The 57200-nt window shown below is 71.0% G+C and carries 54 protein-coding genes and 1 riboswitch (2 of these 55 only partly in view); of the genes, 39 read left to right on the forward strand and 15 right to left on the reverse strand.

Features of this window, described 5'->3' with window-relative positions; all coding sequences use genetic code 11:
* Nucleotides 1-861 carry the 5' end (the start) of a glycogen debranching protein GlgX gene (gene glgX / locus ACZ6J5_RS26355; protein WP_469395507.1) on the reverse strand. 1347 nt of this gene lie to the left of the window's left edge, so only the first 861 of its 2208 coding nucleotides appear in the window; its start codon is at nt 859-861; its stop codon lies beyond the left edge, outside the window.
* Between the two features lie 160 nt (nt 862-1021).
* Here glgX and ACZ6J5_RS26360 point away from each other — a divergent pair, with 160 nt between their 5' ends.
* From ACZ6J5_RS26360 to ACZ6J5_RS26385, 6 genes are all read left to right on the forward strand, one after another.
* The gene (locus ACZ6J5_RS26360; RefSeq protein WP_469395509.1) at nt 1022-2233 is read left to right on the forward strand and encodes a L,D-transpeptidase; all 1212 of its coding nucleotides are present in this window, start codon (nt 1022-1024) and stop codon (nt 2231-2233) included.
* Nucleotides 2234-2419: 186 nt separating this feature from the next.
* Nucleotides 2420-3667: a L,D-transpeptidase gene (locus tag ACZ6J5_RS26365; protein WP_469395511.1), complete on the forward strand. Its 1248-nt coding sequence runs from the start codon at nt 2420-2422 to the stop codon at nt 3665-3667.
* A gap of 86 nt (nt 3668-3753) precedes the next feature.
* Nucleotides 3754-4521: an enoyl-CoA hydratase/isomerase family protein gene (locus ACZ6J5_RS26370; protein WP_469395513.1), complete on the forward strand. Its 768-nt coding sequence runs from the start codon at nt 3754-3756 to the stop codon at nt 4519-4521.
* Nucleotides 4522-4697: 176 nt separating this feature from the next.
* Nucleotides 4698-5201, forward strand: a complete 504-nt coding sequence (locus ACZ6J5_RS26375; protein ID WP_469395515.1) for an ATP-binding protein — start codon at nt 4698-4700, stop codon at nt 5199-5201.
* A 453-nt stretch (nt 5202-5654) separates the two neighbouring features.
* Nucleotides 5655-6410, forward strand: coding sequence for a polysaccharide deacetylase family protein (locus tag ACZ6J5_RS26380; protein WP_469395516.1), 756 nt, complete (start codon nt 5655-5657; stop codon nt 6408-6410).
* Complete coding sequence (locus tag ACZ6J5_RS26385; RefSeq protein ID WP_469395518.1) at nt 6410-7600, forward strand: YncE family protein; 1191 nt, start codon at nt 6410-6412, stop codon at nt 7598-7600. The genes ACZ6J5_RS26380 and ACZ6J5_RS26385 overlap by 1 nt, the downstream gene beginning before the upstream one ends.
* A gap of 17 nt (nt 7601-7617) precedes the next feature.
* On the opposite strand, the gene ACZ6J5_RS26390 is transcribed toward ACZ6J5_RS26385, so the two are convergent.
* Nucleotides 7618-8256 (reverse strand): GNAT family N-acetyltransferase, encoded by a 639-nt coding sequence (locus tag ACZ6J5_RS26390; protein WP_469395520.1) that lies wholly within the window; start codon nt 8254-8256, stop codon nt 7618-7620.
* A gap of 71 nt (nt 8257-8327) precedes the next feature.
* Between ACZ6J5_RS26390 and ACZ6J5_RS26395 the strand changes: the two genes are divergently transcribed.
* Nucleotides 8328-8543, forward strand: coding sequence for an EF-hand domain-containing protein (locus ACZ6J5_RS26395; RefSeq protein WP_362478337.1), 216 nt, complete (start codon nt 8328-8330; stop codon nt 8541-8543).
* An 89-nt stretch (nt 8544-8632) separates the two neighbouring features.
* Nucleotides 8633-9541, forward strand: coding sequence for a CopD family protein (locus ACZ6J5_RS26400; RefSeq protein ID WP_469395522.1), 909 nt, complete (start codon nt 8633-8635; stop codon nt 9539-9541).
* A gap of 79 nt (nt 9542-9620) precedes the next feature.
* On the opposite strand, the gene ACZ6J5_RS26405 is transcribed toward ACZ6J5_RS26400, so the two are convergent.
* The 3 genes from ACZ6J5_RS26405 to ACZ6J5_RS26415 all read right to left on the reverse strand — a co-directional run bounded on the left by ACZ6J5_RS26405 (nt 9621) and on the right by ACZ6J5_RS26415 (nt 11873).
* Nucleotides 9621-10109: an RICIN domain-containing protein gene (locus tag ACZ6J5_RS26405; RefSeq protein ID WP_469395524.1), complete on the reverse strand. Its 489-nt coding sequence runs from the start codon at nt 10107-10109 to the stop codon at nt 9621-9623.
* 96 nt (nt 10110-10205) lie between these two features.
* Entirely contained in the window at nt 10206-10703 is a 498-nt protein-coding gene (locus ACZ6J5_RS26410) for an RICIN domain-containing protein (protein WP_469395526.1), read from the reverse strand.
* Nucleotides 10704-10913: 210 nt separating this feature from the next.
* Nucleotides 10914-11873 carry a helix-turn-helix transcriptional regulator gene (locus tag ACZ6J5_RS26415; RefSeq protein ID WP_469395528.1) on the reverse strand — a complete coding sequence of 320 codons (960 nt, stop codon included), beginning with the start codon at nt 11871-11873 and terminating at the stop codon, nt 10914-10916.
* A gap of 248 nt (nt 11874-12121) precedes the next feature.
* Here ACZ6J5_RS26415 and ACZ6J5_RS26420 point away from each other — a divergent pair, with 248 nt between their 5' ends.
* The 3 genes from ACZ6J5_RS26420 to ACZ6J5_RS26430 all read left to right on the forward strand — a co-directional run bounded on the left by ACZ6J5_RS26420 (nt 12122) and on the right by ACZ6J5_RS26430 (nt 13336).
* Nucleotides 12122-12295, forward strand: a complete 174-nt coding sequence (locus tag ACZ6J5_RS26420; RefSeq protein ID WP_469395530.1) for a hypothetical protein — start codon at nt 12122-12124, stop codon at nt 12293-12295.
* Between the two features lie 174 nt (nt 12296-12469).
* Nucleotides 12470-12970 carry a hypothetical protein gene (locus ACZ6J5_RS26425; protein WP_469395531.1) on the forward strand — a complete coding sequence of 167 codons (501 nt, stop codon included), beginning with the start codon at nt 12470-12472 and terminating at the stop codon, nt 12968-12970.
* A gap of 141 nt (nt 12971-13111) precedes the next feature.
* The gene (locus ACZ6J5_RS26430; protein ID WP_469395533.1) at nt 13112-13336 is read left to right on the forward strand and encodes a hypothetical protein; all 225 of its coding nucleotides are present in this window, start codon (nt 13112-13114) and stop codon (nt 13334-13336) included.
* Between the two features lie 13 nt (nt 13337-13349).
* Here ACZ6J5_RS26430 and ACZ6J5_RS26435 read toward each other — a convergent pair whose 3' ends face one another.
* The 6 genes from ACZ6J5_RS26435 to gcvT form a co-directional block, all read right to left on the reverse strand.
* Nucleotides 13350-13730, reverse strand: a complete 381-nt coding sequence (locus ACZ6J5_RS26435) for a hypothetical protein (protein ID WP_469395535.1) — start codon at nt 13728-13730, stop codon at nt 13350-13352.
* Between the two features lie 360 nt (nt 13731-14090).
* Nucleotides 14091-15752, reverse strand: a complete 1662-nt coding sequence (locus tag ACZ6J5_RS26440; RefSeq protein WP_469395537.1) for an eCIS core domain-containing protein — start codon at nt 15750-15752, stop codon at nt 14091-14093.
* 226 nt (nt 15753-15978) lie between these two features.
* Nucleotides 15979-17364 carry an L-serine ammonia-lyase gene (locus tag ACZ6J5_RS26445; protein ID WP_469395539.1) on the reverse strand — a complete coding sequence of 462 codons (1386 nt, stop codon included), beginning with the start codon at nt 17362-17364 and terminating at the stop codon, nt 15979-15981.
* 166 nt (nt 17365-17530) lie between these two features.
* A complete protein-coding gene (locus ACZ6J5_RS26450) occupies nt 17531-18790 on the reverse strand; it encodes a serine hydroxymethyltransferase (RefSeq protein ID WP_362485099.1) in 1260 nt (419 codons plus the stop codon).
* 24 nt (nt 18791-18814) lie between these two features.
* Nucleotides 18815-19192 carry a glycine cleavage system protein GcvH gene (gene gcvH / locus ACZ6J5_RS26455; protein ID WP_046905368.1) on the reverse strand — a complete coding sequence of 126 codons (378 nt, stop codon included), beginning with the start codon at nt 19190-19192 and terminating at the stop codon, nt 18815-18817.
* A 136-nt stretch (nt 19193-19328) separates the two neighbouring features.
* On the reverse strand, nt 19329-20453 hold the full coding sequence (gene gcvT, locus ACZ6J5_RS26460; RefSeq protein WP_469395542.1) for a glycine cleavage system aminomethyltransferase GcvT: 1125 nt from the start codon (nt 20451-20453) through the stop codon (nt 19329-19331).
* 159 nt (nt 20454-20612) lie between these two features.
* A riboswitch (glycine riboswitch) is annotated at nt 20613-20727 on the reverse strand.
* Between the two features lie 154 nt (nt 20728-20881).
* Here gcvT and ACZ6J5_RS26465 point away from each other — a divergent pair.
* From ACZ6J5_RS26465 to ACZ6J5_RS26515, 11 genes are all read left to right on the forward strand, one after another.
* Entirely contained in the window at nt 20882-21583 is a 702-nt protein-coding gene (locus ACZ6J5_RS26465) for an AAA family ATPase (RefSeq protein WP_469395543.1), read from the forward strand.
* A 105-nt stretch (nt 21584-21688) separates the two neighbouring features.
* Entirely contained in the window at nt 21689-22438 is a 750-nt protein-coding gene (locus tag ACZ6J5_RS26470; RefSeq protein WP_469395545.1) for an enhanced serine sensitivity protein SseB, read from the forward strand.
* A 76-nt stretch (nt 22439-22514) separates the two neighbouring features.
* Entirely contained in the window at nt 22515-23306 is a 792-nt protein-coding gene (locus tag ACZ6J5_RS26475; protein WP_469395546.1) for an enhanced serine sensitivity protein SseB C-terminal domain-containing protein, read from the forward strand.
* Between the two features lie 337 nt (nt 23307-23643).
* Nucleotides 23644-24645, forward strand: coding sequence for an ABC transporter permease (locus ACZ6J5_RS26480; RefSeq protein WP_469395548.1), 1002 nt, complete (start codon nt 23644-23646; stop codon nt 24643-24645).
* 109 nt (nt 24646-24754) lie between these two features.
* On the forward strand, nt 24755-26530 hold the full coding sequence (locus ACZ6J5_RS26485; RefSeq protein ID WP_469395550.1) for an ABC transporter substrate-binding protein: 1776 nt from the start codon (nt 24755-24757) through the stop codon (nt 26528-26530).
* A gap of 137 nt (nt 26531-26667) precedes the next feature.
* Nucleotides 26668-27666 carry an ABC transporter permease gene (locus tag ACZ6J5_RS26490; RefSeq protein WP_469395552.1) on the forward strand — a complete coding sequence of 333 codons (999 nt, stop codon included), beginning with the start codon at nt 26668-26670 and terminating at the stop codon, nt 27664-27666.
* Complete coding sequence (locus ACZ6J5_RS26495) at nt 27663-28766, forward strand: ABC transporter ATP-binding protein (RefSeq protein ID WP_469395554.1); 1104 nt, start codon at nt 27663-27665, stop codon at nt 28764-28766. Before ACZ6J5_RS26490 ends, ACZ6J5_RS26495 begins: the two co-directional genes overlap by 4 nt.
* The gene (locus ACZ6J5_RS26500) at nt 28763-29869 is read left to right on the forward strand and encodes an ABC transporter ATP-binding protein (protein WP_469395556.1); all 1107 of its coding nucleotides are present in this window, start codon (nt 28763-28765) and stop codon (nt 29867-29869) included. Before ACZ6J5_RS26495 ends, ACZ6J5_RS26500 begins: the two co-directional genes overlap by 4 nt.
* A 92-nt stretch (nt 29870-29961) precedes the next feature.
* Entirely contained in the window at nt 29962-30633 is a 672-nt protein-coding gene (locus tag ACZ6J5_RS26505) for a trimeric intracellular cation channel family protein (RefSeq protein ID WP_469395558.1), read from the forward strand.
* Between the two features lie 23 nt (nt 30634-30656).
* Complete coding sequence (locus tag ACZ6J5_RS26510; RefSeq protein ID WP_469395560.1) at nt 30657-31496, forward strand: thioesterase family protein; 840 nt, start codon at nt 30657-30659, stop codon at nt 31494-31496.
* Between the two features lie 260 nt (nt 31497-31756).
* A complete protein-coding gene (locus ACZ6J5_RS26515; protein ID WP_469395562.1) occupies nt 31757-32920 on the forward strand; it encodes a cysteine desulfurase family protein in 1164 nt (387 codons plus the stop codon).
* Here ACZ6J5_RS26515 and ACZ6J5_RS26520 read toward each other — a convergent pair.
* The gene (locus tag ACZ6J5_RS26520) at nt 32913-33641 is read right to left on the reverse strand and encodes an N-acetylmuramoyl-L-alanine amidase (RefSeq protein WP_469395564.1); all 729 of its coding nucleotides are present in this window, start codon (nt 33639-33641) and stop codon (nt 32913-32915) included. The two genes, ACZ6J5_RS26515 and ACZ6J5_RS26520, sit on opposite strands and share 8 nt — an antisense overlap.
* 99 nt (nt 33642-33740) lie before the next feature.
* Here ACZ6J5_RS26520 and mnmA point away from each other — a divergent pair, with 99 nt between their 5' ends.
* The 5 genes from mnmA to ACZ6J5_RS26545 all read left to right on the forward strand — a co-directional run bounded on the left by mnmA (nt 33741) and on the right by ACZ6J5_RS26545 (nt 41233).
* Nucleotides 33741-34880, forward strand: a complete 1140-nt coding sequence (gene mnmA / locus ACZ6J5_RS26525; RefSeq protein WP_469395566.1) for a tRNA 2-thiouridine(34) synthase MnmA — start codon at nt 33741-33743, stop codon at nt 34878-34880.
* Nucleotides 34881-35026: 146 nt separating this feature from the next.
* Nucleotides 35027-36364: an AAA family ATPase gene (locus tag ACZ6J5_RS26530; protein ID WP_469395568.1), complete on the forward strand. Its 1338-nt coding sequence runs from the start codon at nt 35027-35029 to the stop codon at nt 36362-36364.
* Nucleotides 36361-37230 carry an RloB family protein gene (locus ACZ6J5_RS26535; protein WP_469395570.1) on the forward strand — a complete coding sequence of 290 codons (870 nt, stop codon included), beginning with the start codon at nt 36361-36363 and terminating at the stop codon, nt 37228-37230. The genes ACZ6J5_RS26530 and ACZ6J5_RS26535 overlap by 4 nt, the downstream gene beginning before the upstream one ends.
* A gap of 81 nt (nt 37231-37311) precedes the next feature.
* Nucleotides 37312-39909, forward strand: coding sequence for a type I restriction-modification system subunit M (locus tag ACZ6J5_RS26540; RefSeq protein ID WP_469395571.1), 2598 nt, complete (start codon nt 37312-37314; stop codon nt 39907-39909).
* A gap of 307 nt (nt 39910-40216) precedes the next feature.
* Entirely contained in the window at nt 40217-41233 is a 1017-nt protein-coding gene (locus ACZ6J5_RS26545; protein WP_469395573.1) for a restriction endonuclease subunit S, read from the forward strand.
* Here ACZ6J5_RS26545 and ACZ6J5_RS26550 read toward each other — a convergent pair.
* Nucleotides 41137-41337, reverse strand: a complete 201-nt coding sequence (locus tag ACZ6J5_RS26550; RefSeq protein WP_469395575.1) for a DUF397 domain-containing protein — start codon at nt 41335-41337, stop codon at nt 41137-41139. The genes ACZ6J5_RS26545 and ACZ6J5_RS26550 overlap by 97 nt on opposite strands.
* 12 nt (nt 41338-41349) lie before the next feature.
* A complete protein-coding gene (locus tag ACZ6J5_RS26555; RefSeq protein WP_469395577.1) occupies nt 41350-42204 on the reverse strand; it encodes a helix-turn-helix domain-containing protein in 855 nt (284 codons plus the stop codon).
* 288 nt (nt 42205-42492) lie between these two features.
* Here ACZ6J5_RS26555 and ACZ6J5_RS26560 point away from each other — a divergent pair, with 288 nt between their 5' ends.
* The 4 genes from ACZ6J5_RS26560 (at nt 42493) to ACZ6J5_RS26575 (ending at nt 48127) form a co-directional block, all read left to right on the forward strand.
* Complete coding sequence (locus ACZ6J5_RS26560) at nt 42493-43017, forward strand: ATP-binding protein (RefSeq protein ID WP_469395578.1); 525 nt, start codon at nt 42493-42495, stop codon at nt 43015-43017.
* Between the two features lie 241 nt (nt 43018-43258).
* Entirely contained in the window at nt 43259-43603 is a 345-nt protein-coding gene (locus ACZ6J5_RS26565; protein WP_469395580.1) for a hypothetical protein, read from the forward strand.
* A 172-nt stretch (nt 43604-43775) separates the two neighbouring features.
* Complete coding sequence (locus ACZ6J5_RS26570) at nt 43776-47348, forward strand: type I restriction endonuclease subunit R (RefSeq protein ID WP_469395582.1); 3573 nt, start codon at nt 43776-43778, stop codon at nt 47346-47348.
* A gap of 44 nt (nt 47349-47392) precedes the next feature.
* Nucleotides 47393-48127 carry a M48 family metallopeptidase gene (locus tag ACZ6J5_RS26575; protein ID WP_469395584.1) on the forward strand — a complete coding sequence of 245 codons (735 nt, stop codon included), beginning with the start codon at nt 47393-47395 and terminating at the stop codon, nt 48125-48127.
* A gap of 23 nt (nt 48128-48150) precedes the next feature.
* Here the strand turns inward: ACZ6J5_RS26575 and ACZ6J5_RS26580 are convergent, their stop codons facing one another.
* A complete protein-coding gene (locus tag ACZ6J5_RS26580) occupies nt 48151-48705 on the reverse strand; it encodes a hypothetical protein (protein ID WP_469395586.1) in 555 nt (184 codons plus the stop codon).
* 134 nt (nt 48706-48839) lie between these two features.
* On the opposite strand from ACZ6J5_RS26580, the gene ACZ6J5_RS26585 reads away from it, so the two are divergent.
* From ACZ6J5_RS26585 to ACZ6J5_RS26620, 8 genes are all read left to right on the forward strand, one after another.
* Nucleotides 48840-49373 (forward strand): LOG family protein, encoded by a 534-nt coding sequence (locus tag ACZ6J5_RS26585; RefSeq protein WP_469395587.1) that lies wholly within the window; start codon nt 48840-48842, stop codon nt 49371-49373.
* A gap of 181 nt (nt 49374-49554) precedes the next feature.
* Nucleotides 49555-49977, forward strand: coding sequence for a hypothetical protein (locus ACZ6J5_RS26590; protein WP_469395589.1), 423 nt, complete (start codon nt 49555-49557; stop codon nt 49975-49977).
* Nucleotides 49974-51782: an alpha/beta hydrolase gene (locus ACZ6J5_RS26595; protein WP_469395591.1), complete on the forward strand. Its 1809-nt coding sequence runs from the start codon at nt 49974-49976 to the stop codon at nt 51780-51782. Before ACZ6J5_RS26590 ends, ACZ6J5_RS26595 begins: the two co-directional genes overlap by 4 nt.
* A 101-nt stretch (nt 51783-51883) precedes the next feature.
* Nucleotides 51884-52342: a hypothetical protein gene (locus tag ACZ6J5_RS26600; protein ID WP_469395593.1), complete on the forward strand. Its 459-nt coding sequence runs from the start codon at nt 51884-51886 to the stop codon at nt 52340-52342.
* An 18-nt stretch (nt 52343-52360) separates the two neighbouring features.
* Nucleotides 52361-53059, forward strand: coding sequence for an SDR family oxidoreductase (locus ACZ6J5_RS26605; RefSeq protein WP_469395595.1), 699 nt, complete (start codon nt 52361-52363; stop codon nt 53057-53059).
* 78 nt (nt 53060-53137) lie between these two features.
* A complete protein-coding gene (locus ACZ6J5_RS26610; RefSeq protein WP_469395596.1) occupies nt 53138-54160 on the forward strand; it encodes a methionine synthase in 1023 nt (340 codons plus the stop codon).
* Nucleotides 54161-54210: 50 nt separating this feature from the next.
* Nucleotides 54211-56406, forward strand: coding sequence for an NAD-dependent DNA ligase LigA (gene ligA, locus ACZ6J5_RS26615; RefSeq protein ID WP_469395598.1), 2196 nt, complete (start codon nt 54211-54213; stop codon nt 56404-56406).
* Between the two features lie 267 nt (nt 56407-56673).
* Nucleotides 56674-57200 carry the 5' portion of a putative bifunctional diguanylate cyclase/phosphodiesterase gene (locus ACZ6J5_RS26620; protein ID WP_469395600.1) on the forward strand. It continues 1609 nt past the right edge of the window, so the window shows 527 of its 2136 coding nt (coding positions 1-527); its start codon is at nt 56674-56676; the stop codon falls past the right edge of the window.

A 57200-nucleotide genomic window follows, 5' to 3' on the forward strand; every position in this document is an offset into this window, starting at 1 on the left:
CCGCACCATCCGCTTGAACTCGCCGACCTGCTGCCCGGCGGTCCCGCCCGCCGCGTAGCCGGCGTGCGGGGCGAAGTAGCCGATGGAGTTGTAGCCCCAGTAGTTGGTGAGCCCGCGCCGCAGCAGGTGGTCCTCGTGGGCGAACTGGTGCACCGGCAGCAGTTCGACGGCGGTCACCCCGAGCCGGACCAGGTGCTCGACCGCGGCCGGGTGGGCGAGGCCCGCGTAGGTGCCGCGCAGCTCGGGCGGGATGCCGGGGTGGCGCGCGGTGAAGCCCTTGACGTGCAGTTCGTAGATGACCGAGTCGGGCCAGGGCGTCTTGGGCCTGCGGTCGTCGGACCAGTCGTCGTCGTCCTGCACGACCACGCCCTTGGGGACGTACGGGGCGGAGTCCCGTTCGTCGCGGACGGTGTCGGCGACGTGCTGCTGGGGCCAGTCCCGGACGTGCCCGTACACCTCGGACGGCAGCCGGAAGTCGCCGTCGACGGCTCGGGCGTACGGGTCGAGGAGCAGCTTCGCCGGGTTCCAGCGGGCCCCGGTCCAGGGGTCCCAGCGTCCGTGCACCCGGTAGCCGTAGCGCTGGCCGGGGCCGACGCCGGGCACGAAGCCGTGCCAGATCTCATGGGTCAGCTCGGTCAGCCGCAGCCGGGTCTCGGTGCCGTCCGTGTCGAACAGGCACAGTTCGACGGCCTCCGCGCCGCCCGACCACAGCGCGAAGTTGGTGCCCGCGACCCCGTCGGGCCCGACCCGGCAGCGCGCCCCCAGGGGTGTCGGCGCCCCCGGCCACACCTCCCGGCCCGGCGGCCCCGCCCGGCCGTGGGCACGCTCGGATACCGCCTCCTGCTCGGCTGCGCTCGACACCGTCCCGGCCTCCCGCGGCTCTCCCCGTGCGCGGGGGGCGCGGCGTCCCGGCCGCGGTTCCCCGCACGTGGTCCTCCCACCTGTTCTGCCCGCACGGCCGTCCTCCCAACATGACCCGCACGCACGTTTCCCCTGGAGGGTGGCCGTCGTTGGGCCGGTCGTGAGACATGTGACGAAGCGGGCGGGGTTCGCCCTCGCGGTGGCGGGACTCCTGGCGGGCCTCGCGGGCTGCACCGGGACCGGCGGCGGCCTGGACGTGACCCTGCCGGGCAAGGCGCGGGCGCCGGGCGACGTGATCCGGGTGAGCCCCGAGGACGGCAGCCGAGGGGTGCCTGCCGAGGGGCCCCTGGAGGTGCGGGTGGACAGCGGACGCCTGGAGCGGGTGTCCGTGGTCCAGGTGGAGGACGCGCAGCGCACCCGGGTGGCGGGGGAGATCTCGGCGGACGGGCTGCGCTGGCGGCCGGCGGACCGGACCCGGCTGGCGCTGGCCGCGAAGTACAGCGTGGACGCGGTGGCGCTGGACGCCCACGGGCGCCGCTCGGCCCGGCACACCACGTTCACCACCGTGGTCCCGGAGCACCGCTTCATCGGCTACTTCAAGCCGGAGAACCGTTCCACGGTCGGCACCGGCATGATCGTCTCCTTCTCCTTCAACCGCGAGGTCGAGAACCGCGCGGAGGTCGAGCGGGCGATCCGGGTCGTCTCGGACCCGCCGGTCGAGATCGTGGGGCACTGGTTCGGCAAGGAGCGGCTGGACTTCCGTCCCGCCGCGTACTGGCGGCCGGGCACCGAGGTGACCGTCGACCTGGACCTGCGCGACGTCGAGGGCGCGCCGGGGGTGTACGGCATCCAGCGCAAGCGGGTCGGCTTCACGGTGGGCCGTTCGCAGGTGTCGCTGGTGGACGCCGAGCGGCACACGATGGAGATCCGCCGGGACGGGGACGTGCTGACCACGCTGCCGATCACGGCGGGGGCGCCGAAGACCACCACGTACAACGGGAAGATGGTGGTCACGGAGCTGTACGAGGTGACCCGGATGGACGGGCGGACGGTCGGCTTCGGCGGCGAGTACGACATCAAGGACGTGCCGCACGCGATCCGGCTGACCGATTCGGGGACCTTCCTGCACGGCAACTACTGGGCCTCGGCGTCCACCTTCGGCTCGGCGAACGTGAGCCACGGCTGCGTCGGGCTGCGGGACGTGAAGGGCGGCGGGGCGGACACCCCGGCGGGCTGGTTCTTCGACCGGACGCTGATCGGCGACGTGGTCGAGGTGGTCAACTCGCAGGACAAGCAGGTCGCCGCGGACAACGGTCTCGGCGGCTGGAACATGGCGTGGAACCTGTGGAAGGGGGGCTCCGCGCTGCGCTGACCCGGCCGCCCGCGCCCCCTCGTCCGCACCCGCCCCCGCACCCCGCGTGAACTGGGACTGAACGGTGACATTCGCGTGGAAGTTTCGTGTCCGGCGGTGTGATTATCTAACGCCGTTGTGCGCGGGAGGATGCGTACGGGGGTGGGGCCCGAGCTGAGCCGGGTCGTGCGAGGGGAGAAGAGCATAGTGAACGGGCAGCCGATAGCCGGAGGGACCGCCGGACGGCGGCGCCGAGGCGCCCGCCTGGGGGCGCTGGCGACGGGGGCGCTGCTCCTCGTGCTGACCGCGTGCGGCGGCGGCGGTGGCGCCACCGGGGGCGGCAAGGGGGCCGACGACCCGGCGGGCACCGGCGGCAAGCAGGAGATCGCGGCGTCCACCGCGGTCGTGACGATCGCCCCGAAGGACGGCGCCGACGCGGTCGCCACCAGCGGCGCGCTGAAGGTGACGGCCGATCAGGGCAAGCTGACCACGGTCACCGTCGCCGACACCAAGGGCACCCCGATCGAGGGGAAGATCTCCGCGGACGGCGCGAGCTGGGAGCCGGTGGGGCACCTCTCGGGCGGCACCCAGTACAAGGTGCACGCGGTCGCGACGGACGCGGCGGGCCGCGAGTCGGCGAAGGACACCACCTTCAGCACCCTCGTCCCGAAGAACACCTTCATCGGCCACTACACGCCGGAGGACGGCGCCACGGTCGGCGTCGGGATGCCGGTCTCGATCAACTTCACCCGGGGCATCACCGACCCGGAGGCCGTCGAGCGCGCCATCAAGGTGACGGCGGAGCCGGCGGTGGAGATCGAGGGGCACTGGTTCGGCAACGACCGCCTCGACTTCCGCCCCGAGGACTACTGGGCCGCGGGCACCAAGGTGACCGTCAAGCTCAACCTGGACGGCGTCGAGGGCCGCCCGGGCGTGTACGGCAAGCAGAAGAAGACCATCACCTTCACCATCGGGCGCCGCCAGGTCTCCACGGTGGACGCGAGCGCCAAGACGATGAAGGTCGAGCGCGACGGCAAGGTCGTCAAGACCCTGCCGATCACCGCGGGCGCGCCGTCCACGACCACGTACAACGGACAGATGGTCATCAGCGAGAAGTACAAGGTGACGCGCATGAACGGCGCCACCGTGGGCTTCGGCGGCGAGTACGACATCAAGGACGTGCCGCACGCGATGCGGCTGTCCACCTCGGGCACCTTCGTGCACGGCAACTACTGGGCCTCGGCCTCGACCTTCGGCTCGGAGAACGTGAGCCACGGCTGCGTCGGCCTGCGCGACACCCGGGGCGCGGGGGACAGCACGACCCCCGCCGCCTGGTTCTTCGACCGTTCGATCGTCGGTGACGTGGTCGTCGTGAAGAACTCCCGCGACAAGCAGATCAAGCCGGACAACGGCCTCAACGGCTGGAACATGTCCTGGTCGGAGTGGAAGTCCTGAGCTTCCCCGCCGCGTGACGAAGGGCCCCGGTGCTGTGACCAACGGCACCGGGGCCCCTGTCGTTAACGGCGGCTAACCTTCGGTCCATGACTGTGAACCTCGAAGTCGCCGACGGTGTCGGCACGATCCGGCTCGCCCGTCCCCCGATGAACGCCCTGGACATCGCCCTCCAGGACCGGCTGCGCGAGCTGGCCGAGGAGGCGAGCGACCGCGACGACGTGCGGGCCGTGATCCTCTACGGCGGCGAGAAGGTGTTCGCGGCGGGCGCGGACATCAAGGAGATGCAGGTCATGGACCACGCGGCCATGGTCAAGCGGTCCCGGGCGCTGCAGGACTCCTTCACCGCGATCGCCCGCATCCCCAAGCCGGTCGTCGCGGCCGTCACGGGGTACGCGCTGGGCGGCGGCTGCGAGCTCGCGCTGTGCGCCGACTACCGGATCGCCGCGGACAACGCGAAGCTCGGCCAGCCGGAGATCCTGCTCGGCCTGATCCCGGGCGCCGGCGGCACCCAGCGGCTGTCCCGGCTCATCGGCCCCTCCCGGGCCAAGGACCTCATCTTCACCGGCCGCATGGTGAAGGCGGACGAGGCGCTGCGGCTGGGCCTGGTGGACCGGGTGGTGCCGGCCGCCGAGGTGTACGCCGAGGCGCACGCCTGGGCCGCGAAGCTGGCGCAGGGCCCGGCGATCGCGCTGCGGGCCGCCAAGGAGGCGGTGGACCAGGGCCTGGAGACGGACCTCGACTCCGGTCTCGCCATCGAACGCACCTGGTTCGCTGGGCTGTTCGCGACGGAGGACCGGGAGCGCGGGATGCGCAGCTTCGTCGAGGAGGGGCCGGGCAAGGCCAAGTTCGCCTGAACCGGGGCCGGTTCGGGCGGCGGCGCCGGACGCGGACGGCGGGCGCGGCCTCCGGGGCGGGTGCCCGCCCCGGAGGCGGGGCCCCGGTCGGACGGTTTTCCCGGAATTGTCGATTCCGCGGGGTCGATTCGAGCGGAACGGCCCCGCGTCCGTTCCGCTGCGGCCATGATGGGGGCATGGCGGGCCTGGATGGTATGGATCAACCGCGGCAGCGCGGCGGTGCGACCGCCGCCCGGTGGGTGCCGGCCGCGGAGGACGAACAGGCCGCGGAAGCGCTCAAGGAGTACGGGAATCCCGCCGAGGAGGACGTCCGGCTGCCGTCCCGCCCGGAGTCGGCCGCGGTCGCGCGCCGGCTCACCCAGTGGGTCGTGCTGCGCCAGTGGGCGCTCGGGCCCCAGATCGCCGAACACGCGGTCCTGCTCGTCTCCGAGCTGGTCGGCAACGCGGTGCGGCACACCGGCGCCCGGGTCTTCGCGCTGCGGATGCTGCGCCGCCGGGGCTGGATCCGGATCGAGGTGCGCGACCCCTCGCGCGGGCTGCCCTGCCTGATGCCGGTGCACGAGCTCGACACCAGCGGGCGGGGGCTCTTCCTGGTCGACAAGCTCTCCGACCGCTGGGGCGTGGACCTGGCGCCGCGCGGCAAGACCACCTGGTTCGAGATGCGGGTCAGCGACCGCTAGCCATCGCCGCCCCCCCGCCGGTCACCGCCCCCGGACCGCCCTCCCGGCCGGCCCCGGACGCACGAAAGCCCCCGTTCGCCGTGGTGGGGCGCGTGGGGGCTTTCGTGTGAAGCGCCGTGGATCGGGGGGGTGTGTCCACGGCCGCCATGTCGACCTGGCCCGGGTCAATGGGGGTCGTGTCATCGACTATGACAGACGGAGGGCCACTCCGCCAAAAGTCGATATCAGGTCAAACTGGGACAGACCGTCACAGTTTACCAATGAATCGTTGGTGACGTGGGGCACCATCCTTGTAAACGATGAATAAGTATGGCGTTCATCGGGTGTTTCCTCGCCGTGTCCGCATAGTGGACGCACGTCCCGGCCCGCGATCATCCCGCGATCACCCCGCAATCGTCCTGAATTGGCTCAATCATAGTTTTTCCGGCATACCGCCCCTTAAATGGTGCCGTGATGCCGATCGACCGCCGTGGCGCCCTCCGGGCCGGCGCGGCCACCGCCCTCGCGGGAGCCCTCGCCACCGCCTGCGGCACCCCGCCGCCCCCCGCGCCGCCCCAGGGCCCCGCGCCCGCCCCCGCCGCCGCCCCCGCGCCGCGCCGCTACCCCGGCAGTCCCGAGGAGATCGCCCACGGCCCCCGCGACCGCCCCAGGGTCGCCCTCACCTTCCACGGCCAGGGCGACCCCGCCCTCGCCCGCGCCGCCCTCGGCCACCTCGAACGCGCCGGCGCCCACGCCACCGTCCTCGCCGTCGGCGCATGGCTGGACCGGTACCCCGAGCTGGCCCGCCGGATCCTCGACGGCGGCCACGACCTCGGCAACCACACCCAGCACCACATCGACGTCAACGCCATGACCGAGGCCCGCGCCTACGAGGAGATCCAGGGCTGCGCCACCCGCCTGCGCCGGCTCACCGGCTCCATCGGCACCTGGTTCCGCCCCTCCCGCACCCAGCACGCCGCCGAGCCCGTCCGCCGGGCCGCCCGCCGCGCCGGCTACCCGCACGTCCTCTCGTACGACGTCGACGCCCTCGACTTCACCTCGCCGGGCCCCGCCGCCGTCCTCGCCAACGTCACCGGCCCCCTCCGCGCCGGATCCGTGGTGAGCCTCCACTTCGGCTACGCCGACACGGTCGCCGCGCTGCCGGCCCTCCTCGCCGACCTCCACCGCCGCGGCCTGCGCGCGGTGACCACCACGGAGCTGCTGAGCTGATGCCGACCCCCGCCCCCCGCGCCCGCACCACGGGCCTCCTCGCCGCCGCCCTGCTCCTCACCCTGGCCGGCTGCGGAAGCCCGGGCCCCGCCGAGAGCGGCGCCGCCGCCAAGAAGGAGGCGGCCGTGCTCCCCGCCGTCCCGAGACCGGCCGCCGACACGGGCCTGCCCGGGATGCCTCCGCTCCTCAAGCCCGACGACGTCTACGCCGCCGACCGGCCGAACCGGCTCTCGCCCGTCGTCAAGGACTTCCCCTCCCGGGTGTACGTCCCCAACACCAACTCCAACACCGTCTCCGTCATCGACCCCGCCACCTTCAAGGTCGTCGAGACCATCCCGGTCGGTCGGCAGCCCCAGCACGTCGTGCCCTCCTGGGACCTCAAGACCCTCTGGGTCAACAACAACCGGGGCCACACGCTCACCCCCATCGACCCCGCCACCGGCGCCGCCGGCAAGCCCGTCGAGGTCCACGACCCGTACAACCTCTACTTCACCCCGAACGGCGAGTACGCCGTCGTCATGGCCTCCATGGACCGCGAGCTCGTCTTCCGCGACCCGCACACCATGGAGCGCCGCAAGACCGTCCCGGTCTCCTGCTACGGCGTCAACCACGCCGACTTCTCCGCCGACGGGCGCTACTTCGTCGTCTCCTGCGAGTTCTCCGGCGAACTCCTCAAGGTCGACACCGAGAAGATGGCCGTCGTCGGCCAGCAGAAGCTGCCCTTCCAGGGCGCCATGCCGCAGGACGTCAAGATCTCCCCGGACGGCAGGACCTTCTACATCGCCGACATGATGGCCCACGGCATGTGGGTCCTCGACGGCGAGAAGTTCACCACCCCGGCCCTGCTCCCCACCGGCAAGGGCTGCCACGGCCTCTACGTCTCCCGCGACTCCAAGGAGATGTACGTGTCCAACCGGGGCGAGGGCACCGTCTCCGTCTTCGACTTCACCCGGAACCGCCTCACCAAGAAGTGGCGGCTCCCGCAGGGCGGCTCACCCGACATGGGCGGCGTCTCCGCCGACGGCAAGGTCCTGTGGCTCTCCGGACGCTACGACTCCGAGGTCTACGCCATCGACACCACCAGCGGGAAGCAGCTCGCCCGCATCCCCGTCGGCAGCGGCCCCCACGGCCTCGCCGTCTACCCCCAGCCCGGCCGCTACTCCCTCGGCCACACCGGCATCTTCCGCTGACCCGCCCCCGGGGCCGATCAGCGCGCCACCAGCAGCACCTCCGCGCCCGCCGGGCGGTACCCCGCCGCCTGGAAGGCGCGGACGCTGCGCGCGTTCCCCGGGCTGTTCTGCGCCCACACCACGCCGCCCGGGACCAGCTGCCGGGCCGCCCGCGCCAGCGCCCGGCCAAGACCCCGGTGCCGCGCGTCCTCGTCGACCTCCACGGCCGCCTCCATCCGGCCCGCGACCCCCCGGCCCAGGATCAGCACCCCGCCGTCCGCCGCCCACACCCGGACCTCGTCGCGGTACTTCAGGGCCCGCGCCACCCGCGGATGCCCCTGGTCCCGGATCTCCCGCAGCTCGATCTCCGGCTCGCCCGGCAGCGCCCCCGCCACCGTCATCAGGTCGATCGTGTTCACGTACCGGCCCGTGCGCGCCATCAGCGCCGACAGGAAGCGCGGGGTCATGCTCGCCACCAGCGGATCCGTCGACGCCGCCGCCAGCTCCGCCCGTATCCACTCCGGGTCCTCGTCCAGGAAGACCACCGAGTGCGCCGTGAACGACAGCACCCCCGCGTCCCGCCCGTTCGGCTGCGGGAGGATCGTCGTCGAGCCGTCCGGCGGCGGGAACTCCCCGCGTGCCGCCGCGTCCAGGATGCCTGCCACGTCGCTGTTCATACCCCCATCATCCGGCACGGGTGCGCCCGCTAATCTGACCCCCGACACCGAAGCACCACGAAGGGGAAGCAGTGGCGGACATCAACGAGGCGCGGACCGCGTTCGAGCGGTTCGACGTGGACGGGGACGGCTTCATCACGGCCGCCGAGTACAAGAGCGTCATGGCGCAGCTGGGCGACTTCAACGTCACCGAGACCGTCGCCGAGGCCCTCATCAAGCAGCGCGACGACAACGGGGACAAGAAGCTGTCCTTCGACGAGTTCTGGGCCCACCTCAGCAAGGCCTGAGCCCCCGCGGGGGCGGGGCGGGCGGCGCCGTACGTCCAAGCGTACGTACGTGAGTTGCCGCCCGCCCGGCCCCCGGTGACGATCGTCCGGTGACGCTCCCCGGCCCCCTCGGCACCCCGATCCGGCTGACCGCGGCCCTGCTGGCCGCCGCCGCCATCCTCGCCGCCGCGCTCCTCGGCGCGGGAGTCGCCCAGACGGGCACCGGCGAACTGGAGATCCCCGCGGCGGGCACCATCACCCTGCTGCGCCTGCTCATCCTGCTCGCCCTGGCGGTCCAGCTCGGCGAGCTCGTCGGCGTCCGGCTGGCCGGCGAGGGCCCGCTGCCCCGCCGCTGGTCCCTGCCCGCCGCCGTCCTCGGCTGCGCCTCCTCCGCCGCCCTGCTCGGCCTCCTCGCCGTCATCAGCGGACTGCGCCTCAGTACCGTCTACGGGCTCCGCGAGGGCCGGCTGCTGCTGGTCACCGCCAACGCCTTCGCCCTCGCGGCCCTGTGCGCCGCCTCCAGGCGCCCCGCCCTGGCGCTCGCCCCGCTGGCCGTCGCCGTCGGCGCCGAGGCCCTGCGCGCCCACCCCGAGGCGTACACCCCCGCCGTCGGCTTCGGCCTCACCGTCGTCCACCTCACCGGCGCCTCCCTGTGGTGCGGCACCCTGCTGTACGTGCTGCGCACCATGCGGCTGCGGGAGGGCGGCGCGGAGGTGCTGCGGCGGTACGCCAGGATGGCCGCCTGGGTCTTCGCCGCGCTCGCCGTCACCGGCACCTGCTCCACCCTGCGGCGCCTCCCGCTCGACGCCGTGCTGACCACCGCGTACGGCAGGGTGCTGCTCTTCAAGCTGGCCCTCTTCGGGGTGGCCGCCCTGCTCGCCCTGACCGCCCGCCGCCGGATGCTGCGCGGCGCGGACGCCCAGCCGCCGGCCCGCGCCGAGCTGGCGGTGCTGGGGGCCGTGGTCCTGGTCTCGGCGCTGCTCACGGTGGTGCCCGACCCCCACTGGCTGGTCCACTGAGAAGCCCCCGCCCGGGAGACTGGGCGGGGGCCTCTTCGAGCAGGGCCGTCAGGTGGTCACCGTGGTGCCGTGCGGGGCGTCAGCCGGGGATGCTCGTGGTCAGGTACCACTGCTGGTACGGGTTGGTCTCGCTGTACTGGTTGAGGTAGGCCTCGCCCTTGGCGTTGGAGTCGAGTGCGTTGCCGCTGATGACGAGGCGGAGCTTCGAGCTGATGAAGTACTCGTCCCAGAGGTCGTTGCTGTCGATTCCGCACGGCCGGGTCTCCAGGAACAGGGAGAAGATGTTCTGCGGCTTCAGGCAGCGGCCGGTTCCCTGGTTCTGCAGCTGGATCTTTCCGCCGACGGGCTTGTAGTTCCACTTCTGGTACGCGCTGGTGGTGGAGCAGGACGAGGTGGCGATGGAGCTGACCTTGTCGGTGAGGCAGAGTCCGGTCTGGACGTTCTGGAGCCGCCAGATGCCGCCGCCGGGGCCGCCCGCGGCGTGGGCGGTCGTGGTCATGCCGGTGAGCAGGAGCGCGGTGGCGCCCGCCGTGGCCGCGAGGCCGCCGAGGGTGTTGCGGATGGTCATGGCGTTTCTCCCTGGAGAGCTGGCCGGCGCTGGGGGCCGGGGGTGGCGCGGGTCATGTCGGGCTGTACGGGCTGTCGGGCGAGCGCTGTGCTCGGCTCAGGGGGAGGTCACGGTCCACTGCTGGTAGGGGTTGTCCGATCCGTAGGTCTTCGCGTAGGCGTTGCCCTTGGCGTCGGAGTCCACGGCCTGGGTGGAGGTCTCGCCCGTGTTCAGGTTGAGGTACTCGTCCACGAGCCGGTACGTCCCGCCGGAGTAGAGCTCCGTCCAGAGCATCCCGTTGCCACAGGCGGCCTGCGTCTCAAGGTGGCCCGGCTTGAAGGGGTCGATCCACAGGCAGCGGCGGGTCTGGACGTTGCGGAGCAGGATCTGGCCGTTCTGCACCCCGCGTTCCCACTGCTGGTAGGGGTTGGTCGCGCCGCAGGTCTTCGTGTACACGTCCCCCTTGGCGTTGGAGTCGAGGCAGAGCCCGGTCCTGGCGTTGTGGTACTGCAGGACGTTGCCGGCGGCGTGGGCGGCCGGGGCCGTTCCCAGGCTGAGCAGGACTCCCGCTCCCGCGGCGGTCAGCGCGCTGGTGATCTTCGTGCGCATGCGCATGTGATGCATCCTCATCGAATCGACATGGGTGGAACCGTGTATGGGGTACTGCGCGTGATTCCCGTCCGGCGTACGTCCGCCTCGCGGCGGCCCGGCCGGGCGCGTGCGGTGTGCGGTGCCGGGGGCGGGCCCCGGTGCCGGGGGTCCGGGCGGTGGCCGGTCCCGGGAGCGCGGGCGGGGTCCAGGGGCGGGCGGGCTGGTGTCATGACGTCAGATCCAGCCGCGTTCGCGGGCGCGCAGCGCGGCCTGGAAGCGGTTGTCGGCGCCGAGCAGGCTCATGAGCCGGGCCACGTGCTTGCGGTAGGTCCGCAGGGCCATGCTCAGCTCCCGCGCTCCCGTCTCGTCCTTGTCGACGAGGTACAGGCTCTGCAGCACCTGGCGCTCGGTCTCGGTCAGCGTGGGAAGCTCCGCCTCGGGCAGCTCGTTCGAGGCCGCCCACATCCGGTCGAAGAGCGAGACCAGGGTGCTGACCAGGCCGGTCTCCCGGGTGAGCAGGGCTCCGCGGGCCGTGTTGCAGGGGTCGATCGGGGTGAGCGCCACGGAGCGGTCGCAGATGATCATGCGGTCGAGGGGGTGCGGGGAGACCCGGATCTCCGCACCTCGGCCCGCGAGCTCCCGCAGATAGGCCATGGTCGGCTCGTCCTGGAGGCAGGCCGCCGCCATGAGGGTCCGCATCCGCACCCCGCGGCGCAGGATCCGCAGGTCGATCGGGCGTGAGATCTCGATCGACTCCGCCGAGAGCACCCCGACCGGATTGGTCGTCAGGTTCTCCGTACGGGCGAAGAACGTCACCTCGTCGATGACGGCCCGTACGGCTTCCAGGCCCTCGATCTGCTGGATCCCCGGACGGTCGTGCACCGCCTTGGCGGCGGCCTCGCCCTCCGCGTTCAGGGTCCTGACCACGCCGCTGCTGCGGGCGGTCTCCTGGAGGTCGTCCTGGACCCGGCCCACCTGGTGCTCGATCAGCCGCTCGACCGCCCGCTTGGGGGAGAGCGGGCGCAGCCCGCCGGCCTCCGTGCGGACCACGATGCCCAGCTCCAGGGCCCGGGAGACGGTGGCCGGGCTGTGGTCGCCGATGTCGTCGCGGTCCCTCAGGACCGCCCGGTAGAGCCGCTCCTCGGCGTCGGTGACACCCAGGAACGCCAGGGCGTTGCCCGATCCGCGCGCCATCACGCCCGCCACCGCCGACCATCGGACCGGCTGCCGGGGCGGGAGCGGGGCGCGGCGTTCCCGGGGGAGCGGCGGGTGCAGGAAAGTGCGCGGGAAGAGGGCTCTTTGCTGCACGGCCACGCCCGCCCGGAGCGGCCCTCGCGGGGGCAACATTCTTCTTGTGAGGGCGGCCCGCCGAAACGAGAACGGCGGGAAGGCCCGAACACGGCACCCACGTCCAGCGTCACCGTCAACCCAGGAGGTACCCCGTGAACCGCATCGCGGCCCGCATCGTGTCCGGCGCCATCGCCGCCCTCCTGGTCACCGGCGCCGCCGGCGTGGCCCAGGCCGACAGCGACGGCACGCAGGCTCCCAGCCCGGTGACCGTCACCGGCGAGCCCACCCCCGGCACCGCCGGTCCGCTCACCAACGACTGGGGATGACCGGACCGGGGTGACCACGGCCGCACCGGCCGGTGACACCCCCGCGTCCGGAATCCCGGCGAGCCCGGCCCACGAGAGGGCCCGGGCCCCGCCGCCGCTTCCTCTTCTTTTCGCACCTTTCGCCCACAGATCCCGGGCATCCCTATGCCCGGAACACCTCCGAAGGAGCCTTCCATGTCGAAGAACCTCAAGCGCGCCGCCCTCACCGTCGTCGGCGCCGTCACCGCCGCCGGGCTGCTGCTGCCCGCCACCGCCCAGGCCGCCCCGGTCCCGGCCGGCGTCTCCGCCCCGCCCGCCGGCCAGGTCGGCACGATGGCCGGCTGGAAGCTCGACATCTTCATCGACGCCTGGGGCAACATCGGCCCGATCATCGGGAACGTGCTGAACGACATCCGGATGGAGAACGACCGGCCCGGCTTCGTGCACCGCCAGCTCGACGACACGATGAACGCCTACCCCGGCTACAACGTCATGATCATCAACGACAAGCTGAACTACTCCCTGGACCTCGACGGCGTGGTCGCCAACGCCCGCGTCACGCAGGGCAGCGCGACCTACCGCGTCCTGGCGTTCAAGTCGGGCACGATCGTCAACCGCGGTGACGGCGGCTGGTCGAACTGGGGCTTCGGCGGCTGGTGGACCCGCGACGGCGGCACCGTGGTCTTCACCGGCTGAATCCGACTGCACTGTCTGTCCCTCCCCTCGTGTCGTGTCCGGATGTGCCGATGACGCAGATGGGCCGGTCTCCCACCGGAGCCGGCCCATGCCGCGGACGCCCGGGAACCACGGGGGCACCCGATCCGAAGGAGAGAGAGCGTGGAACACCTGATCCGTCTCTCCGGAGCACGCGAAGCGAGCCCCGAGCTCGCCTGTGTGCGCGTCATGTCCCAGCTCCCGCCGAACTGGTCCGCCGAGATCCGGGAATGCGGACCCGGATACGCGGTGCTCGGCCTGCGCGCGAACGCCTCCGCCGACTACGTCGCCGCCAAGGTCGACGAAGTGATCACCGAGCTGCCGCTGCGCGGGTGGGAGCGGAGCTGAAGAGGCGGGAGGCTCAGGAGAACTGGACCGTCACGGTCTGGTCGTTCCAGGTGCCGAGCTGGGGCTCCCAGTAGACGAGCAGCCGCTTCCCGTCCCGGTCCCTCAGCCCCATCTGGCAGCTGGCTTCCATGCTCTGCACGGAAGAGATGGTCCAGCGCCAGTCCCCCAGCGGGAACTGATAGTCCGGGATGTCGTCCTTGTCGCTGTTGCAGGACTCACCGCGGAACTCGATGCGCGACCCGGAATAGCCGTTGTCCACGTAGGCGATTCCGAGGGTCTTGCTTCCCACGCCCATGGTGATCAGCTTGTACCCGGGCCCCGCCGCACTGGCCGGCGTGGCGACGCCGAACGACAGCACGGCTGCGCCGAGAACACCCAGGATCTTCTTGTTCATCTGGACACCCACCCTCGTGTGATCAAGCTCCACTGGTGGCGGAAGCTATCCGATCCGACTGGTCGACGGGCTGCCGGAATCCAGGAAATGGCTTGTTCTCCGTGCGCCCCGAAGGGGTCTGGCCTGAATTCAAGAAAAGTGTGCGAACGGGCACATCGAAGTGCCCTTTCGATCTTCGGAAACGTGCCTTCCCGTGCATTCTCGGTTGCCCTGAAGGGCCTTGCCGTCCACCGGCCGAGCCTGGAGCAGGTGCGGGCCGGCCACGCGAGAACCGACAGGGCGGACCGCCGCAAGGCCGTCACTCAGGCCCGCGGCGCCCCGCCCGATCGGACTGTGCCGGGAACGGGTGGTCAGCCCGCCCTAGAAAGCGTTCAAGTCATGGAAATGCTCCGAGAGGTTCGCGCTGTGGCTCTGTGCGCTCTCGTTGAGTATTCCCTTCGCGTTATTCAGGTTCTCTCCCAGTTTGCTGTCGACCTCCTGTAGGACGCGGTTGTACACCGTGGGGTGTGCCGTTTTCACCTCTTCCATCTTCTTGGCGCCCTTGACGCCTTCGTTGAGGACCGACACGCCTCCCACGACCATGGAGCCGGCCCCGACCGCCGCCCCCAATGCGGGGCTGAAGAAGGTTGCCAGCGCCCTGAACGCCCCCGACATCACGAAGGAGCCAGTGACTTCCCCCCCTACTTGCTGCGTGGTCTTGTTTATCGCTTCCGCGGCTTGGTTCTTGAACTTGTCACCCCCTTCTTGACTTCCGAAGGATGCGGCTTTGGACACCAACTTATCGAGCTCCTCCTGCCCGTTGAGCACCGTAAACAGGGCGACTTTCGTGCCGTCCTTGAGGTTTGCGAGCAGTGTCTGCAGCCCTTCCTTGTCCGGAATCTGCATATTGCCTTGAACCGCGTCTACGCGATCGTCAAAGGCCTTCCTCGCTCCCGACGCGACGCCCGCGGCGAACGAGAAGTCCTCCGTCTTCTTCTCCGCAGTGTCTCCGACCGCGCCCAGCAATCTGTCCATGAACCCCATCTGGCTGGATCCCTGCGACGGGCCGCCGACATTCAAGAGATGCACGCCGGGATGCTCGGCGAATCTACTGCAGATCTCTCTGGCGAGGGATTCTGCGCCAGCCTTGTCGTCACTGTAGGAGAGCGCTTCCGCGTCTCCTGCCAACTCCTCCATGATGCCTTTTACGGCGTATCCGATTTTTGCCCAACTAGCGGGGGTGAGGGGCGCCTTCACGGACATCGCGGCGCGTTCGACTATCGATATGTCATGGGATCTGAGGAACGCCTCGATGGCTGCGACATTTTCCAGATCCCGAGAGGCGCGTTGCTTTTCCGGGCTGTTGAGCGTGATTTTCCGCTGGATCTGATTCTGGTCCGCGGTCGCCGGAGAGTGGGACGTCGGCCGGATCGATGACGCATCCCGCTGAACCGACGGGGGACCGTTCATGACCCGGTGCGCGTTGGATTCCGCTTCTCGTTCGTAGCGGTCCGACGGGTCGCTGACGCGTAGCCCGTTCCCCTGGTCCACTCCGGCGACGGGGCCTTGGCGCTGCTGGATCACGTGGGTGAGTTCATGGGCGAGGGTGTGCTTGTCCCCTCCGCCGTCGCCGAGGACGATATCGCTGCCGCTTGTGTAGGCGCGGGCGCCGATCTCGGTGGCGGAGGCGCGGGCGACCTGGTCGTCGTGGATGCGGACATCGCCGAAATCGGCACCGAGGCGGGCTTCCATCTCCGCGCGGAGGGGGGCGGCCAGAGGGCGGCCGGTGCCCGCGAGGACGTCGTGGACGGCGGAGCGCTGCACCGCGGGCTGTTCGGCCTGTGTGCCCGGCCGGTGGCCGCAGCCGGCCGTGTGCTGGTGCTGCTCCTGAGCCCAGGGGTGACCCGCCTGGCGCAGCAGTTGAACCAGCGCGCTGTTCCCAGCGGTGCGCTGGATGTGCGGCGCCTCGGCCGCGGGGAGAGGGGATCGCGCCGGCGTCCGCTGGTGATCGGAGTCCTGAGACCGGTCGGCTCTGCGTGTCATGGAGAGGGCGTCTTTCCGGGGGGCAGATGGTTTCCACTCCACGACAGCGCTTTGACCAGGACATTTGAAGGCCCCGCTGGGCAGGGGCAGGGGCAGGGGGCGCTGCACGAGAGCCCCAGGGGCGCCTGCGACCGGTCCTGGGCGGGCAGGCGGCTGGACGACCGCACCCGGTCCACCACCGTGATGGACCGGATACGGTGCCCGTCAGTACGGGATCAGCGTGGGATCAGCACTCGATGATGTTCACGGCGAGGCCGCCGCGCGCCGTCTCCTTGTACTTCACGCTCATGTCCGCGCCGGTCTCCTTCATGGTCTTGATGACCTTGTCGAGGGAGACCAGGTGGCTGCCGTCGCCGCGCATCGACATCTTCGCCGCCGTGACGGCCTTGACCGCCGCCATGCCGTTGCGCTCGATGCAGGGGATCTGGACCAGGCCGCCGACCGGGTCGCAGGTGAGGCCCAGGTTGTGCTCCATGCCGATCTCGGCCGCGTTCTCCACCTGCTCGGGGGAGCCGCCGAGCACCTCGGCGAGCGCGCCCGCCGCCATCGAGCAGGCCGAGCCGACCTCGCCCTGGCAGCCGACCTCGGCGCCGGAGATCGAGGCGTTCTCCTTGAAGAGCATGCCGATCGCGCCGGCGGCGAGGAGGAAGCGGACCACGCCGTCCTCCTTCTCCTCCGGGGTGCAGGAGCCGGCGTTGAAGTTCATGTAGTAGTGCAGGACGGCGGGGATGATGCCGGCCGCGCCGTTGGTCGGGGCGGTGACCACCCGGCCGCCCGCCGCGTTCTCCTCGTTCACGGCCATCGCGTAGAGGGTGATCCACTCCATCGCGTGCGCGGCCGGGTCGCCCTCGGAGCGCAGCTTGCGGGCCGAGGTGGCGGCGCGGCGGCGGACCTTCAGGCCGCCGGGCAGGATGCCCTCGCGGGACATGCCGCGCGAGACGCAGGCCTGCATGACCCGCCAGATCTCCAGCAGACCGGCGCGGATCTCGTCCTCGGTGCGCCAGGCCTTCTCGTTCTCCAGCATCAGCGAGGAGATCGACAGACCGGTCTCCTTGGTGAGCCGGAGCAGCTCGTCGCCGGTGCGGAAGGGGTACTTCAGGACGGTGTCCTCGGGGACGATCGGGTTCTCGCCGGCCACCGCGTCCTCGTCGACGACGAAGCCGCCGCCCACCGAGTAGTACGTCTTCTCCAGGACCAGCGCGCCCTCGGCGTCGTACGCGAAGACCGTCATGCCGTTGGCGTGGTACGGCAGCGCCTTGCGGCGGTGCAGGATCAGGTCGTCGTCGAAGGAGAACGGGATCTCGTGCATCCCGAGCAGGTTGATCCGGCCGCTCGCCTTGATCCGCTCGAACTCGTCGTCGGCCTTCTCGACGTCGACGGTGCGCGGGGAGCTGCCCTCCAGGCCCAGCAGGACGGCCTTCGGGGTGCCGTGACCGTGGCCGGTGGCGCCCAGCGAGCCGTACAGCTCCGCCCGTATCGCCGCCGTGTGGGCGAGCAGGCCCTCGTTCTTCAGCCGGCGGGCGAACATCCGGGCCGCGCGCATGGGGCCCACCGTGTGGGAGCTCGACGGACCGATGCCGATCGAGAACAGGTCGAAGACCGAGATGGCCACGGGGGACTCCTTGTGAGGGCTAGACGCCGTTGTCTGCCGGGGTGGCGCAGAAACGAAGAGCGTGGTGCACGGGCCGGGGCACCGCGCTCACTGTCCAGTGTGCGCGGTGCCCCGGATGTTTCGTACGAACGGACCCGGACGAGTCCGGTAACAAAAGGGTACGAAATTACTTCAGGCCGGGGTACAGCGGGTGCTTGTCGGCGAGGGCCGTCACCCGGGCCTTGAGCGCCTCGGCGTCGAAGCCCGGCTTCAGGGTCTCGGCGATGATGTCGGCGACCTCGGCGAAGTCCTCGGCCTGGAAGCCGCGGGTCGCGAGGGCCGGCGTGCCGATGCGCAGACCGGAGGTGACCATCGGCGGGCGCGGGTCGTTCGGAACGGCGTTCCGGTTGACCGTGATGCCGACCTCGTGGAGCCGGTCCTCGGCCTGCTGGCCGTCGAGCTCCGAGTCGCGCAGGTCCACCAGGAGCAGGTGCACGTCGGTGCCGCCGGACAGGACGGAGACGCCGTGGGCGGTGACGTCGTCCTGGACCAGGCGCTCGGCGATGATGCGGGCGCCGTCCAGGGTGCGCTGCTGGCGCTCCTTGAACTCCTCCGAGGCCGCGACCTTGAAGGAGACGGCCTTGGCCGCGATCACGTGCTCCAGCGGGCCGCCCTGGAAGCCGGGGAAGACCGAGGAGTTCAGCTTCTTGGCGAACTCCTTCTTCGCCAGGATGATGCCGCCGCGCGGGCCGCCGAGCGTCTTGTGCGTGGTCGAGGTGACCACGTCCGCGTGCTCGACCGGGTTCGGGTGCAGACCCGCCGCGACCAGGCCCGCGAAGTGGGCCATGTCGACCCACAGGTAGGCCTCGACCTCGTCGGCGATCCGGCGGAACTCCGCGAAGTCCAGCTGGCGCGGGTAGGCGGACCAGCCCGCGATGATCACCTTGGGACGGTGCTCCTTGGCGAGGCGCTCGACCTCGGCCATGTCGACCAGACCGGCCTCGTCCACGTGGTACGCGACCACGTTGAACTGCTTGCCGGAGAAGTTCAGGCGCATGCCGTGGGTCAGGTGACCGCCGTGCGCCAGGTCCAGGCCGAGGATCGTGTCGCCCGGCTGGGCGATCGCGAAGAGGGCGGCCTGGTTGGCGGAGGCGCCGGAGTGGGGCTGCACGTTGGCGTACTCGGCGCCGAACAGGTCCTTGATCCGGTCGATGGCGATCTGCTCGGCCACGTCGACGTGCTCGCAGCCGCCGTAGTAGCGGCGGCCCGGGTAGCCCTCGGCGTACTTGTTGGTGAGGACCGAGCCCTGGGCCTCCATGACCGCGACCGGAGCGAAGTTCTCCGAGGCGATCATCTCGAGGGTGGACTGCTGGCGGCGGAGCTCGGCGTCGACGGCGGCGGCGACGTCGGGGTCCAGCTCGTGGAGAGGGGTGTTCAGAAGCGACATGAAACGATCCCTGGGGGTCTCGGTTTAGCCGGCGGTGAAGGCGGTGTACTCGTCGGCGGTGAGCAGGTCGTCCGGCTCGCCCGCGAGGCGCACCTTGAACAGCCAGCCACCCTCGAACGGAGCGGAGTTCACGAGCGACGGGTCGTCGACGACGTCCTGGTTGGCCGCGACGACCTCACCGGTCACCGGGGCGTACAGGTCGCTGACGGACTTGGTGGACTCCAGCTCGCCGCAGGTCTCGCCCGCGGTCACGGTGTCGCCGACCTCGGGGAGCTGCACGTAGACGATGTCACCGAGCGCGTTGGCGGCGTGCTCGGTGATGCCGATGGTGGCGACGCCGTCCTCGACGGCCGACAGCCACTCGTGCTCCTTGCTGTAGCGCAGCTGCTGGGGGTTGCTCATGACCTGATTCTCCTGGATCGGGGGAGTACTGATGAACGTGGGTCTTGCGGGGTGAGACACGAAGTGAGACGCGGGGTGAGGGAAACGTCACTCCGCACGCCCGGGGCGCCCTCAGGCGCCCCTCGTGCCCCTCACGTCACTTCTGGCGCTTGTAGAACGGGAGCGCCACGGTCTCGTACGGCTCGTGCGCGCCGCGGATGTCGACGCCGACGCCCTCGGTTCCGGGCGCGGCGAACTCCGCGTCGACGTAGGCGATGGCGATCGGCTTGCCGAGGGTCGGGGACGGGGCACCGGAGGTGACCTCGCCGACGACCTGCCCGTTCGCGACGACGGAGAAGCCGGCGCGCGGCACCCGGCGGCCCTCGGCGATCAGGCCGACCAGCTTGCGCGGCGGCGCGGACTCGGCGCGCTCGGCGGCCTTCTCCAGCGCCTCGCGGCCGACGAAGCGGCCCTCGTTGGTGGTCTTCTCGAACTTGACGACCCGGCCCAGGCCCGCGTCGAACGGGGTCAGCGCGGTGGTCAGCTCGTGGCCGTACAGCGGCATCCCCGCCTCCAGGCGGAGCGTGTCGCGGCAGGACAGGCCGCAGGGGATCAGGCCGACGTCCTTGCCCGCCTCGGTCAGCGCCCGCCACACGCCCTCGGCGTGCTCGGGCTTCAGGAACAGCTCGAAGCCGTCCTCGCCGGTGTAGCCGGTGCGGGCGATCAGCGCGGGCACGCCCGCGACGGTGCCCGGCAGCCCGGCGTAGTACTTCAGGCCGTCCAGGTCGGCGTCGGTGATCGCCTTCAGGATGCCGGGGGACTCCGGGCCCTGGACGGCGAGCAGCGCGTAGGCGTCGCGGTCGTCGCGGACCTCGGCGTCGAAGCCCTCGGAGCGCTCCACCAGCGCGTCCAGCACGATCTGGGCGTTGGAGGCGTTGGCGACCACCATGTACTCGGTCTCGCCCAGGCGGTAGACGATCAGGTCGTCCAGGATGCCGCCGTCCTCCTGGCAGATCATCGTGTAGCGGGCGCGCCCGTTGCCCACGGTCGAGATGTTGCCGACCAGGGCGTAGTCCAGGAGCTCCACGGCCTGCGGGCCCGTGACGGTGATCTCGCCCATGTGCGAGAGGTCGAAGAGGCCGGCCTGGTTGCGGACGGCGTTGTGCTCGTCGCGCTCGCTGCCGTACCGCAGCGGCATGTCCCAGCCGGCGAAGTCGGTCATGGTCGCGCCCAGCGAACGATGCAGTGCGTCGAGGGCGGTGAGGCGGGGGGCAGTGCTCATCGGGTGGCTCCCGGGTCCCAGGGCGTGCGGGGCACGACATGCATGACGGAGGACGGTCCTCCCCATCTGTCATGGAACCTGAGAGGTTCACCGAGGGCATCCCCGGCTTGCACCTTGGGTGGGACCGCGCGACGTGCGCGGTCCGCTTTTCAGATCTGCCTCATCCACGCGGTACGGGGCCTGAGAGATTCAAGGGAGGAACTTGCTCCTTCGGCGCCCGGGCGCACCCCCCTGTGACTGCGGTGCGTGACCGGAACTCTCCCGCGCGGATTCGAGCGGCCGGTATGAGGTTGTGGACGCTCGTGCGAGCGCTTGCGCGCACATCATTGCACGGCGGTTCGGCCCGGCAAATCGCTTGCGTCTCATTACCTTTTCTTTACACTTCGTGGGCAAGGGTCTCCGCAGGGCCTACCAGGGGGAGAGACGCCATGCAGTTGCCGCCGAGGACACCGGTGCGGACCGTCGGGCACGCAGGCGCCTACGCGACCGGCGCGGGCATACCCGTGCCGCGTGCCGGAGGACGGGCCCGCGCCCGCACCCGCCGCCGCGGGCGCCTGCTGCGCGACCTGCGCGAGCGCGCCGGCCGGGGACCCCGCGCGCTGACCTACGCCCCCGGCGACGTCGTCGTCGTCTCCGGACTGCCCGGCAGCGGCAAGTCGACCCTCATGGCCCGCGCCGCCGAGGGCCGCGCCATCGACTCGCAGCACACCCGCGAGCGCTGGGAGGCCCGGCTGCCCCGCTTCCTGCCGTACGCGGTCTACCGCCCGCTCGCCCGCCTCGCCCACTACGCCGGACTCCGCCGCGTCCTGCGCTCCGGGGCCGGTGTCGTCGTCCACGACTGCGGCACCCAGTCCTGGGTGCGCGGCTGGCTCGCCCGCGAGGCCCGCCGCCGCGGCACCGCCCTGCACCTGATCCTGCTCGACGTCGGCCCCGAGACCGCCCGCGAGGGCCAGCTCGCCCGGGGCCGGGGCGTCTCCGGCTACGCCTTCGCCCGGCACCGGCGGGCCGTCTCCCGGCTGGTGCGCACCGCCGAGGCGGGCCTGCTGCCGCCGGGCTGCTCCTCGGTCACCCTGCTCGACCGGGACGCCGCCGACACCCTGCGGAAGATCGGCTTCCGGGACGTGTCCTGAGCCACTCCGCGCCCCTTCCGCGCCCTTTTCGGTCACGTCGGTCCCGACGCGCCGTTAAGGTGCTGAACCGCACCAGGTGCCGGACGCGCCGGGCGCGAGAGGGGAATGACGAGAACCGTGGACGTGACGTGGCCGGGCAATGAGCTCGAGGAGGCGCTGGCCGCCTCGCTCGGCAACCCCGCAGCCGGCGGCCGACTGGTCGAGGTGCTCGGACGCAGCCCCGTCTGGGTGCCGCTGCCCAACGGCGGGGGCCCCGACAGCAGCGACCTCGACCTGCCCACCCTGGAGATAGAGGGCTACGCCTACGTGCCCGTCTTCAGCTCCGAGCAGCAGTTCCTCGCCTGCGTCGGCTCCCACATGTCCTTCACCGTGGCCCCCGCCCGCGACTTCGCCCGAGGGCTGCCCCCGCAGCTCGGCATCGCCGTGAACCCGGGCGGCACCGTCGGCGTCCCGCTGCCCCCGCCCGCCGTCGCCGAGCTCTGCCGGACCGGCCGCACCCCGCTCGACGGGCCCGCCAGCGGCGGACGCGTCCGGCTCTTCGAGCCCGACTGGCAGGACGACCCCGTCGACTTCCTCGCCGCCGCCTCCGCCGAGTTCGAGGCGCTCGGAACCGTGGCGACCGCCCGCCGCGTCCTCGCCAGCGTCGAGGGCACCGAACCCGCCCTCTTCATCGGGGTCCAGCTCACCGCCCCGGACGCCGACCGCCACGGACCGCTCGACGCCCTCGGCCGCGCCCTCGGCCGGATCGAGACGGCCTGGCCGGTCAACCTCATCCTGCTCGACGTGGCCCAGGACCCGGTCGGCGACTGGATGCTGGCGAAGGTGCGCCCCTTCTACCAGCGCGCCGCCGTGTGAGCGTCCCCTTGTTTAAGCTGAACTGATTCAAGCCGATCCACACCGCGATGCGGACGACGAGGGGCGGGACCCAAAGGTGAGCGCGTCAGGCACCGCCGCGACCGACACGGTCGGGCACATGCTGCGCCAGGTGGCACCCGGGCGCCATGACACCTACGAGCAGCTGCTGCACGCCCTCGCCGCCGCCGACGTCCGGATGCTGCTCTGGCAGGGCTCGCCCGGCTCGCCCGACGCCCAGTACGGGAACATGGAGGTCGACGGCTTCGGCTACGCGCCCTGCGTCACCTCCGCCCAGGAGCTCGCCGCCTCCGGCTGGAACCGCGCCCACGAGCTGGTCGCCGGGATCGAGATCGCCCGCGCCCTCTACCCCGACCGCTGGGGGATCTGGCTGAATCCGCACGCTCCCGGCGGCGGCGTCGGCATCCCCTGGGCCGACCTCCGCCGCATCGCCACCGGCCTGGACCGGATGCCCGCCGGACCCCTGCGGCTGACCGAACCCGCCCTGGAGATCCCGCAGTTCTACGCCCTGCTCACGCAGAACGCCCACCGCACCCCCGCGGTGCGCTCGCTGCGCCGCGCCTGGGTGCAGCCCGCGCTGGGCTCCCCGTACCTCGCCATCGGTCTCGACCTCTACGACTCCTCGCCGGGCTCCGTCGAGGCGGTGCGGACGATGATGCTCCAGACCGTCACCGCCGTCCCCGAGGGGCTGCCGGTCTCCACGGTCGCGATGTCCGACGCGTACGACCCGGTCGCGATGTGGCTGCACGCGAACGCCCGGCCGTTCTACGACCGCGACGCGCACGCCGCTCCGGCGGCCCCGCACGCCCCCGGCTACGGCTACCCGCCGGCCGCGCCCCGCCCGTACTGACGGCTCCGTACCGGTACGTCCGTTCCGTCGCTTCGGTTCCCCCAATTCGCTCCCGCACCGCATGAGTTGAGCGGGATGTCCGGTCTGGTCGAATAGCGTCCGACTTGGTCCGCTCACGCGATCACGCCGTCCGGATAACGGAAGACAACGCACCGCATCACGTTTAGGAAAACATTCCCCTTGGGGGCTGGCGGGTGATCGCGGCCACATTGAAGACTCCCCGGAACACCAGGCGTTCGGCTCCCCCCGAGCCGGTGCCCAGCAGTTGTTCCACCGAGCCGCTACCCGCGGCGGGCAAGGGCCGGCGACCCGGCGGCCGAGAGGGGTCCTCACCACGATGACGGCACCACTGCACGAGACGCACGCGGCCGAGCAGGCCGCGGCCGTCGACGCCGTGCCCGACGCGCCGGCCAAGGCGATCGAGGGCCGTTCCCCCTGGAAGATCGCCTGGACCAGGCTGAAGCGCGACAAACTCGCCCTCGCGGGCGCCTTCGTGGTGGTCTTCCTCATCCTGGTCGCGATCTTCGCGCCCGTCATCGTCGGCCTCCTCGGGCATCCGCCCGACGAGTTCCACGAGGACCAGATCGACCCGCTCTTCGGCACCCCGATCGGCTCCTGGGGCGGCGTGAGCTCGGACTTCCTCTTCGGCGTCGAGCCGGTCAACGGCCGCGACGTCTTCAGCCGGATCGTCTACGGCGCCCGGATCTCGCTGCTCGTCGCCTTCGCCGCCGCGCTCTTCGCGGTCCTCCTCGGCACCGTGCTCGGCGTCGTCGCGGGCTACTTCGGCGGCTGGATCGACGCCGCGCTCAGCCGGGTCATGGACGTCATGCTGGCCTTCCCGCAGCTGCTCTTCACGATCGCCCTGGTCTCCGTGCTGCCCAACCAGTTCCTCGGTCTCGACGGTTCGGGCGTCCGCATCGCCGCGCTGGTCGTCGTGATCGGCTTCTTCGGCTGGCCCTACGTCGGACGCATCGTCCGAGGCCAGACCCTCAGCCTCCGCAACCGCGAGTACGTGGAGGCCGCGCAGAGCCTCGGCGCCGGCCGGCTGTACATCCTGCGCCGCGAACTGCTGCCCAACCTGATCGCCCCGATCATGGTCTACGCGACCCTGATGATCCCCACCAACATCCTCACCGAAGCCGCGCTCAGCTTCCTCGGCGCGGGTGTCAAGCCCCCCACCGCTTCCTGGGGGCAGATGCTGTCGACGGCCATCACCACCTACGAGGCCGACCCGCTCTTCATGGTGATCCCCGGCCTCGCGATCTTCATCACCGTGCTGGCGTTCAACCTCTTCGGCGACGGCGTGCGCGACGCGCTCGACCCGAAGAGCTCCCGCTGACGTACGCCGTTCACCGCAAGACCCGCCCCTGCCGCTGTCGACAGAGGCACATCCCCCAACGGCGGACCACCGTGACAACGGCCGCCTTTACTTCGGAGGTTGCTCGACCATGACTCTGAACAGCTCCCAGAGGCGCAGAATCGCCGCGGGCGCGCTGCTCGCCGCGGCCACGATGGTCGCGACCACCGCGTGCGGCGGCGGCAAGGGCGGCGACAGCGGCGCCAAGGGCGGCAAGGCGGGCGGGACCGGCTTCAACGCCGCCGTCAACCAGATCGCCAACCCCTCCGACAAGAAGGGTGGCGAGCTCAAGTTCATCGGCTCGCAGGAGGCCGACTCCTGGGACCCGCAGCGCGGTTACTACGGCTTCGTCTGGGACTTCCAGCGCTACTACACGCGCCAGCTCGTCTCCTTCAAGTCCGAGCCGGGCGCCGCCTCCACCGAGCTGGTCCCCGACCTCGCCACCGACGCGGGCAAGGTCTCGGAGGACGGCCTCACCTACACGTTCACGCTGAAGGACGGCGTGAAGTGGGAGGACGGCAAGCCGATCACCTCCAAGGACGTCAAGTACGGCATCGAGCGCATCTGGGCCCAGGACGTCATCTCCGGCGGCCCGATCTACCTCCAGCAGGTCCTCGACCCGAAGAAGGCCTACGCCGGCCCGTACAAGGACACCTCCGCGGACAAGCTCGGCCTCAAGGCGATCGAGACCCCGGACGACAAGACCATCGTCTTCAAGCTGCCCGTCGCCAACGGCGACTTCCTGCAGATGCTGGCGATGCCCGCCGCCTCCCCGGTCCGCCAGGACAAGGACACCAAGGCCAAGTACGGCCTGAACGTCTTCTCCTCCGGCCCGTACAAGTGGCAGTCGTACACGCCGAACAAGTCCATGAAGCTCGTCCGCAACGAGAACTGGGACGCCAAGACCGACGGCATCCGCAAGGCGCTGCCGGACACCATCAGCGTCACGTTCACCACGAACGCCGACGACATGGACAACCGCCTGATCGAGGGCGAGTACGACCTCGACATCAACGCGACCGGCGTCGGCGCCGCCGCCCGCTCCAAGGTGCTCCAGCAGAACAAGGGCAACGCGGACAACCCGCAGACCGGCTTCATCCGCTACGCGGTCTTCCCGCAGACGGTGATCCCCAACATCGAGTGCCGCAAGGCGATCATCTACGCGGCCGACTCCAAGTCCCTCCAGACCGCGCGTGGCGGCCCGCAGGCCGGTGGCGACATCGCCTCCAACATGCTGCCCCCGGCGATCAAGGGCGCGGACCCGAAGTACGACCCGTACGGCAAGCTCGGCGGTGCCCCGGACCTCGCGAAGGCCAAGGAGGCCCTCGCGAAGTGCGGCCAGCCGAACGGCTTCAAGACCACGATCGCGGTCCGCAACAACAAGAAGATCGAGATCGCGACCGCCGAGTCCCTCCAGCAGTCGCTGAAGGCCGTCGGCATCGACGCCCAGATCGACCAGTTCGACGGCGCCCAGACCTCCGGCATCATCGGTTCGCCGAAGGTGGTCAAGGAGAAGGGCTACGGCATCATCATCATGGGCTGGGGCGCCGACTTCCCGACCGGCCAGGGCTTCCTGCAGCCGCTCGTGGACGGCCGGTTCATCCTGCAGTCCGGCAACAACAACTTCTCCGAGCTGAACGACCCGGCCGTCAACGGCCTGTTCGACCAGGCGCTGAAGGAGACCGACCCGACCAAGGCCGGCGAGCTCTACAAGCAGATCAACACCAAGGTCTCCGAGGCCGCGGTCTACCTGCCCTTCACCCACGAGAAGAACATCATCTGGCGTGGCTCCCGCCTGACCAACGTCTACACGGCCGACGCCTACAACGGCCGCTACGACTACGCGTCGCTCGGCGTCGCCAAGTAAGTCGCCACACCAGCCGAGTCTGAAACCAACTCGCTCCAACGGCGCACCCGCCGCTAGGTCCGAAGGGCAGGTGAGGGCCGTGCGCGGCGGCGGGTGGACCCGATCGGGTCCACCCGCCGCCGACCGGCCGACCGCACATGCTTGCATACATAATCCGGCGGCTCTTCGCCGTCGTCATGATGCTGCTCGTCGTCACCCTGGTGACGCTCAGCATCTTCTTCCTCATCCCCAAGCTGACCGGCAGTGACCCTGCCGCGATGTTCGTCGGCAAGCAGGCGGATCCGGCTGCCATCGAGGGCGTCCGGCAGAAGCTCGGCCTCGGCGATCCGATCCTGGTGCAGTTCTGGCACTTCGTCTCCGGGATCTTCGTCGGCCGCGACTACGTGGGCGGCGGCGACTCCATCCACTGCGCCGCGCCGTGCTTCGGCTACTCCTTCAAGACCGAGCAGGACGTCTGGTCCATGCTGACCGACGCCTTCCCGATCACCCTGTCCATGGTCATCGGCGCGGCCGTGCTGTGGCTGGTCCTCGGCGTCTCCACCGGCGTGATCTCCGCGCTCAAGCGGGGCACGATCGTCGACCGCGCGGCGATGATCACCGCGCTCGCCGGCGTCTCGCTCCCCATCTTCTTCACGGCCATGCTGGCGATGCTCGTCTTCCGCACCCAGCTCGGCTGGCTGGACGCCACCTACGTGCCGTTCGGCGAATCGATCGGCGGCTGGTTCGGCGGCCTGATCCTTCCCTGGGTCACCCTCGCCTTCCTGTACGCGGCGATGTACGCGCGCCTCACCCGCGCCACCATGCTGGAGGTCCTCGGCGAGGACTACATCCGCACCGCGCGGGCCAAGGGCCTGCCGGAGCCGGTGGTGCTCGGCAAGCACGCCATGCGCTCCACCATGACCCCCATCCTGACCATCTTCGGCATGGACCTCGGCGCCCTCGTCGGCGGCGCGATCCTGACCGAGACCGCGTTCAACCTCCAGGGCCTGGGCTGGATGGCCATCAAGGGCGTGAGCGACCGCGACCTGCCGCTGATCATGGCCGTCACGCTCATCACCGCCGCCTGTGTGGTCCTCGCCAACCTCGTGGTGGACCTTCTGTACGCAGTGATCGACCCCCGAGTGAGGCTGGCATGACCGACAAGCTCGTGAAGACCGGCGCCGCCGTCGGCGAGCCGGTCGCCACCGGGAACGCGCCCTCCGACGCGTTCCTCGACGTCCGCGACCTGAAGATCCACTTCCCGACCGACGACGGTCTGGTGAAGTCGGTCGACGGCCTCACCTTCCAGCTGGAGAAGGGCAAGACCCTCGGCATCGTGGGCGAGTCCGGCTCCGGCAAGTCGGTCACCTCGCTCGGCATCATGGGCCTGCACACCGTCGGCCAGTACGGCCGCCAGAAGGCCCGGATCTCCGGGGAGATCTGGCTGAACGGCCGGGAGCTGCTCAGCGCCGACCCCGACGCCGTGCGCCGGATGCGCGGCCGGGAGATGGCGATGATCTTCCAGGACCCGCTGTCCGCGATGCACCCGTACTACACGGTCGGCAACCAGATCGTGGAGGCGTACCGGGTCCACCACGAGGTCGACAAGAAGACCGCCCGCAAGCGGGCCGTCGAGCTCCTGGACCGGGTCGGCATCCCCGAGCCGGCCAAGCGCTTCGACAACTACCCGCACGAGTTCTCCGGCGGTATGCGCCAGCGCGCGATGATCGCGATGGCGCTGGTCAACAACCCCGAGCTGCTCATCGCGGACGAGCCGACCACCGCCCTCGACGTGACCGTCCAGGCGCAGATCCTCGACCTGATGCGCGACCTCCAGAAGGAGTTCGGCTCCGCGGTCATCATCATCACCCACGACCTCGGGGTGGTCGCCGAGATCGCCGACGACATCCTCGTGATGTACGGCGGGCGGTGCGTGGAGCGCGGCTCGGCCGAGGACGTCTTCTACGAGCCGAAGCACCCCTACACCTGGGGCCTGCTCGGCTCCATGCCGCGCATCGACCGGGACCAGACCGAGCGCCTCATCCCGGTCAAGGGCAACCCGCCGAGCCTCATCAACGTCCCGAGCGGCTGCGCCTTCAACCCGCGCTGCCCGTACGCGGACATCCCCAAGGACGGCATCACCCGGACCGTACGCCCCGAGCTGACGGAGACCGGTTCCCGCCACTTCTCGGCCTGCCACATGGCGCCGGAGGAGCGGAACCGGATCTGGACCGAAGAGATTGCGCCGAAGCTGTGAGCGAGACGACGGAACCCCTGCTGAAGGTCACCGGCCTGCAGAAGCACTTCCCCATCAAGAAGGGGCTGCTGCAGCGCCAGACCGGCGCCGTGAAGGCGGTCGACGGCCTCGACTTCGAGGTCTACCCGGGCGAGACCCTGGGCGTCGTCGGCGAGTCCGGCTGCGGCAAGTCGACCATGGGCCGCCTGATCACCCGCCTCCTGGAGCCGACCGGCGGGACGGTCGAGTTCCAGGGCACGGACATCTCGCACCTCGGGGTCGCGAAGATGCGCCCGCTGCGCCGCGACGTCCAGATGATCTTCCAGGACCCGTACGGCTCGCTGAACCCGCGCCACACGGTCGGCGCGATCGTCTCGGCGCCCTTCAAGCTCCAGGGCGTGGAGCCCGAGGGCGGCGTGAAGAAGGAGGTCCAGCGCCTGCTGGGCCTGGTGGGCCTGAACCCGGAGCACTACAACCGCTACCCGCACGAGTTCTCCGGCGGCCAGCGCCAGCGCATCGGCATCGCCCGTGCCCTCGCGCTCAAGCCGAAGCTGGTCGTCGCGGACGAGCCCGTCTCGGCCCTGGACGTGTCGATCCAGGCGCAGGTGGTCAACCTCCTGGACGACCTCCAGGAGGAGCTCGGCCTCACGTACGTGATCATCGCGCACGACCTGTCGGTGATCCGGCACGTGTCGGACCGCATCGCCGTCATGTACCTGGGCAAGATCGTCGAGCTGGCGGACCGCAAGTCGCTGTACGAGTCGCCCATGCACCCGTACACCCGCGCCCTGATGTCCGCGGTTCCGATCCCGGACCCGCGCCGCCGGGGCCAGAAGACCGACCGGATCCTGCTGACCGGTGACGTCCCGTCGCCGATCGCCCCGCCGCCGGGCTGCCGCTTCCACACCCGCTGCTGGAAGGCGACGGACCTGTGCAAGACCCAGGAGCCCCCGCTCCTGGAGCTGCGCCCCGGCCAGCGGGTGGCGTGCCACCACCCCGAGAACGCCGAGGGCGTCACGGTGCCGGCGGCCCGCGAGTCGGTCGAGGTGAAGATCACCAAGAAGCCGGAGCCGGAGCCGGAGGCCACGACGGCGGCGACGCCCGAGGCGACGCCCGAGTCCTGACGCTCCGACGCCGGGGCCCCCGTCCGCCGCGAGGCGACGGGGGCCCCGCGTCATGTGCGCGCCCTACCGGGAACAACCGGCACAATTGCTCGGTGCTCCACGATCTGTTCAATCCCTCCGTCCAGCACGCCCTGGATCTCGTCGGCATCTTCGTCTTCGCGATCTCCGGCGCGCTGCTGGCCGTCCGCAAGAACTTCGACGTCTTCGGCATCGCGGTGCTGGCCGAGGCGACGGCGCTGGGCGGCGGTATCGTCCGCGACCTGATCATCGGCGCGGTCCCGCCGGCGGCCTTCACGGACCTCGGCTACTTCCTGATGCCGCTGGTGGCGAGCGTGCTGGTGTTCTTCCTCCACCCCGAGGTGGAGCGCACCCAGACCGCGGTCAACGTCTTCGACGCGGCGGGCCTCGGCCTGTTCTGCGTGACGGGCACGACGAAGGCGTACGACTACGGCCTCGGCCTGACCTCCTCGGCGGCGCTCGGCCTGGCCACCGCGGTCGGCGGCGGTGTGCTGCGCGACGTGCTGGCCAACGAGATCCCGTCCCTGCTCCGCTGGGACCGCGACCTGTACGCCGTGCCGGCGATCGTGGGCGCCACGATGGTGGTGCTGTTCATCCGCTTCGACGTCCTCAACGGGTACACGAGCGGCGCGGCGGTCCTGACGGCCTTCGTGCTCCGCCTCCTCGCGATGCACTACCACTGGCGGGCGCCGCGGGCCTGGAACCGGCGCTCCGCCGCCCGCGAGGAAAAAGCTACCGCTCAGTAGCCAATTCCTGTACGGTCGCGGCCATGAGCACGAGCATCGAGGCGACGAGCGAGTTCGACCGCGACACCGCCGTCACCCTCCGCGCCCCGGGCGTCTACGACGCCGAACTCTCCGCGGGCTGGACCATCATCCACGCGGTCAACGGCGGCTACCTCCTCGCCCTCCTCGGCCGCGCCCTCGGCGACCACCTGCCGCACCCGGACCCGTTCACGATCTCGGCGCACTACCTGACGCCGTCCGCGCCGGGCCCGGCCGTGATCCGCACGGAGACGGTCCGCACCGGCCGCACCCTCTCCACCGGCCAGGCGTCCCTCTTCCAGTACGAGGAGGACGGCACCGAGGTGGAGCGCATCCGCGTGCTGGCCTCGTACGGCGACCTGAGCACGCTCCCCGACGACGTCCGCACCACGGCGACCCCGCCCGCGCTGGCCCCCCTCGACCGGTGCTTCGGCGCCTCGGACGGCCCGACCCCGCAGATCCCCGGCTCCTCGGCGATCACTGAGCGCCTGGACATCCGCCTCGACCCGTCCTGCGTCGGCTGGGCGGTCGGCGCACCCTCCGGCAAGGGCGAGATGAAGGCCTGGTTCGGCCTCGCGGACGGCCGCGACGCGGACCCGCTCTCCCTGCTCCTCACGGTCGACGCGCTCCCGCCGACCTCCTTCGAGCTGGGCCTCAAGGGCTGGACCCCGACGGTCGAGCTCACCACCCACGTCCGCTGCCGCCCGGCCCCCGGCCCGCTGCGCGTCTCCATCACCACCCGCAACCTCGCGGGCGGCTTCCTGGAGGAGGACGCGGAGGTCTGGGACTCGGCCGACCGCCTGGTCGCCCAGTCCCGCCAACTGGCCCGGGCCCCCAGGGGCTGAGCAGCCGCGACGCCGGTGCCGACGGCGGGGCGCGCGGCGGGGCGCGCGGCCCGGCGAAGGCCCGGCGGAGGCCCGGCGGAGGCCCGGCGGAGGCCCGGCGGAGGCCCGGCGGAGGCCCGGCGGAGGCCCGGCGGAGGCCCGTCAGAGGCCCGGAGGAGGGACGGCTGTGCCCGGAGCGCCGCACGGGACGGCGTGATCCGACCACCTGGATCAGGCCACACGCGGGCCGCCCCGACCCGGCCTCGTAGAATCGACCCACCATGGCTTACCTCGACCACGCCGCGACCACGCCCATGCTCCCCGAGGCGATCGAGGCGATGACCGCCCACCTCGCCGTCACGGGCAACGCCTCCTCGCTGCACGCCGCCGGCCGGCGCGCCCGGCGGACCGTCGAGGAGGCCCGCGAGACGCTCGCGAGCGCACTCGGGGCCCGCCCCAGCGAGGTCGTCTTCACCTCCGGCGGCACGGAGGCCGACAACCTCGCCGTGAAGGGCCTCTACTGGTCCCGCCGCGCCGCCGACCCCCGCCGCACCCGCGTCCTGGCCAGCCCGGTCGAGCACCACGCCGTGCTGGACGCCGTCGACTGGCTGGCCGCCCACGAGGGCGCCACGGTCGACTACCTCCCCGTCGACCCCTACGGCAGGGTGCACCCGGAGGCCCTGCGCGAGGCCATCGCGAGGGACCCGGAATCGGTCGCGCTGGCGACCGTGATGTGGGCCAACAACGAGATCGGCACGATCATGCCGGTCCGCGCCCTGGCGGACGTGGCGGCCGAGTACGGCGTCCCGCTGCACGCGGACGCGGTCCAGGCCTTCGGCCAGATCCCGGTGGACTTCGCCGCCTCGGGCCTCGCCGCGATGACGGTGTCGGGCCACAAGATCGGCGGCCCGTACGGCATCGGCGCCCTGCTGCTGGGCCGCGAGCACACCCCGGTCCCGGTGCTGCACGGCGGCGGCCAGGAGCGGCACGTCCGCTCCGGCACCCTGGACGTCCCGGCGGTCGCCGCCTTCGCGGTGGCGGGCCGGCTGGCGGCGGAGGGCCGTGAGGAGTTCGCCCGCGAGGTGGGCGCCCTGCGCGACGAGCTGGTGACGGCGGTCCGCGCGGCGGTGCCGGACGCGCTGCTCGGCGGCGACCCGGTCGACCGCCTCCCGGCCAACGCGCACTTCACCTTCCCGGGCTGCGAGGGAGACTCGCTGCTGCTGCTCCTGGACGCGGCGGGGATCGAGTGCTCGACGGGCTCGGCCTGTACGGCGGGCATCGCCCAGCCGAGCCATGTCCTGCTGGCGACGGGCACGGACCCGGACCTGGCGCGCGGCACGCTCCGCTTCACGCTGGGCCACACCTCCACGAAGGAGGACGTGGCGGCGGTGGCCGAGGCGATCGGCCCGGCGGTGGACCGCGCGCGGACGGCGGGCCTCAGCTAGCGGCCTTGCCGCCCCCGGAGGCGCCGCCGCTCCCGGCCCCGGCGGGCGCCCGGTCCAGCAGCGCCCGCTCCTTGCGTACGAGCGCGAGGTACCGCGGCCAGTCCCAGTGCGGCCCGGGGTCGGTGTGGTCCGTCCCGGGCACCTCCACGTGCCCGATGATGTGGGTCCGGTCGACGGGTATCCCGTACCGCCGGCATATGTCGGCGGTCAGCTTCGCCGACGCCGCGTACATGGCGGGCGTGAAGTCCTGGGGCCGGTCGACGAAGCCCTCGTGCTCGATGCCGACGCTGCGCTCGTTCATGTCCCGGTTGCCCGCGTGGTACGCGACGTCGAGCTCGCGCACCATCTGCGCGATGTGCCCGTCCTTGCGCACCACGTAGTGCGCGGCGGCGGCGTGCCCGGGGTCCTTGAAGACCCGGACGGCGGACGCGTAGCTGCCCTGCACGACGTGGATGACGACCCGGTCGACGGCGTAGTCGTCGGGCCGGTCGGCCCGCCGCCAGTTGTAGTCGGACGCCGCCGTCCACTCGGCGCCCTCGTGGTCGATCTCGCCCTCCGTCCGGCGCCGCTCGGTGCCGGGCAGCCGCCACCACAGCCGGGCCAGCTCCTCGCGGGCGAGCACGGCGGTGCCGGCCACGGCGACACCGCCGCCGATCAGGAAGGCCCGCCGGGAGGACCCGCCCTTCCCGCTCGCGCCGGTCTTGCCGCTCTCGCCGCTCATGCCGCTCTTCCGCTTCCCCTGCTTCCCCTGCTTCCCCATACGACCGAGAACGCCTACTCCGACGTCCATGGTTCCCCGGCCCCGTACCCTGGTAGGGCTATGACTCAGACCCCGCAGCAGCGCCCCCTCCGTGTCCTCGCCGCCATGTCCGGCGGGGTCGACTCCGCCGTCGCCGCCGCCCGTGCCGTCGAGGCGGGCCACGACGTCACCGGTGTGCACCTCGCCCTCTCGGCGAACCCGCAGTCCTTCCGCACCGGAGCGCGGGGCTGTTGCACGATCGAGGACTCGCGCGACGCGCGCCGCGCGGCGGACGTGATCGGCATCCCGTTCTACGTGTGGGACCTGGCGGAGCGCTTCCGCGAGGACGTCGTGGACGACTTCGTCGCGGAGTACGAGGCGGGCCGCACGCCCAACCCGTGCCTGCGCTGCAACGAGAAGATCAAGTTCGCGGCGCTCCTGGACAAGGCGCTGGCGCTCGGCTTCGACGCGGTGTGCACCGGCCACTACGCCACCGTCGTGCTGACCGAGGACGGCACCCGCGAGCTGCACCGCGCCTCGGACATGGCCAAGGACCAGTCGTACGTGCTCGGCGTCCTCGACGAGAAGCAGCTCGCGCACGCGATGTTCCCGCTGGGCGACACGCTGACCACGAAGGACGAGATCCGCGCGGAGGCGGAGCGGCGGGGCCTCGCGGTCGCCAAGAAGCCGGACAGCCACGACATCTGCTTCATCGCGGACGGCGACACCCAGGGCTTCCTCGCGACCCGCCTCGGGCGGGCGGAGGGCGACATCGTCGACGAGTCGGGCGCGAAGCTCGGCACCCACGAGGGCGCGTACGGCTTCACGATCGGCCAGCGCAAGGGCCTGCGCATCGGGCACCCGGCGGCGGACGGCAAGCCGCGCTACGTGCTCGACATCTCGCCCGTGAACAACACGGTCACGGTGGGCCCGGCCGAGGCGCTGGACGTGACGGCGCTGACCGCGATCAAGCCCCGCTGGTGCGGGGCGCCCCCCGAGGGCCCGGGCCGCTACACCGCCCAGCTCCGCGCGCACGGCGGCGAGACGCCGGTGAGCGCGGCGATGGCGGACGGCGAGCTGCGGGTCACCTTCGACGAGCCGGTCCGGGGCGTGGCCCCCGGCCAGGCGATCGTCCTGTACGACGGCGCGCGCGTGGTGGGCTCGGCGACGATCGCGACGACGGTCCGCCGCACGGCGACGGCCGCTACCGCCGACGCCTGAGCCGCCGACCCCGAACAGCGACGTCAATCTCGTGTGACGCACGCTGGCGCATTCTTCCAACAGGTCTTAGGGTGTTCTGTACGGATTATCCGCACGTAGGATCCTAAGGCGGCGAACCGCTAGCCCGCCTCACTGGGAGGTCGGTCATGCTGCTCAGCTTTCGGGTGGCGAATCACCGGTCCATTCGCGAGGAGCAGGAGCTCTCGCTCGTGGCGACCGAGTTCAACGAGAGAACGCGGCGGGAGACAGGCGCACGCGCGGACGGCAAAGTCCTGTCCGTGCTGCCGGCTGTGGGAATCTTCGGGGCCAACGGCTCGGGCAAGTCCAATGTCCTGGCAGCCATGCGCTTCATGCGGGCAGCGGTTCTCGATTCGCTGGCGGTCTGGGATCGGGAGGAGGGCGTCCCGAGACAGCCCTTCGAGCTCGCCGACGAGGCGTCCGAGGAAACCAGCCTCTTCGAGGTCGAGCTGCTGCTCGGGCGCGGCGAGAAGGTCCGGTACACATACGGATTCGAGCTCTCGGACGACCGGGTCGAGAGCGAGTGGCTGCACGCGTACCCGTCGGGCCGCCGGCAGGTGTGGTTCGACCGGGAGGCCGACAGGCCCACGGCGGAAGGCGGCGAGTTCCGCTTCCCCGGCGCAGGACTATTGGGCGGCAAGGACCTCAAAGACCTCCTTGTCACCACCACGAGGCGTAACGCCCTCTTCCTCACCGTCGGCGCCGCCCTGAACCATCCCCAGCTTTCCGCGGTCCACCGCTGGTTCCGGGACAACCTCTGGCTCGTGACGACCGGCAAGGACGTGGCGACGCGCACCGCGTGGACACGTGAACGCCTGACCGGCGGCGATGCAGCAGACCTGCGTGAACGGCTCACCACGATGCTCGCCGCCGCCGATCTCGGCGTCACCGGCGTCGACGTAGACCCGGACAGCGGAGACGTGCGGCTGCTGCACCGAGGGGCGGACGGCTCGTCACGGCCGCTCGACTTCTGGAAGCAGGAGTCCCTCGGCACGCATGCCTGGTTCGCCTTCCTCGGGCCGCTGCTCCACATGCTGAGCAGAAAGGGCGGGGGCGTCCTGCTCGCCGACGAACTCGACTCCAGCCTGCACCCCCTGCTGGCCGCGGAAGTCGTCCGCCTCTTCCAGGACGAGGAAGCCAATCCGGGGCTCGCACAACTGATCTTCACCACCCATGACGCGACCCTGCTCGGGCCGTCTGTCGTCGAACGTCCCCTTGACCGTGACCAGGTGTGGATCACGGTCAAGGAACGCGGAGGCGAGTCCTGCCTCTACCCGCTTCTCGCGGCCCGTAAGGCACGCAACGACGAGAACCTGGAACGCCGCTATCTTCACGGCCACTACGGTGGCGTGCCCCGGCTAGCCACGGGTGAGGTCGCCCATCAGCTCGCCATGCTGGAGCGACGGCTGGCCGCGCAGGCCGAGGTGCCCGCGGCCCCTGAGGCGAAGGCGACGACGACAGCGTGAGCAGATCACCCGAGCGGGGCCGGCGCGTCAACCGCCGCAAGAACCGGCACGACACGCCCCGGCCCGTACGGCTCGATCTCTCCTCGTACCCCGATGAGTCCCGCCGTGTCATCCATGTGGCGGGTGAGGGAGAGAAGACCGAGGCCGAGTACGTCAAGCTCCTCAACGACACGTACGGCAACCGGCGGGGCAAGAAGTTCCACCTCGACTTCTGCCGTGCGGGGGAGGGACTGCGGCCCGACGAGGTCGTCGACCTCGTAATCGCCAGAGCACCGGGCAAGGACGACGAGAAGTGGGCACTCTTCGACCGGGACACCGAGGACAACCGCGACGACTCGATCCTCAAGGCCATGCGTACGGCGTCCGAGAACGGCGTGGAGGTCGCCCTCTCGCACCCGTCCATCGAACTGTGGCTGCTGCTGCACTTCCAGCAGTTCACCAGCCAGGAGGACGGGCGCAGCGACACGGTGAAGGACCGGCTGCGCAAGCATCCGCAGGCCAAGGGCTTCGCCGAGTACGACAGGAAGTCGGGTGACAAGGGCAAGGGGCTGGCCGGGGCGCGTGGAGAATCCCTGCTCGGCAAGGAGGGGACGGCGATCAGGAACGCACGCCGGCTTGTCAGTAACTGCCCGCACGGCGGCTGCTCGGCGGAGAACGCGAGCTTCGACAAGATCCCGGCGCCCGGCAAGGCGACGAAGGGAACGAAGGGAACGAAGGAGATGTACGAGGAGTGGAACCGGCGCACGGGGCACGCCGACGGCTGCGACCCGCTCAAGCGGGACCCCTCCAGTGACCTGTGGCGTCTGCTCAGCACCCTGGACATCGGCACGGAGCCGCCCGAGGCGACCGGCCGCCGCCACGGCTGAGGACGGTTTCCGTCTGACACCCCTCCCCGACTACGCTGCCTGAGTTCTCCCGAATCTCCCTGGCGTACGAAGGACCGGTGCGTGGCTCGTATCACACTGCCCCAGCTGGAGCGGCATCTCTTCTCGGCCGCCGACATCCTGCGCGGCCGGATGGACGCCTCGGAGTACCGCGACTACATCTTCGGGATGCTCTTCCTGAAGCGCTCCTCCGACGAGTTCCAGCCGGAGTGGGAGCGGGTCCACGCGGAGGCCCTGGAGAAGACCAAGGACCCGGCGAAGGCCGTGGCGCGGGCGAACGACCCGGACAAGTACCCGCGGATCTTCTACGTCCCGCCGCGGGCCCGGTGGTGGAAGGGCCCCCACCACAACCCGGAGGATCCCGAGCACCCTCTGCCCGGCCTCTCCATGCTGGTGGACCACGTCGGGGAGAGCCTGGACAAGGCGTTGGTGTCCCTCCAGGGCAGCCACAGTCGGCTGGCCGGGGTGGCCTCGCACATCTCCTTCAACGAGATCGTCGGCACCAAGCCGCGTTTCACCAACGCCGAGCTGCGCTCGCTCATCCGCCACTTCAGTCTGTACCGGCTGCGCAACGAGGACTTCGAGTTCCCCGACATGCTGGGCGCCGCCTACGAGTACCTGCTCGCCCGGTTCGCCGATTCGGCCGGCCAGCGCGGCGGCGAGTTCTACACGCCGCGTGAAGTCGTCCGGATGATGGTCCGCCTGGTCGATCCGCAGAAGGGGGACAGTGTCTACGACCCCTGCGCGGGATCGGGCGGCATGCTGATCGCGGCCCAGGAGTACGTGGAGGAGCACGGCGGCGAGCCGGGCGACCTGTCGATCAACGGACAGGACAAGAACGGCCCATCCTGGTCCATGGCCAGCATGAACATGGTCCTCCACGGCATCCGCGAGTTCGACCTCCAGCACGGTGACACCCTCACCGAGCCGCTGCACCTGACCCCGGCCAACCGCCTGCGCACCTTCACCAAGGTCCTCTCGAACCCGCCGTTCTCGCTGAACTACGACGCCGAGCTCGTCGCCCAGGCTGACCACAAGCACGGCCGGCGCATGACGTGGGGCGAGACGCCCGAGAACGGCAAGAAGGCCGACCTGATGTTCGTCCAGCACATGATCACTGTGCTGGAGGCGCGGGGCATCGCGGCGACGGTCATGCCGCACGGTGTCCTGTTCCGCGGCGGCAAGGAGCGGGACATCCGCGTCAAGCTGCTGGAGGACGACTGCATCGAGGCCGTGATCGGCCTCGGTCCGAACCTCTTTTACGGGACGGGCATCCCGGGCTGCGTCCTGGTGCTACGGCCTCCGCACCGCAAGCGCGGTGACCGGGAGAAGCACGTCCTGTTCATCAACGCGGACCGGGACTTCCGCGCCGCCCGGAACCAGAACGAGCTCGGCCCGGAGCACGTCGAGAAGATCGCCACGGTCTTCCGGGAGTGGCGCCAGCAGCCGGGCTACTCACGCGCGGTGAGCGTCGAGGACCTGCTGGCCGCCGACGCGAACCTGAACATCCGGCGCTGGGTGGACAACTCCCCGGCTGCCGAACCCCAGGACGTCCGGGCGCACCTCTACGGCGGGGTGCCGAGGGCGGAGATCGAGGGCAGGACCGGCCTCTTCGCCGCGTACGGCGTCGACGCCTCCGCGCTCTTCGCCACACGTGCGGACGACCCGGACTACGTCGACTTCCTCCCGGAAGGCCCGGAGGCGACGGCCGCCCGGATTCCGCAGCTGACGGCGCAGAGGGAAGCAGCGCTGAGGAAGACGTACGAGACGTGGTGGACGTCCCAGGCCGCTCACTTCTCGGCGCTGGTGGAGAACAAGCGTCTGATGAAGCTCCGCGAGCGACTGGTGTCCGGCTTCACGGACGCGGTCGGCGCGGTGGGCGTCCTGGACGAGTACACGACGGCCGGCATCATGGCCGACTGGTGGACGGTCACGCGTTACGACCTGAAGGCGCTGGCGGCGGGCGGGTATGAGCGGGTGCTCGACGGCTGGGTCGACTCGGTCGAGACGATGGTCGAGCCGGTGACCCCCGAGGCGGACGAGCCTGACTCGGGTTCGGGCTCTGGTTCCGGCCGGGGTCGCCGCGCCAAGTCCTCCGTATCGACCGCCGACCGCCGCCGCGCCATGGACGAGCCGGTGGTCCGGGTACTGATCCCTGACTTCCTGGCGGCGGTGTCCCGCGCGGACGAGGAGCTGTCGGCGGCGGACGCCGCGTACAAGTCGGCGCTGGAGGAGCTGGCCGCCGCGCAGCCGTCCGCGTCGGCGGAGGACGCGGAGGAGGACACCGAGGAGCGCGCCCCGGCCGACCCGGAGGAACTGGCCCGCCTGGAGGCCCTGGTCACCCGCCGCCGCAAGGAGCGCACCGCTGCTTCGAAGAAGCGCTCAGCGCTCGATGCGCGCTTTCTCCCTGAGCTGCAGGCCGCCGCTGAGCTGACGAAGGCGGAGGCCGGCGGCGCCCAGCGGGTCGTCCTGACCGTCCTTGACGAGGCCCTGTCCGGCCGCCTCGACGCGGCGGTGGCGGCGGGGCGGCGCGAGCTGGTGGCGTCGTTCGCCCGGTGGGCGGAGAAGTACGCGGTGTCGCTGGAGGACCTGGAGGCGGAGACCACGGGGGCGGCGGGGGAGTTCGGCGACTGGCTGAAGGAGCTGGGCTATGCGCGGTGACGCCAGCGTAGGCATTCGTCCTAGGCCCGACTTGGTCGAGCTGGGATCCCTGCTGGATCGCATTGAGACAGGTTGGAGCCCAGCCTGTGACCCCGCGCCGCCAGGAGATGGCGAATGGGGAGTCATCAAGGTCAGCGCAGTGAGTTCTGGGCGCTTCGACCAGAACGAGTCAAAGCGATTGCCTCCGGGTGTCGAGCCACGCCCTGGACTTGAGATCCGGCCGGGTGATGTTCTTGTTACACGAGCGAATGGCGCGCGTGCACTCGTGGGTCGGGCGTGCCACGTACCGGAAACGCGACCGAGACTCATGCTTTCGGACAAGACACTCCGGCTCGTTCCGGGTAAGGACGTGGATCCAGCGTTCTTGGCGCTTTTGCTTACGTCCCAGAACGTCCGACGCCAGGTTGGCATTCTGCTCAATGGAAGCAGCGGACAGAACAACATTTCGCAGGCAGACGTCAAGGGGCTGCTCGTTCCTGCGGTTCCAGTCAACGAGCAGCGTCGGGTTGTGGCGGCTCACGACGCGATGGAGCGGCGCATCGCAGCTCTGGCGCGCCTCCGGTCGAAGTGTGCGGTTGCCGAAGCGGCCGTTTCGGCTGACGCCCTGGCCAGCGGTGGGTCCGAGTGGCCGATGCGGCGGCTGGAGTCAGTTGCCACAGTTACGGCTGGCGTCACGCTGGGGTCAGAACCGGTCGGTGACGGCACGGTGGAGCTTCCGTACCTCCGGGTGGCCAATGTCCTCGACGGCCGGATCGACACCACTGAGGTGAAGACGGTCCGGATCCTCCGCTCCCAGCTGGACCGCTATGCGCTCCGCGCAGGGGATCTGCTGCTGACAGAAGGCGGTGACCTCGACAAGCTGGGTCGGGGCGCGGTGTGGGACGGTCGGCTGGCCCAATGCCTGCACCAGAACCACGTGTTCCGCGTGCGCTGTGGCGAGGAGCTGTCCCCGGACTTCCTGTCGCTCTACGCTTCGTCTCCGGCTGGCCGAGCGTACTTCCAGAGCGTGGGCAAGCAGACGACCAATCTCGCGTCCATCAACTCGACGCAGGTCAAGAACATGCCCGTCCCGGTTCCGCCTCGTGAGGAACAGGACCGGCTGCTTGGGCCGGTCAGAGCGATCCGCGCGCGCATCGCGGGCCTGGGCGATCAGATCGAGAAGCTCCGGGTTGTTCAGGGCGGCGTGATGGAAGACCTACTGATGGGACGCGTGCGCGTCACGGTACGTCAGCGTTCGAAGCCGCCGACGACCTCGGTCCCCAGCGCGCCTGCGAGGAACACCGAGAGCGTCGCCCTGCGGACGCTCACCACCCGCTCCGGATAGACGCTGTCCCGGATGGCCACGCCATCCGGGCACTCGGCGACCTCGACGCAGTTGTTGCCCCCAGCGTCGGAGTACGACGACTTGAACCAGACCAGCTCGGACAAGAACGCTACCTCTCACAGCTCACTAGCGATGGCGCGGATGAAGTCCTTTGACGCCTCCGGAGTCAACGCCCTTTTCTCCACCAAGTCCAGCCGGGTGCGGAAGTGAGCGAGCTGTGTGGGCGCGTCGATGAAGACCGCGCCGGTAGGGGAGTCCATGTGCACCGTGTCGAGATGACGGTCGATGGCCTCCGCGTAGAGGACTGATGAGTCTCCCATCAGGGGGAACCCGCCTGCTGCGAAGGGGATGACGAGGATGACCACGTTCTCCCGCTCGCTCGACTCGACGAGGTGGTTGAGCTGAGCCCGGGCGACCTTTCTGCCGCCGAGCTGCATCCGCAGAGCGGCCTCGTGGATCACACCGACGTACGAGGTGGCTTCGCTTCCGGTCACCAACTGCTGGCGGGTCAGGCGATGAGCCACGCGAAGTTCCACTTCCAGGCGCGGTAGCGGCGGGGTGAACAGCTCGAAGATCGCACGGGCGTGATCCTCGGTCTGGAACAGACCAGGTAGGTGAGTCGTCTGCACGGTTCGCAGCCGGACGGCGTCCTGCTCCAGCTCGGAGACATCAAGGAAGCCAGTGGGGATCTTCCCTCGGTACTCCTCCCACCATCCGGTCTTCCGCCCGCCGGTCATGGCGGCCAAAGCATCGATAAGCCCAGGGTCGTCGCATTCGTAGATGCTTGCGAGCCGGCGAAGACGCTCCTCGCTGATACCGAACCGCCCTGCCTCGATATTGGAGATCACGGTCCGATCCGTGCCGAGAAGGCTCGCGGCTGTGGGCGCGGTCATGTCGGCGGCCTCGCGAAGCCGTCGCAGTTCGGCGCCGAATCGACGCTGGCGGATCGTGGGGGCATGCCTCGGTGCCATCTGTCTCTCCTTGCTCGCGCACAGTTTGCCGACGCGGATGGTGTCGGTCCACCGAAACTCAAATGTTCACTCGTTCAAGCGAGTTGGGTAGCACCGTTATGTGGGGCGCCGCTACGGTGTGAGGCAGGCCACAGCCAGCCCGCCGCCCCGCGCCAGCGGAAGAGAACCGCTCCAACTCCCCGGCCAGGGACGTGAGACGGCAAGCCACCGCCACCTTGCGGCCGCTACGGGCAGGCCGCGTGACCGACGTAACCCCCGAACCCTCACGCCGCACATGGAGGTGCCCGCGTGAAACCGGAAACGGACAGCATCCCGCTCGAGAACGGCGGCGACCCCACCCCACCGCCCATCCCCTTCGTCCAACCCTGGGAGTACGAGCTCCACTTCCCCCGCGACCCCCGCGCCCCCGCCATCGCCCGCGTCACCCTCCGCGCCGTACTCCACGCCCACGGACTTGACGAACTCGTCGACCGGGCCGAGCTGCTGGCCTCCGAGCTCGCCACCAACTCCGTCCGCCACACCAAGGGGCCCGCCTCCGTGCGGCTGCGCTGGAAGCACCCCGTCCTGCGGGTCAGCGTCTCCGACAGCAGCCCGTTCTTCCCGATGCCGCTCCCCACCCAACCCGCCTGGGCCGCCGAGCGAGGGCGGGGACTGGCGATACTCGAACTCGTCGCGGACCACTGGGGCGGCTGCTGTCTGGACGAGAGCCTGTTCGGGGAGAGCGGCAAGACCATCTGGTTCGAGTTGAGAGCGGACCAAGGCAGCGGCCCCGACGAACCCCCGCCTCCGGTCATCGCCGCACTCGCGGCCTGAGCGTGCGCCTCGGACTGTCCGAATGTGGGGGCCGGGGTGGGCCAAGGCGGGCCCGGCACCTCGCCCTTCTCCGCCGAGTGGACCCCCGGCCAGGGGCTCACTGAGTCGACTACGCAACGGTCTCGGCTTGGCCGGCCTGGATCTCTGAGTACGCGGGCGCGGGGAGATGAGCACTCGCGCTCATGCCGGGCGGGCGGTCCAGTGCTGAGGCTGGGGTTCACCGGACTTGAAGGAGCCGATCATGAACCCCGACACGTACACCGCCCTCTACGGCCCCTGCCGCCCGGCGGCGCGGCGCCGGGGGACCGGGGTCGCCGTGCTGGCGGGCGTGCTGTGGACGGTGGCCCTGCTGGTACTCGCGTGTCTGGGGTTCCTCTCGCTGTGGGCCGAGGCCGATACGGGGCCGACCGAAGGGTTCTCCCTTCGGTGGGTGGTGATCGGCCTCGCCATCGCGGCCGTGCCGAGCGGCCTGGCCCGCACGCCCGCAGTCCGCCGCCTGACCGTCCCCGGCCGGGCGCTGGTCACCGGTCTCGCGACCTGTCTGATCGCGATCGGCCTCGCGGTCTGGGCCGGCGTTCAGATCTGAGGAGCCTCGTGACCTCGGTCGAGGACCTCGTCAAGTCGCGTCCGCCGAACCTCAAACCGTTCCGTCAGGCCCCCTGCGCCCCAGCCATCACCCGCGCCCGTAGGTAAAGTGGCCCCTACCCCTGTTCGCCAGGGGTGGGTGCGACGCACGGCTACGGGTGGGGAGACCTGGGATGGGCCAGCCGGAGTACGACAAGGTCGAGAGGCCGCTCATCGACCAGCTGGTTGCCATGAAGTGGCAGCATCTGGAGGGCGCGCCTCCGGGCGAGCCGGCGACCGACCCGGCGGCGACCGAACGCGCCGCGTTCACCAAGGTCGTCTACGCCGACCGCTTCCGCGCCGCCGTCGCCCGCATCAACCCCGGCGCCGACGGCGAGCCCTGGCTCACCGACGCCCAGCTCGATCACATCCTCTCCCGCCTCCAGGGCACCGCACCCGGCCAGGGCCCGGCCGAGCGCGGGGTGGCCGGGAACCTCCAGGTCACCCGGATGCTGCGCGAGGGCGTCAACGCCCGCACGCTGCCCGGCTGGACCAAGGGCGACCCCGAGCACGTACGACTGGTCGACTGGAACAGCGAGTTCGCCGGGCTCGGGGACGCCGGCACCGGCAACGACCTGCTCGCCGTCTCGCAGTTCAAGGTGGAGCGCGACGGCGCGCCCGACGCGACCCCCGACCTCGTGCTGTTCGTCAACGGCCTGCCGTGGGTGGTCATCGAGTGCAAGGCACCGCTGGCGACCCCCGGCGACAAGCGATTCACCATCGACTGGGCCGTCGAGGACGTGATCGAGTACGCGGGGGCCGAAGCGGACGCGCCCGTTGCCGAGTTCGTGCGCTTCGCGCAGGTCCTCGTCGCCACCGACCGGGAGCACGCGGAGCTCGCCACCGTCAGCGCCGAAGCGGAACATTTCGCGCCGTGGCGGACGGTCTACCCGGCCCGCCCGCAGACCGTGCGGGACGAGGCGGCCGTACCCGAGAGCCGTCGCGAACTCCATGCCCAGGAGACGCTCGTCGGCGGCGTCCTCCGCCCCGCGCACCTGCTGACCCTGGTCAGGGACTTCACCACCGAGGCGGGGCGCGGCCCCCGCACCGTCAAGGTGATCGGCCGCTATCAGCAGTTCCGTGCGGTGCACAGGCTGGCGAAGAGCCTGCGGGACCGGCGCGAGGCGCTGGCCACTGGCCAGGACGTCGACCAGCGGGGCGGGGTCACCTGGCACACCCAGGGCTCGGGCAAGTCCCTCACCATGGCCTTCCTCGTCCGCCACCTGCGCAGCAGCCGCGATCTGGCCGGCCACAAGGTCGTCGTCGTGACCGACCGCAAGGATCTGGAACAGCAGATCCGCCAGAGTCTGGTCGCGGCGGACGAGAGGATCTATCGCGCCCGCTCGGTGAAGCACGCCCGCAGCTATCTGGCGCTCGACGTCCCGGACGTCGTCCTCGTCATGCTCCAGAAGGCCCGCCGTGACGACACCGCGTACGACGGCCGGGAGGAGGTGCTCGCCCAGGCCCCCGGCGAGCGCGACCGGCTCCACAACCGGGCGGCGAACGCGAGCTCGGACATCGTCGTCCTGATCGACGAGGCGCACCGGGGCCAGAGTGCCTGGCAGCATGCTCGGCTGCGCGCCATGCTGCCCAACTCCGCCATGGTCGGCTTCACCGGTACGCCGATCCTCGGCGGAGCGAGCAAGACCACTGAAGAGATCTTTGGCTCGTACGCGGACACCTACACCCTGCGCGACGCCGAGATCGACGGCGCCGTCGTCCCCGTGCGGTACGAGGCCCATCAGCCGGATCTGGAGATCATCAGGAAGGCGGCCCTCGACGCGGGCTTCGACGAGAAGGTCCCTGACGATCCGGAGAAGCGGCTGAAGGTGCTGCGGAAGTTCGGACGCAAGAAGGAGGTCCTGGAGTCGGCGTCGGTGATCGCCGCGAAGGCCGACCACATGGTGCGGCACTGGGCCTCCGGCGCTCTCCCCGACGGATTCGGCGCGCAGGTCGTAGCCGTGTCCCGCCGCGCCGCCGTGGCGTACCGCCAGGCCATCGCCGACGCCCTACGGCGGCTGGTGGCGGAGCTGGACGGACTCGGCAGCGACGCGTACGACCCGGCGCCCGCCCCCGAGGGAGAGGCCGACCTCGTTCAGCTCCTTCGCTATCGCACGGTCCTCGCCTCCGTCGAGGCCGCCGTGGTGATCTCGAAGTCCAAGAAGGACAAGGCCCGAGAAGTCAAGGAATGGGATCCGTGGACCCGGCCGAGCAGCCAGGCCGCGCACATCGAACGATTCCGGCGTGGGGTGCCCGTCCCCGACCCGTTCGACGTCGTCGACGATCCCTCGTGGGCCGCTCAGACACATGGGGAGCCTGAAGCGGGCACCTCTGCGGGGGCGACCACCTCGGCCCACGACCCCTGGGACTCGGTCGAAGACGCGGCCGAATCCGTTCAGAGGTCCCATGCCCAGGACGTCGAGCGCCCTCTCGGCTTCCTGGTGGTCACCTCCATGCTGCTCACCGGCTTCGACGCCCCCGTCGAGCAGGTCCTCTACCTCGACCGGCCGCTGTTCGGCGCCGGGCTGCTCCAGGCGATCGCGCGCACCAACCGCCCGTACGGCAAGAAACAGTGGGGCCAGGTCGTCGACTACGTGGGCGTCGGCCCCGAGCTGGCGAGGTCGATGGCCGCCTACGAGGAGGCGCACCTGCGCCAGGTACTCGGATACGAGGACGTCTCCTTCGACCACCTCGACCCCGACGCCACGCCTGCCGACCAGCCGGCCACGGGCCGGATCTGGCTCCAGACCGACGCGGCGGCGGACACACTCCTCGCCGACCTGTTCAAGCGGCTCGGCGACTTCCTGACAGAGCACGGTGCCGCCGACCTCGCCCAGGAGTCCCAGCGGGAGGACCTGATCGCGGCGCTGGAGAACCCGCTTCTGCGGGGCGAGTTCGACGAACTGGCCCGGGACTTCCTCAACGCGCTCAACGCGGTCCTGCCCCGGCCGGGCGCGCTGGCGTACGAGACGTTCGCCGGCCTGCTGGGAGAGACGCAGTACCTGGTCCGGGCGCGCTACCTCGACGGACGGGACCAGTTCAGCCCGCGCCGCTACGGAGCCAAGGTGCGAGCGCTCATCGCCGCACACCTCCGCGTCACTCGTATCGCGGAACGCATCCCACCGGTGGAACTCGGCGCGCCCGACTTCATGGAGCGGGTCAACGCCAACCCCGACCCGCGGGCCAGGATCTCGTATCTCACCACCAGGATCCACACCCACATCACGGCACGGCTCGAGTCCGACCCGGCCCGGTACGCGGCCTTCAGCGAGCGACTTGAGGCGGTCCTGGAGCGTATGCGTACGGACTTCGAGGCGGCCGTCGCCGCCCTCACCGGACTCGCCCAGGAGATCAACGCCTCGGAGCGGGGCGAGGCCCAGGAGCCGGGGGCGGGGCTTGATCGGTGGACGGAGCGGCCGGTCTACGCCGTGCTAGCCCGGGAGCTGGAGGCCGACGGGGCGCCGCCGCTGTCGGACGGGATCGACCTGTACCAGGCGGCGCGGACCATCACCTGGAAGATCTCCGGTCTTGTGCGCTCGCCCAACTTCATGACTCTGCCCGATGCCCGGGACCGGGTACGCAAGCAGCTGCGGATTCACCTGGAGGACGAACTGCTCATCGACTGGGAGGCGACCGGGCCGGTCGCGGGCCGTCTCGTCGATCTCGCGTACCACCGACACGAGCACTTCTTGCGCTACAACCGCTGACCCGGTGCCGCGAGGTTGTCCGACCCGGATGGTAGGAATGGCGGGTGAGTACCCCCGTCCACCAGGCGATCGCTGCCCTTCCTTTGCCCGAAGGGTGGAACTGGTGCGTCGATTCCCGGCCGCGACGCCGGACCTTGGGCATCGAGGTCACGCCCGAGGGCGAGGTACGGTTCGCTGTTCCCTCGGACGCTGATCCGGGCGCGGTGGCCGCCGCCATCCGGTCGCGACTGCCCCGTCTCGCGGACGAGGTCCGGCGTCGGCGCGCACGCCCAGCCGAAACGGTCAAGGAACTCGTCGGGGGGAGCAGCTTCGCCTACCTCGGGCGCCGGTACCGTCTGCGGCTGGTGCCAGCCGTTGAGGGCGTACGAGTTCGGTTGAGGGCTGGGTGGCTTGAGCTGCCTGCTCCAAGCAGCCCGGCCGAGGGTGGAAAGGCCCTCGCGGCGTGGTACACGGAGTGCGGCGAGCGGTGGCTGTCCCCCCGGGTACCCGCCCTGGCTCTTCGCCTGGGCGTGAACCCGGCAGCGGTCACCGTGGACGACATGGGCGTGCGATGGGGATCCTGTGGCCCCGACGGCCGCATCGCGCTCCACTGGGCGGTCATGCAGCTGCCCGCGGACCTGGTTGACTTCGTGTTGGTTCACGAGCTCTGTCACCTGAAGGTGCAGGGCCACGGTCCCGCTTTCCGGCGGGAGGCCGGCCTTGCTCTGACTGACCACGAGCGGCGTGAGTCATGGTTCGAGACAGAGGAGCCCATGCTGTGGCGGGGCCGGGTCCGGTGATCGACAGGTAGCCTCGTGGGCCGTCACCCTCTGGCCGACTCCTCCGTGTAGAAGTCGGCCAACACCGGCGCCAGGACGTGCGGCGCCACTTCGTAGGTCTGCCCCGTGAGCGTCCGGTGCCGCCCCCGGGGGACGGCCGCGGCGACCGTACGGGCCGCCCGGCGCGTCCCGGGGGGGCTGGCGCCGCCGTCGACCACCAGGACGCGGGCGGGGACCCGCCCGAGTCGATCGGCGGCCTCCGCCGCGTACGGCGGCTCGTAGACCGAGACCGCCCCGACCGGCACGCCCGTCGCCGCGGCGGCCAGCACCAGCCCGGCCCCGGCGCCGGTGCCGTGCACGGCGGCGGCACCGCCCAGGGTCTCCAGGAGCAGCGTGAGGTCGCCGATCTCCCGCTCCACGGGCGCCGGCCCGCCGCCGCGCCGCCCGTAGAGCAGGACCGGGAAGCGCCGGGAGAGCAGCCGGGCCAGCGCCCGCTCGCCCGCGACGCACCCCGCCCCGCCGCCGACCAGCACCACCGGCGGACCGGCGTCGCCGCCGCTCCCGTGCCCGTACCACGTCCCGAATCGTCCGCGCGCCATGAGGCTCACCTCGTCCATGGAAGCTCTGACCGGGGCGGCTCCCGGAACTCATCGCTCCTCGCCGGAACTTCCCGAAAAACCTCGCGGCGGACGCGGGAGCGTCGCGGGCGGGGCGGGGGCATACGGTGGAACCCATGAACATCTGTGTCTTCCTCTCCGCCGCCGACCTCGACGAGCGCTACACGGCCCCCGCCCGCGACTTCGCCGCCCGTCTCGGCAAGGCCGGCCACACCCTGGTGTGGGGCGGCTCCGACTCGGGCCTGATGAAGGTGGTCGCGGACGGCGTCGAGGAGGCCGGCGGGCGGCTGGTCGGCGTCTCGGTCGAGTTCCTGTCGGCCAAGGCGCGCCCGGCGGCGGACGAGATGGTGGTGGCCAAGGACCTGGCCGAGCGCAAGGCCCTGCTGCTCGCCAAGTCGGACGCGATCGTCGTCATGGTCGGCGGCACCGGCACCCTGGACGAGGCCACCGAGGTCCTGGAGCTGAAGAAGCACGGCAAGCACGTCAAGCCGGTCGTCATCCTCAACACCGCGGGCTTCTACGACGGCCTCCAGGCCCAGTTCCGCCGCATGGACGAGGAGGGCTTCCTCCCGGTGCCCCTCGCCGACCTGGCCTTCTTCGCGGAGGACGGGGCGGCGGCGCTCGCGTACCTGGAGAAGGCCGTCGGCTGAGCCCGGACACCCGTCGTCGCGATCGCGATATACGCACGGATGCTCTTGCGCGGGGCCATCCCGCCTTGGTATGCGGTCGAGCTCTTTTTCCCCGGGTCTCGCTTCGCGATCGCGTACGGCCGGGTGAACTGCGCTAGCGTCTCGATTCCTGGGGCGGAGCACGGAGAGGTACGGGGGAGCCATGTCCTACTCGGAACGCTGGCGGGAGCTGTTCGGGCCGGTCGCCGAAGGCCCGGCGACGCGTCTCGCCTCCACCGCACCGGCGTCCGCCGGCGGGAGCGGCGGACTCAAGCACAGCGGCGGCCCCTGGACCGGCGCCTCCGGCACCGCCGCCGAGCTGCGCACCAGCACGGAGACCAGCCGCTCGGCGCTCGGCTCCGGCCACGAGGGGATCGGGGCGGGGGCCGCAGGGCTGGCCTCCGCCGCCGTGCTCAAGGGCGTCCTGACGTCCTGGGAGGAGCGCCTGACGGCGGTGCGGGACGAGTGCGAGCGGCTCAAGGGGCCGCTGCTCTCGGTCGCCAAGGAGATGGGCGAGACCGAGACCGCGATCGAGATGTCCCTGAAGGCCGTCGACGGCGGCGGCCGGGCCGGTGAGCGCCGGTGACCGGAACCCTGACCTGGCAGCAGTTGCGGGACCTCAGGACGTCCGAGTTCACGGAAGCGGGGGACAGTTGGCACGCGGTGTCGAACCGCTCCGACTCCGACCGCGTCCGGGTCGACCGCGCGATGTCCGCGAAGCTCCGCGAGACCCAGGAGAGCGAGTCGGCGGAGGCGGCCCTCAGGCGTCTCCAGCGCCTCAGCCAAAACTTCCGGTACCTGCACACCGAGTGCGGACTCGTCCGTACCGCGCTCAACGGACTCGCGGGCGACCTCGCCGAGCCGCAGAACCAACTGAAGCAGGCCCTCGCGGACGCCGCCGTCCTGGGCTTCACGGTCCACGAGGACGGCTCGGTCCGCTATCCCGACGCCGAGGTGGAGGACCTGACCGGGGCGAAGCGGCAGGCTCCGGGCGGCAGCGTGCCGGGCAGCGCCCGCCTCCCGCTGGAACCTCCCGGCCCCGGTACCGGCGGACAGTCGCCGCTCTACCCGGGCCACCAGGGCCTCAAGCCGCTCAACCCGAACGCGGCGAAGGCGCAGGACGTGGCCGACCGCATCGCCCGGGCCGTGCGGTCCGCGCGGGAGATCGACGCCCGGTACGCCAGGACCTTGAGCGGCCTCAAGGCGGAGAGTGGCCTCGACGTCACCGAGGCCACGCTGAAGGACGTCGTCCGGGACACCGCCGACGTCCGCTCCACCGCCGGCACGCACCTCGGCGCGGACGTTCCCGAGGACAAGAGCCCCGCCGAACGCAAGAAGTGGTGGGACGGCCTCACCGACGAGCAGCGCCAGGAGTACCTGGAAGTGGCGCCGGACCTGGTCGGCGGCCTGGACGGCATCCCGGCCGCCGCCCGCGACGAGGCGAACCGCACGTACCTGCCGATCCTCATGGACGAGCTGGCCCGGCAGGGCGGGGACGACGCGGGGACGAAGCTGGACGCCCTTCGCATCATCCAGGACAAGCTGGACAGGCCCAGCGATCCGCCCATGTTCCTGCTGGGCATCGGAGGCGAGGGAAACGGACGCGCGATCGTCTCGTACGGAAACCCGGACACGTCGAAGAACGTCTCGGCGTACGTGCCGGGCCTGGGCACCGAGCTGAACCCCGACTTCGCCGAGGACACGATGAAGCGGGCCCAGGACACGGCGAGGGGTGCCCGGCGCTTCGATCCCTCCAGCGCCTCGATCGTCTGGCTCGGCTACGACGCCCCGCAGAACGTGGACGTCATGTCCAAGGGCGACGCCCAGCGGGGAGCCCCCGCGTACAACCAGTTCATGGCGGGGCTCTTGGCGACGAACGGGAACGCGGACCCGCATGTGACGGCGATCGGCCACTCCTACGGATCTCTCACGGTCGGCACCGCCGCCAAGCAGTCCGGTGGGATTCCGGGTGTGGACGACGTCATCCTGCTCGGCAGCCCCGGCGTGGACGCGCAGAAGGCGACGGAGCTCGGCGTGGGGAAGGGGCACGTCTTCGTCGGCGCGGCGGACAACGACCCGGTCACCCACCTGCCGACCAAGGGTGAGGCGGCATGGGGCTGGGTGACCGGAGGCCCGGTGGGCGTCCTCGTCGGCCGGGATCTCTTCGATATCGGAGACGACGACGTGTACTTCGGCAAGGACCCGGCGAGCGAGGCCTTCGGGGCACAGCGCTTCAAGGTGGACGACGGACCGAGGATGATCGTGAACGGCGGGGGTTTCGATGCCCACTCCCAGTACTTCACCCCGGAACTGGACCCCGAGTCCGCGAACAACATCGCCAGGATCGTCGCGGGCCGGTCCGGGCAGATCACTACGGAGGAACACCGATGACGCGAACGGGGCGGGTGGTGAGACGAGCCGCGCCCGTCGTGCTGGCGGGCATGTTGCTGGCCGGGTGCGGCGGTACCGAGGACCGAGGAGCGAAGACGGACATGGACATGCGGCAGGCGGCGGAGCGGGCCGACGCGATGCTGGACGCGACCCTGGGCGCGGTCGTGCCCGAGGTCCAGTGGGCCCATGACACCTGGACGAGCGGCAGTTGCACGGTGACCCGCCGCCGGACCGTCACGACCGTGATCTCCGAGCAGCGGCGTGGCGCCTTCCTCGGGGTGGTCGAGCGCTTCTGGAAGGGGAGGGGGTATGAGATCACCGGTGTGAACGACGACCGGGAGATGCCGTCCGTCTTCGCCAGGACGCCCGACGGCTTCGAGTTCGACCTGACGATCGGGCACAAGGGACAGGCGTTCTTCGACGTCACCACCCCGTGTGTCGCGAAGTCCGGCGTCCCTGAGCCGGCCGCCGTGCCCAAGGGGCCAGCCTATCCGTACGGTGCCGTCCCCACCCCCAACATCCAATCCGATTTCTGGTCTGCCGGAACCCCCCGTTCCTGAGCCCCGTGAGCTGACACCATGGGGGCCATGGCAATTCATGTGATTACCGGAGCGGGCTCCGGCATCGGTGCCGCCGTCGCGCGGCGGCTGCACGCGCGCGGGGACGAGCTCGTCCTGCACGCGCGGGACGCGGGCCGGGCCAAGGAGCTGGCGGCGGAGTTCCCGGGGGCGCGGACGCTCGTCGGCGACCTGGCGGACCCGGACCGGCTGTCCTGGGCGTTCTCGCACCAGACGCTGCCGGACCGGATCGACACCCTGCTGCACATCGCGGGCGTCATCGACCTCGGGGCGGTCGGCGAGCTCACTCCGAAGACCTGGCACCACCAGCTCAACGTGAACCTCGTCGCCCCCGCCGAGCTCACCCGGCACTTCCTGCCCCAGCTCCGGCTCAGCCAGGGCCACGTCGTCTTCGTGAACTCGGGCGCCGGGCTCGCCGCGCACGCCGAGTGGAGCGCGTACGCCGCCTCCAAGCACGGCCTCAAGGCGCTCGCCGACTCGCTGCGCCACGAGGAGCACGCCAACGGGGTGCGGGTCACCTCCGTGTACCCGGGCCGCACGGCCAGCCCCATGCAGGCGAAGGTGCACCAGCAGGAGGGCAAGGAGTACGACGCGGCCCGCTGGATCGACCCCGAGTCGGTGGCCACCAGCATCGTCATGGCGATCGACCTGCCGCGCGACGCCGAGGTCAACGACCTGTCGGTCCGGCCGGGACGCTGACCCGCTGACCAGGGGTGGCGGGGGCGCGGCTCCCGCCACCCTCACCACGCGCCCGGCGCCGCCACGTACGCTTCCCCGGTGAGCGAGAAGAGCGACGAGAACGCATTCCCCTGGGGCCCCGCCACCGGCGTCGGCTCCCTGCCCGGCGGCGACGCCCGCGAGGCCGCCAAGACCGTGACCGGGTCCTTCGAGGAGTTCCCGTTCCTGGCGGAGCTGCCCGCGCGGGGGCCCGGCGCCGACATGATCGGGCGGACGGCGGGGCTGCTCGTCGAGCTGTACGCGCACGTGGAGCCGAGCGGCTGGCGGATCGGCGACCGGCCGGGGCGGGACACCCGCAGGGCCCGGTCCTGGATGGGGGAGGACCTGGACGCCCTGGAGGAGTTCACCCAGGGCTACGAAGGGCCGCTGAAGGTCCAGGCGGTGGGGCCGTGGACGCTCGCCGCCGCCCTGGAGCTGCGCGGCGGCGAGGCGATGCTGGGCGACCCCGGGGCCGTACGGGACCTGGCGGGCTCGCTCGCCGAGGGGCTGCGCGGGCACCTCGCCGAGGTGCGCCGCCGCGTCCCGGGCGCCCGGGTGGTGCTCCAGCTCGACGAGCCCTCGCTGACCTCGGTGCTGCTCGGGCAGGTCCGCACCGCCAGCGGCTACCGCACCCACCGGGCCGTGGACCGGCAGGTGGTGGAGGGGACGCTGCGCGAGGTGATGGCGGTCCACGACGGGCCCACGGTCGTGCACTCCTGCGCGCCCGGCGTGCCGTTCGGGCTGCTGCGCCGGGCCGGCGCGGCCGGTGTCTCGTTCGACTTCGGGCTGCTCACCGAGCGTGACGAGGAGCCGATCGGCGAGGCGGTGGAGGGCGGGACCGTGCTTCTCGCCGGTGTGGTGCCGTCCACGGACCCGGCCTCGGGGGCATTGTCGGACCCGGGCGGTAGCGTCATGGGTGTCAGGACGCTGTGGCGCAGGCTGGGGCTGAATCCGGGGACGCTCGCGCGGTCCGTGGTGATCACCCCGACCTGTGGTCTCGCGGGTGCCTCTCCGGCGTACGCCCGCAAGGCGCTCGCCCACTGCGTCCGGGCGGCGAGATCGCTCGCGGACAACCCAGAGTGACCGGGGCGGCCGGGACGACCGGGATTCAGGCATCGGGAGGACGAGGAACGGTGGCAGTCGAGCAGGGGGCCCCCGCGGAGGCGCGGGAGAAGCACGCCGAGCTGGCGGAGCAGGTCGAGGAGCACCGCTTCCGGTACTACGTGAAGGACCAGCCGGTCGTCAGCGACGCCGAGTTCGACCGGCTGCTGCGGTCCCTGGAGGCCCTGGAGGAGGAGTATCCGGAGCTGCGCACGCCGGACTCGCCGACGCAGAAGGTCGCGGGGGCGTACGAGACGGAGTTCACCTCCGTGGAGCACCGGGAGCGGATGCTCTCGCTGGACAACGCCTTCGACGACGAGGAGCTCGCCGCCTGGGCCGAGCGCGTCGGCCGGGACGTGGGCACGTCGGACTTCCACTATCTGTGCGAGCTCAAGGTGGACGGCCTCGCGGTCAACCTGACGTACGAGCACGGCCGGCTGACCCGGGCCGCGACCCGGGGCGACGGCCGCACCGGCGAGGACATCACGCCGAACGTGCGGACCATCGCGGACGTCCCGGAGCGGCTGAGCGGGGACCGGATCCCGGCGCTGGTGGAGATCCGGGGCGAGGTCTATTTCCCGATGGACGCCTTCGAGGGGCTGAACGCGCGCCTGGTCGAGGCGGGCGACAAGCCCTTCGCCAACCCGCGCAACGCGGCGGCGGGTTCGCTGCGCCAGAAGGACCCGAAGGTGACGGCGACGCGCCCGCTGCACATGGTGGTGCACGGCATCGGCGCCCGCGAGGGCTTCGACATCGACAAGCTGTCCCATGCCTATGAGCTGCTGCACGAGTGGGGCCTGCCGACCGCCCGGCACAACAGGGTGGTCGACTCGCTGGCGGCCGTACGGGAGTTCATCGCGTACTTCGGCGAGAACCGGCACTCGGTGGAGCACGAGATCGACGGGGTCGTCGTCAAGCTGGACGAGATCCCGCTCCAGGGCCGGCTCGGCTCCACGGCGCGCGCCCCGCGCTGGGCGATCGCCTGGAAGTACGCGCCGGAGGAGGTCAACACCAAGCTGCTCGACATCAAGGTCGGCGTCGGCCGCACCGGGCGCGTCACGCCGTACGCGCAGGTCGAGCCGGTGACGGTGGCCGGTTCCGAGGTCGAGTTCGCCACCCTGCACAACCAGGAGGTGGTGAAGGCCAAGGGCGTGCTCATCGGGGACACGGTCGTGCTGCGCAAGGCCGGTGACGTGATCCCGGAGATCCTGGGCCCGGTGGCGGACCTGCGGGACGGCAGCGAGCGGGAGTTCGTGATGCCGGCGACGTGCCCGGAGTGCGACACGCCGCTGAAGCCGATGAAGGAGGGGGACATCGATCTGCGCTGCCCCAACGCGCGGACGTGCCCCGCCCAGCTTCGGGAGCGGCTGTTCTTCCTGGCCGGGCGCCAGTGCCTGGACATCGAGAACTTCGGGGCGGTCGCGGCGGCGGCGCTCACCCGTCCGCTGGAGCCGGCCGAGCCGCCGCTGGCGGACGAGGGCGATCTGTTCGACCTGACGATCGAGCGGCTGCTGCCGATCAAGGCGTATGTGCTGGATCCGGACAGCGGGCTGCCCAAGCGGGACCCGAAGACCGGCGAGGAGAAGATCGTCACGGTCTTCGCCAACCAGAAGGGCGAGCCGAAGAAGAACGCGCTGGCCATGCTGGAGAACATCGCGGCGGCGAAGACCCGCCCGCTGGCCCGCTTCATCAACGGCCTGTCGATCCGGCACGTGGGCCCGGTCGCGGCCGAGGCGCTGGCCCGCGAGTTCCGTTCGCTGGAGCGGATCGAGCAGGCGACGGAGGAGGAGCTGGCGGCGGTCGACGGGGTCGGCGGGATCATCGCGACGGCGGTGAAGCAGTGGTTCGCCGAGGAGTGGCACCGCGAGATCGTGCGCAAGTGGCGCGCGGCGGGGGTGAGCCTGGAGGACGAGGGCGCCGGCGAGGAGACCGGGCCGCGTCCGCTGGACGGTCTGACGGTGGTCGTGACGGGCACCCTGGCGAACTTCACCAGGGATGGCGCAAAAGAGTCGCTCCAAGCCCTAGGAGCGAAGGTGACGGGTTCCGTTTCGAAGAAGACCGCCTTTGTCGTTGTCGGCGACAACCCGGGCTCGAAGTACGACAAGGCGATGCAGCTGAAGGTTCCGGTTCTGAACGAGGAGGGCTTCGCCGTCCTGCTCGAACAGGGTCCCGACGCGGCGCGGGAGGCGGCGCTCCCGGGAGACGAACAGCTCCCCGACAGCCCCTGAAAGCTCACCCGTTCAGCGCATACCAGATCGTTACGGGTGGCCGGGTCGCATTCGGGCAAGACATGGAGAGCGCTGCCCGTAGAAGCCCTCCGCGGCCTAGTGTGGTGACCGTGCGTCCGCCGCGCACGGCCGTGTGAGGGCCCTGCCGGGCGGCAGGAGCAGGACACGCGGTACGACGAGCGGCGGCAGGACGGCCCAGCGGCATGACAGTGGCATGACGACGGCCCCCGCGTTGCGACGGCACCGCCGGCTGTGAGAGGGACGGGAATGAAACCGACCGAGAGTGCCGCCCCGGTCGCACGGCCCCAAGGCCGTGCGGCGTTCGTGGGCATCACCTCCGGGCTGCCCGGAGTGCTGGTGGGCATCGCCGCCGTCGTGCTCGCCGCCGGGCTCTACCGGACGCTCAGCACCGGCCAGGGGCTCTTCCCCGGCGGCGGCGCCGGCTGGTCCCTCGCCGTCCTCACCGGCCTCATCGTCGGCCATCTGGTCGCCCTCGGCCGCGACCGCTGGTGGGGCGGCACCGGCTCCGGCGCCGCCCTCACCCTGGCCGTCCTGCTGCTCTACGGCTGGGTGCCCGCCTGTCTGATCTCGCTCTCCGTCGTCGTCCTCGTCGCCGCCGCCCGCCGCCACCGCTGGCGGCACGGCCTGCTGCACGGCGCCGTCGACGTCATCGGCGCCTGCGCCGCCGCCCTCGTCCTCGCCACCTTCGGCGACGTCCCGACCGTCGAGAACCCCTGGCGGCCCCTCGACTGGGGGATCGCCGACGTACCGGAAGTGGTCCTCGCCGCCGTCGC

It is taken from the genome of Streptomyces sp. NPDC042100 (assembly GCF_055582325.1).

Coding starts and splice junctions, on each gene's coding strand:
- ACZ6J5_RS26370 (WP_469395513.1), top strand. CDS start 3,754: ATGACTGTGAACCTCGAAGTCGCCGACGGTGTCGGCACGATCCGGCTC.
- ACZ6J5_RS26375 (WP_469395515.1), top strand. CDS start 4,698: ATGGCGGGCCTGGATGGTATGGATCAACCGCGGCAGCGCGGCGGTGCG.
- ACZ6J5_RS26380 (WP_469395516.1), top strand. CDS start 5,655: ATGCCGATCGACCGCCGTGGCGCCCTCCGGGCCGGCGCGGCCACCGCC.
- ACZ6J5_RS26385 (WP_469395518.1), top strand. CDS start 6,410: ATGCCGACCCCCGCCCCCCGCGCCCGCACCACGGGCCTCCTCGCCGCC.
- ACZ6J5_RS26390 (WP_469395520.1), bottom strand. CDS start 8,256: ATGAACAGCGACGTGGCAGGCATCCTGGACGCGGCGGCACGCGGGGAG.
- ACZ6J5_RS26405 (WP_469395524.1), bottom strand. CDS start 10,109: ATGACCATCCGCAACACCCTCGGCGGCCTCGCGGCCACGGCGGGCGCC.
- ACZ6J5_RS26410 (WP_469395526.1), bottom strand. CDS start 10,703: ATGCGCATGCGCACGAAGATCACCAGCGCGCTGACCGCCGCGGGAGCG.
- ACZ6J5_RS26415 (WP_469395528.1), bottom strand. CDS start 11,873: ATGGCGCGCGGATCGGGCAACGCCCTGGCGTTCCTGGGTGTCACCGAC.
- ACZ6J5_RS26425 (WP_469395531.1), top strand. CDS start 12,470: ATGTCGAAGAACCTCAAGCGCGCCGCCCTCACCGTCGTCGGCGCCGTC.
- ACZ6J5_RS26435 (WP_469395535.1), bottom strand. CDS start 13,730: ATGAACAAGAAGATCCTGGGTGTTCTCGGCGCAGCCGTGCTGTCGTTC.
- ACZ6J5_RS26440 (WP_469395537.1), bottom strand. CDS start 15,752: ATGACACGCAGAGCCGACCGGTCTCAGGACTCCGATCACCAGCGGACG.
- ACZ6J5_RS26450 (WP_362485099.1), bottom strand. CDS start 18,790: ATGTCGCTTCTGAACACCCCTCTCCACGAGCTGGACCCCGACGTCGCC.
- gcvH (WP_046905368.1), bottom strand. CDS start 19,192: ATGAGCAACCCCCAGCAGCTGCGCTACAGCAAGGAGCACGAGTGGCTG.
- gcvT (WP_469395542.1), bottom strand. CDS start 20,453: ATGAGCACTGCCCCCCGCCTCACCGCCCTCGACGCACTGCATCGTTCG.
- ACZ6J5_RS26465 (WP_469395543.1), top strand. CDS start 20,882: ATGCAGTTGCCGCCGAGGACACCGGTGCGGACCGTCGGGCACGCAGGC.
- ACZ6J5_RS26470 (WP_469395545.1), top strand. CDS start 21,689: ATGACGAGAACCGTGGACGTGACGTGGCCGGGCAATGAGCTCGAGGAG.
- ACZ6J5_RS26480 (WP_469395548.1), top strand. CDS start 23,644: ATGACGGCACCACTGCACGAGACGCACGCGGCCGAGCAGGCCGCGGCC.
- ACZ6J5_RS26485 (WP_469395550.1), top strand. CDS start 24,755: ATGACTCTGAACAGCTCCCAGAGGCGCAGAATCGCCGCGGGCGCGCTG.
- ACZ6J5_RS26490 (WP_469395552.1), top strand. CDS start 26,668: ATGCTTGCATACATAATCCGGCGGCTCTTCGCCGTCGTCATGATGCTG.
- ACZ6J5_RS26495 (WP_469395554.1), top strand. CDS start 27,663: ATGACCGACAAGCTCGTGAAGACCGGCGCCGCCGTCGGCGAGCCGGTC.
- ACZ6J5_RS26510 (WP_469395560.1), top strand. CDS start 30,657: ATGAGCACGAGCATCGAGGCGACGAGCGAGTTCGACCGCGACACCGCC.
- ACZ6J5_RS26515 (WP_469395562.1), top strand. CDS start 31,757: ATGGCTTACCTCGACCACGCCGCGACCACGCCCATGCTCCCCGAGGCG.
- ACZ6J5_RS26520 (WP_469395564.1), bottom strand. CDS start 33,641: ATGAGCGGCGAGAGCGGCAAGACCGGCGCGAGCGGGAAGGGCGGGTCC.
- mnmA (WP_469395566.1), top strand. CDS start 33,741: ATGACTCAGACCCCGCAGCAGCGCCCCCTCCGTGTCCTCGCCGCCATG.
- ACZ6J5_RS26530 (WP_469395568.1), top strand. CDS start 35,027: ATGCTGCTCAGCTTTCGGGTGGCGAATCACCGGTCCATTCGCGAGGAG.
- ACZ6J5_RS26545 (WP_469395573.1), top strand. CDS start 40,217: ATGCTTTCGGACAAGACACTCCGGCTCGTTCCGGGTAAGGACGTGGAT.
- ACZ6J5_RS26555 (WP_469395577.1), bottom strand. CDS start 42,204: ATGGCACCGAGGCATGCCCCCACGATCCGCCAGCGTCGATTCGGCGCC.
- ACZ6J5_RS26565 (WP_469395580.1), top strand. CDS start 43,259: ATGAACCCCGACACGTACACCGCCCTCTACGGCCCCTGCCGCCCGGCG.
- ACZ6J5_RS26570 (WP_469395582.1), top strand. CDS start 43,776: ATGGGCCAGCCGGAGTACGACAAGGTCGAGAGGCCGCTCATCGACCAG.
- ACZ6J5_RS26580 (WP_469395586.1), bottom strand. CDS start 48,705: ATGGCGCGCGGACGATTCGGGACGTGGTACGGGCACGGGAGCGGCGGC.
- ACZ6J5_RS26585 (WP_469395587.1), top strand. CDS start 48,840: ATGAACATCTGTGTCTTCCTCTCCGCCGCCGACCTCGACGAGCGCTAC.
- ACZ6J5_RS26590 (WP_469395589.1), top strand. CDS start 49,555: ATGTCCTACTCGGAACGCTGGCGGGAGCTGTTCGGGCCGGTCGCCGAA.
- ACZ6J5_RS26600 (WP_469395593.1), top strand. CDS start 51,884: ATGGACATGCGGCAGGCGGCGGAGCGGGCCGACGCGATGCTGGACGCG.
- ACZ6J5_RS26605 (WP_469395595.1), top strand. CDS start 52,361: ATGGGGGCCATGGCAATTCATGTGATTACCGGAGCGGGCTCCGGCATC.